Raw genomic sequence first — 57,671 nt, 5'->3', positions numbered from 1 at the left:
GCAATGTATTTTTTCCAAAACTTTTGCACCTCTTCCTCTGAATAATACGTCGTCCATTTTGCTTCATATGCTTTGCCGACAAATCGACCAACTGCCTGCTCAGCAAGTCCTTCTAACATAATGCCGTCAAGCAGCGTATATATGTTTTTCCGCTGTTTATCCAACCGGCAAACATGGCTATACTCATGGGTTAACACAGCCGCAATTTCTTTCGTTTCATGGTGCGGCAATAAAAATAAAAAAAGTTTATCGTGGTATGCAAGCCCGCCTTTACTGTTGAAGTCACGGGCAAACGCCTGATGGTGAGCGTTGGCTGGAAAAATAAAAATGGGGATATCCGGTCCATTCCAACGTTTGCGTAGCTGTTCATATAATGTTTCGACTCGCTCCCATATTTTTTTCCGCTTCATTAACGTTACTGTTTCGCTTCCTTTTTCTGAGGACATTCCGTGGTGAGTAAGATGGAGATAAATTCCGCGGGCGGTCGCTTGTTCGAAATAAGGAATAAGCCGCTCGCATCGTTTTAACGGATGCTCTTCTATCCATTCATCTGTCCGAACAATCGGCATGCCGTTCCCTCCTTTCCCAACATTGTATGTGAAGAAAGAAAAAGAGGTGAAAAAAGGCGACCTCTTTCCGAGATCGCCATTTCGGTTACTCATATTTTTTGAAAATGAGCGTGGCGTTATGGCCGCCAAAGCCGAGCGAATTGCTTAATGCAGCGCGCACTTCTTGTTTGCGCGCGACGTTTGGCACATAATCGAGGTCGCACTCCGGATCTGGCGTTTCGTAGTGAATGGTCGGAGGAATAACTCCGTCAACAATCGATAAAATCGAGAAAATCGCTTCGACAGCGCCTGCTGCTCCAAGCAAATGCCCTGTCATCGATTTTGTGGAGCTCACCGCTAGCTTATAAGCGTGGTCGCCAAACACTTCTTTAATCGCCATCGTTTCGTATTTATCATTATAATCTGTACTTGTTCCGTGCGCGTTAATGTAATCGATGTCTTCTGGCCTCAATCCTGCATCCGCCAATGCTTGACGCATCGCTCGCACCCCGCCTTCTCCACCTGGTGCTGGTGCAGTAATATGGTATGCATCGCCTGTTGCACCATAGCCAACGATCTCGGCGTAAATGCGCGCTCCTCGCTTTAACGCATGCTCTAGTTCTTCCAATACGAGAATACCAGCGCCTTCTCCCATCACAAAGCCATCGCGGTTTTTATCAAATGGTCGGCTCGCTGTGTTCGGATCTGGGTTTGTCGATAATGCCGTATTGGCACAAAATCCTGCTAACGCCATTCTTGTAATCGGTGCTTCTGTTCCACCGGTAATCATGACGTCCGCATCGCCACGCTCAATGACTTTGAACGCATCACCAATCGAATTCGCCCCTGTCGCACATGCCGTGACCGTACAAGAGTTAATTCCTTTCGCTCCTAATACAATCGACACTTGCCCTGCCGCCATATCCGGAATCATCATCGGTACGAAAAACGGGCTTACGCGCCGATACCCGCGCTGCTGGAAAACTTCAAACTGTTGCTCAAACGTTTCCATTCCCCCGATGCCTGAACCGATCCATACGCCAACGCGCGGAGCATTTTCTTCCGTAATCGTTAAATGAGCGTCTTTTACCGCCATCAGCGATGCTGCAACCGCATATTGCGTAAAGCGATCCATTTTTCGCGCTTCCCGCTTATCCATGAACTGCTCTGGATTAAAATCTTTTAATTCCGCTGCTACTTTTGCCGGAAAATCGTCTGGGTTAACACGTGTCAACGGTCCAATACCGTTTTGTCCGGCAATGATATTTTTCCAAGTTGTTTCGACATCATTTCCAAGGGGAGTAACAGCTCCAAGACCTGTCACTACGACTCTTCGTTTTTTCATCTGCTTGCCTCTCTTTCCTTTTGTAATGACTGTTGTCAACGGCCCCATCTCAATGCGATGGCGCCCCATGTTAAGCCGCCGCCAAAGCCAACCATAATAATAAGATCGTCATCGTTAATTTTTCCTGCTTCTAATTCTTCCACGATCGAAATCGGAATGGACGCCGCAGAAGTATTGCCATATTTTCTAACCGTTGTTGACATTTTATCCTCCGGCAATTCTAGTCGCTGCCTTGCTGCTTCGACAATTCGTATATTGGCTTGGTGCGGAATTAAGAAGTCAACATCTTGTTTCGATAAGCCGGCTTTTTCTAGCACGTGAATGCACGATTCGCCCATTTGCCGAACGGCAAACTTAAACACTTCTCTGCCGTTCATAACGACATATTCTTCATGATATAAGTGTTTTCCTCCTGTCCCATCTGCTCCTAATTCGAACGATAAAATGCCTCGTCCTTCCGAAACAGGTCCCATGACGACCGCCCCTGCGCCGTCGCCAAATAGCACCGCCGTATTGCGGTCGCTCCAGTTCACGATTTTTGACAACTTCTCAACACCTACTACTAATATATACCGATAAGCGCCAGTGTCAATAAATTGTTTTGCTGTTACCATGCCATAAATAAATCCTGCACAAGCTGCGCTAATATCAAGCGCTGCCGCTTTTGTCGCGCCAAGCCGCTCTTGTAGCATACAAGCAACCGATGGGAATGGGCGGTCTGGGGTGACCGTTGCCACTAAAATTAAGTCGATGTCTGCCGCTGTAATGTTTGCATGTTTGAGCGCGTTTTGTGCAGCAAAATACGCCATATCGGATGTATCCATATCATCTGGAGCAATTCTCCGTTCTTCAATTCCAGTACGTGTCCGAATCCATTCGTCTGATGTATCCATCATTTTTTCTAAATCCGCATTCGTCACGACCCGCTCGGGTAAATAGCGACCGACTCCGATAATGCCTGCACCCATACTAAACATCTCCTTTAGAATTATATAACCAATTACTATTACTTGGTACTAATTTTAATGGAGTTTTTATAAATGTGCAATATAAATCTGCCCTATCCCGCGTTTGTCTAATCGATAGTTGATCCATACACATACACTATTAATAAGGAGAAAGGAGGGAAGCACATTGAAACCTGTACAACCAACCGACCGATTTTCCCGCTTAATGTTTGGCGCTTCTCCGCCGCAGGAGCGTACTAAACAACTTTCTTCCCCATCGTAACAACTCGACCTACTTCAACTAATGCAAGACATTGATACAATTGTGTCTTCGTTTTATCAACTAAAACCGTTCGTTCGCGCGATTTCTTCTTTCGTTGATTCGTTAAAAAAATAGCGAACCCTCCTCTATCGGAAAAGCAAACGATAGAGGAGGGTTATGGCAATGCATTATGTTGCTCATAAAATTGGTGAATAGAAGCTGCAAAACAATATCGCTTCTCCGGCAAATGATAGACAACGTCAACAGGAACGTCTTGGTTTCTTGCTTGCTCTTCATAGTTGCGACAATGAAGTGCCGAAGGATAAGGAGTAACTCCTGACAGCTGCCATATTTTCACCGGCACTTGCCGCGGTGTTCGCGTTAGGGACGGAAGGACGTTCTCTACTTCTGTTTCTAGAATTTCGTACGCCGTCGCAATTTCCTTTCTCATTCGTTTATAAAAAAATTTATTTTCCTTCTCATATGCAAGTTGCGCCCGTACGTCTAAACATGGATTAAGCAACGCAACCGCTCGAATTTTCGTCGGTATATCGGCAAGCAATTGCAACGCAACGAGTGCGCCGATTCCTTCTGCCAATATATATACACGATTGTTTAATATTTCACTTTTCAATACGTAGTAGATGAGTTGTTTAGTAAGCCGAACCGCTTTTGGACAACCCCAATGACGCCCGTACAAATGAGAGGAAAAAACGGTGTATCCGTAAGTAAGCAACTCCTCAAGTAATTTTCTTCTTCCGTGATGCTCTAACCAGAAACTCGTACTATCTGTCACGTAGTGATTCACATCGCCAAGTAATAAAATAGCAAAGCCGTTCGGCCGTTCCGGCAAATGAAGAATGCACCATTGGTCGTCGAATTGAAAAAAACGTTGCCGAACTGTCATTTGACTTCACCCTTACTTTCTTTAAGAACATAGTAGTACAGTAAAAGATATGTAAACATAAAAAAATGGCGCAGGTAAATGCCTAATAAAGAAGAACATTTTCGATTTGGATAAATTGTGATAACATATGGGGAGAAGAGGAGAAATGAGGTGAGTAGCGTGAAATTTTTCTGGACATTTTTTTGGACGTTTTTACTAGCGCAAATGGCGACGTACGTTATCGGTTCTATGCAAGGAATTTATTACCAATTCTCAACAGGTGCGTTGCTAGGGGTAGCGATGACCGTTTTTGTCATTATCATCGCTAACGTATTGCCGAACGAGCCGGTACATCGCCATCATCATTAAAACAGGGAAAGGCTGTCCGTTTAGGATAGCCTTTCCTTGCTTCTGACGGTAATTTTTCCATTTTCGTAATCGATGAACACGGTGCTGTAGTCTTTTATCTGTCCGGAAATGATTGCTTTCGCAAGCGGTGTTTCGATCTGTTTTTGAATAAAACGCTTTAATGGGCGTGCCCCGTATACATGGTCAAAGCCAGTAGTTGCGATATATTGTTTCGCCTCTTCCGATAACGTTAATGAAATATGGCGATCGGCGAGACGGGCGCTCAACTCTTTTACAAATTTCTCGACAATTCCTTTCACTTCGTTCATTGTGAGCGGCTTAAATAAGACGATATCATCGATACGGTTTAAAAATTCCGGTCGGAAATGAAGGCGAAGTTGCTGCAGTACTTGTTCGCGCGTTTTTTCTAGAAGTTGTTCCCCTTCTAGGAGTAAATGCGAACCGATATTCGATGTCATAATAATGACCGTGTTTTTAAAATCGACTGTCCGCCCTTGCGAATCTGTAATTCGTCCATCGTCAAGCACTTGTAATAAAATGTTAAATACTTCCGGATGGGCTTTTTCGATTTCATCAAGCAAAATGACCGAGTACGGTTTTCGACGCACCGCTTCCGTTAATTGTCCCCCTTCTTCATAGCCGACATAACCAGGAGGGGCGCCAATTAAGCGGGAAACCGCGTGTTTTTCCATATATTCCGACATGTCGATACGAATCAGTTGTTCTTCGCTATCAAATAACGCTTGTGCTAATGCCTTCGCTAGTTCTGTTTTTCCGACACCGGTCGGTCCTAAGAAAATAAATGAACCAATTGGGCGGTTCGGGTCTTTAATACCGGCACGCGCACGCAATACAGCATCGGCAACAAGTTCCACCGCCTCGTCTTGCCCGATGACACGCTCATGCAATAAATCGTGCAGCCGCAACAACTTTTCCCGCTCCCCTTCAACTAATTTTGTCAGCGGGATGCCTGTCCACCGCGAAACGACTTCGGCAATTTCTTCTTCGGTTACTTCTTCGCGAAGAAGCCGTCCCTCTTCATTTGCCTTATTCATCTCCTGCTCTAGTTGTTTCAATTGTTTTTCAAGCTCTGGGATGCGACCGTGGCGCAATTCAGCTGCTTTGTTTAAGTCATATTCATTTTCTGCTTCTTCCAATTCGCGTTTCGCTTTTTCAAGCGCCGCCCGTACGTTATGCACTTGCTGAATTGCTTCTTTTTCTTGTTGCCATTTCGCTTTCATACTGTTTGCTTTTTCGCGCAAGTCCGCTAATTCTTTCGTCAGCGTCGCTAAACGTTGTTGGCTTGCTTCATCCGTTTCTTTCTTCAGCGCTGCTTCTTCAATTTCAAGCTGCATTACACGACGCATGACTTCGTCTAACTCAGACGGCATCGAGTCCATTTCTGTACGAATCATCGCACACGCTTCATCGACAAGGTCAATCGCCTTATCCGGCAAAAAACGTTCGGAAATGTATCGATCTGATAATGTCGCAGCGGCAACGAGCGCGCGGTCATGGATGTTCACCCCATGGTGAATTTCAAAGCGTTCTTTTAGCCCACGCAAAATCGAAATCGTGTCTTCGACGGTCGGTTCTTCGACAAGCACTTGTTGAAAACGCCGTTCTAATGCTGGGTCTTTTTCGATGTATTGCCGATATTCATCGAGCGTTGTTGCTCCGATACAGCGCAATTCTCCGCGAGCAAGCATCGGTTTTAGCATATTGCCAGCATCGATGGCGCCTTCTGCTTTTCCAGCTCCGACGATTGTATGCAATTCATCAATGAATAAAATAATTTTTCCTTCACTTTTTTTCACTTCGTTCAATACCGCTTTTAGCCGTTCTTCAAATTCGCCGCGGAATTTAGCGCCTGCAATTAATGCACTCATATCAAGAGCAAAAATCGTTTTATCTTTCAATCCTTCTGGAACGTCTTTGCGAACAATGCGCTGGGCAAGCCCTTCGACGATCGCTGTTTTTCCGACCCCCGGCTCTCCGATTAACACGGGGTTGTTTTTTGTCTTGCGCGATAAAATGCGAATGACGCGGCGAATTTCGCTGTCGCGGCCAATGACTGGGTCGATTTTTCCTGCTTTTACTTCCGCGACTAAATCACGCCCGTATTTTTTTAACACTTCGTATGTTGCTTCCGGAGTCGGTGTCGTCACTCGTTGATTCCCCCTTATTTCTCGCAATACGTCTAATAATTTGGCACGGCTAATATGGTATTTTTTCCATAGACGGGCGATGTCTGTTTCTTTTTCGTTCGTAAGTGCCAATAAAAGATGTTCTACCGATACATACTCATCATACATTTGTTTTGCTTCTTGCTCAGCAGCGATGATAAGCTGCTGTAGACGATGGGACATATACACTTGATTTCCCGCCCCAAGCACTTCCGGTTTTTTCGTTAACAGTGCTTGAACATCTTGATAGAAAGCATCGACGTCAATATGAAATAATTCTAATACCCGCTTTGCAAGCCCGTCTTGTTGTTGCAACAACGAAAGCAGCAGATGTTCTACGTCAAGTTGTTGGTGATGGTGTTGCATCGCCATCGCCTGGGCGGAAAGAAACGCCTCTTGCACTTTCTCTGTCATTTTCGTCATGTCCATTTTTTTCACCACCTTTTTGACTTTTTTTGACCTTTGATTTTATTATACCACGTTCTTCTAGCAGTGCAAAAGCCATCCTCTTGACGAAGATGGCTTTTGGTTTACGGTTTGCGCATATACGTCCAATGGCGATTATGGTTAGACGTCTCCGGAAACGTATCTCCGGCTTTCAGCTTTAATTTTTTCGGATGTTTCACATTATCACCTGTTTCGCCAATTTCGATATAGACGCCATTGTTCGGTGCTTTATCCCCTGGTTTAAAATGGCGTGGTTGTCCCATGGTGATTCCCCCTTTTCAAAGTTTATCTTTAGCATATCCGCTTCCCTCTCGATTCATAAAGGAAAAAAACACCGGAAACCGGTGTTTACGCTAATAGTGATACTAAAATAGCTTTTTGGACATGAAGACGATTTCCCGCTTGTTGGAACACATAGGAATGATCGCTGTCGATGACATCTGCCGTTACTTCTTCCCCACGATGAGCCGGCAGGCAGTGCAAAAACATGTAATCATCTTTTGCGTATTCCATTAATGGCGAATTCACTTGAAACGGTTGAAAAACAGCAAGTCGCTGTTCACTTTCTTGCTCCTGTCCCATGCTCGTCCATACATCCGTATAAATAACATCTGCTGCTTGTACTGCTTCTTCTGGCGAATGTGTTACAGTAATCGTCGCTCCTGTTTTCGCTGCCGCTTCTTTTGCTGCGGTGACGTACTGTTCTTTCGGCTCATAGCCGACTGGACATGCGACAGCACAATCCATTCCGACTTTCGCTGCTGCAATCATTAACGCGTGGGCGACGTTATTGCCATCACCGACATACGCCAGCTTTATCCCTTGGAGCTTCTTTTTCACTTCATAAATCGTTAACAAATCGGCGAGCGCTTGGCATGGATGGTCATCGTCCGTTAATCCGTTAATCACCGGCACGTCAGCGTACTCGGCAAGTTCTTCAATTTTTTCATGCGCAAACGTCCGAATCATAATCGCATCCACATATTGCGACAATACTCTTGCCGTATCAGCAATCGTCTCCCCGCGTCCTAGCTGCAAATCGTTGCTGTTTAAGTAAAGGGCATGCCCCCCTAGCTGCGTCATGCCGACTTCAAACGACACTCTCGTCCGCGTCGACGGTTTTTCAAAAATCATCGCCAACGTTTTTCCAACAAGCGGAGTGTATCTCTCCCCCGCTTGTTGCTTTTGTTTTAGTTGCTCGGCAAGCGATAACAGCTCATGAATTTGTTCTGACGATAAATCGATTAATGTTAATACGTCTTTCCCTTTTAACGAAGAAATTGTTGTATTCATTCGATCACCACTTTCTCTGTTTGTTTTAACCACTCTTGAATCGAGCAAACGGAAAAATCATTCACTTCTAGTGCGGACAAAAATAATGCGAACGTTTCGATTTCCGTAAACGTTAATAGCTGTTGGGACAACGCAATCATCCGTTGCTTCATACTTCCTTCGTTTTTTTGCCAATTAAAAAACGCTAGTGCTTCTTTTCTCTTTGCCCATTCTGTAAACGGAACGCCTTGAACAATCGTCAGCTTTGCTTGTTTCATCTGTTCTAACAATGGTGCTACTTCGTCATTTTTTGCATCGACATAAATTTCACACGCCCCTTCCTTTTTCGCTAAATAGGCGTGGAACGCTTTTGCCGCTGCTTCTTCGACGGTTTTAGCAATGCTAATTCCTTCCCCTGTTGATTTCATTTCCGGACCGACAAGCGGGTCAACTTCTGGCAGTTTATGCATCGAAAAAACAGGGTATTTTAATACAACGTACGGGATATGCGTTGCTTCGGTTGGCACGTTTAGTTCGTTTAAGCATTTCCCAAGCAATAATTTTGTCGCAATTTGCGCTAATGGGATTCCGGTAATTTTGCTAACAATCGGCACTGTTCGACTCGCGCGCGGGTTCACTTCTAACACGTACACTTCCCCGTTGGCGATGACGTACTGAATGTTCATAAGCCCTTTGAATTGAAGTTTTTTCACCATTTTTTCTGCATATTGTTTCATTTTTGCCTGTTCTTCTTCTGTCAGCGTCTGCGCCGGCAAAAACGCAAAGCTATCTCCGGAATGCACGCCTGCTTTTTCGACATGTTCGATGACCGTTGGCAACAATATCTCCTCTCCATCCGTTGCTACGTCCACTTCTGCTTCTTTGCCGCTTAAATAAGCGTCGATTAACACAGGGTACGTGAACAAAAACGGTTGCTTCAGTAGTTGCTCTAGCTGTTGTTCATTCTCAACAATAAACATTCCTTTTCCACCAATAACGTACGATGGACGGAGCAATACCGGATAACCAATCAGCTTTGCTTTTTCCACCAGTTCTTGTTCCTCGGTTGCCATTACTCCTGGAACGTGTGGAATATCGAGTTCTTCTAATAGTTGATAAAAACGGTCGCGATCTTCAAGCTGGTCAATGACATCATGCGATACCCCAAGAATGGTTACACCTGCTTCTTCTAATCCTTTGACTAAGTTAATCGCTGTCTGTCCGCCGAATTGAACGACAACTTTTTCGATTTGTTCAGCTTCAATGACATTAAGAACATCTTCTAATGTTAACGGTTCAAAATAAAGCCGGTCAGCTACAGCAAAATCGGTGCTTACCGTTTCTGGATTATTATTAATTAATACCGTTTCGTATCCTTCGGCTTGCAGTGCATATACGCTATGAACCGAACTGTAGTCAAATTCAATCCCTTGCCCGATACGAATTGGCCCTGCGCCGATAATTAGCACTTTTTCTTTTTCACTTTGCTTGCGCTCATCTTCCCCGAAATACGTCGAATAATAATAGTCCGTTTCCGAGTGAAATTCGGCGGCGCACGTATCGACCATTTTATACGCAGGGACAATGCCGAACTGTTTTCGCTTTTCGCGCACGCTTTGTTCGCTCACGTTCCATACGTCTGCTAAAAATGCATCCGAAAACCCTTTTTCTTTTAATAACCGTAACGTCGGTTCGTCGATGCTCATTAAATCCGTTGCTTTTGCTTTTTGTTCAAGAGCAATGAGCTGATAAAAGCTATTTAAAAAGAAGCGGTCGATTTTCGTTAGTTCATGTACCGTTTCGATCGTTTCTCCGCGACGGAACAGCTCTAAAATCGCAAAAAAGCGGCGATCGTCTTTGTTGTGGAGCAATTCATGTAGTTCTTCATTCGTTTTTTCTGCCAGTTCTTGTAAAAACAGCCCGTTATTTGCCCCTTCGAGCGAATGCACTGCTTTTTGAAAAGCGCGTTCCATATTGCGGTCGATGGCCATCACTTCGCCTGTTGCTTTCATTTGTGTGCCAAGCATCCGATTTCCGTTCGGAAATTTATCGAACGGCAACCGCGGAAACTTGACGACAACGTAATCAAGTGCTGGTTCAAAACTTGCGTATGTGTTTTTGGTGACCGGATTAAGTAGCTCTGCTAACGTATAGCCAACCGCTAATTTCGCCGCAATGCGCGCAATCGGGTATCCCGTTGCTTTCGATGCTAACGCCGAGGAACGACTCACACGCGGATTGACTTCAATTAAGTAATAATTTTTGCTGACCGGATCAAGCGCAAATTGAATGTTGCATCCGCCGATAATACCAAGGGCAGAAATAATTTTCACAGCGGCAGAGCGCAACATATGGTATTCTTCGTCTGTCAACGTTTGCGATGGGGCAACGACAATCGAATCCCCTGTATGCACACCAACCGGATCGACGTTTTCCATGTTGCAAACGGTAATGCACGTATCGGTATGGTCGCGCATGACTTCGTACTCAATTTCTTTATAGCCTGCCACGCTCCGCTCGATTAAGCATTGCGTAATCGGGCTTTCCGCTAACCCTTTTTCCACAAGAGCGACAAATTGTTCCATCGTTTCCGCAATGCCGCCACCGCTTCCGCCAAGCGTATAAGCGGGACGGATGATGATCGGAAAACCAATTTTTTTAGCAAATGCAATAGCCTCTTCCAACGTGGTAACAATTTCGCTCTCTGGTACTGGTTCATTCAATTCATACATGAGAGCGCGAAACGCTTCGCGATCTTCTCCCTTTTTGATCGCTTCAATTGGTGTCCCGAGCAACTTCACCCCGTACTTGCTTAAAATTCCAGCTTCATGTAGCTGAAACGCTAAATTTAGTCCTGTCTGTCCGCCAAACGTGGCTAACAGCCCGTCGGGTCGCTCTTTTGCAATCACTTTTTCGATGCTGTCGACGGTCAATGGCTCAAAATAGACAGCGTCCGCGTGAACGTCATCGGTCATAATCGTTGCTGGGTTATTGTTCACTAAAATGACGCGATATCCTTCCTCTTTTAGCGCGATGCACGCTTGCGTTCCGGAATAATCAAATTCCGCTGCCTGCCCGATGACAATCGGTCCGGAGCCGATGATTAAAATCGAATGCAAAGATGAATCTTTAGGCATATACTTTCGCTCCTTTATTTACCTTCTGCAAAAACTCATCGAAGATTTTATCCGTATCGCTTGGCCCCGGATGCGCTTCTGGATGGTATTGCACCGATATAATTGACTTCTCTCGATGCACGATTCCTTCGACGGAGCCGTCGTTAACGTTTGTAAACCGAACGATAAACGGCGTATTTGCTAAGCTTTCTTTCTTGACAACGTAGCTATGGTTTTGCGACGTCATCAATACTTTCTTTTCCAATGAATCATACACCGGCTGATTGGCGCCGCGATGGCCGAAGCGAAGTTTTTCCGTATCCGCTCCATACGCAAGCGCGACAAGCTGATGCCCTAAACAAATCGCTAGCGTCGGATAGCGGTCAATGATTTCGCGAATGACTGGCAATTGGTTGGCAAGTTGCTTCGGGTCTCCCGGACCGTTCGATAAAACGATGCCGTCCGGCTGCAACGCGACAATCGCAGAAAGCGGTGTATCATAAGGAACGACCGTTACTTTGCAGCCACGAGCTAACAATGACTGCAAAATCGATTTTTTAAACCCGAAGTCAATTAACACAAGATGCCGCTCCCCATCCCCATGCGTTTCGATTGTTTTTGTCGATACGTCACCGACAGGAAAAAGTTGTTCGGTTGCGTCGAACACGCACTCTTCCGCTAGTGTTAAGACCGCCGGCATCGTTCCTTGCGTTCGAATTTCTTTGACGAGCGCTCGCGTATCCACATGTGTGAAAAGCGGAATATTCCATTGCGCTAAATATTGTTGCAAGCTATATTTCGCTTCATAATGGTATCCTTTATTACTTGCTTCATACACGATAACCGCCTGCACGTGCGGGCGCTTGCTTTCGAAATCTCGTTCATTAATGCCGTAGTTGCCGATAAGCGGATACGTGAACACAATCATTTGGTTTTTATACGACGGATCCGTCAATACTTCTTGATAGCCAGTCATGCCGGTAAAAAATACGACTTCTCCGCTCACTTCACCGTTTGGAAGCGCCGTGGCAAGCTGCCCTGTAAACGTCTTTCCATTTGCTAAATGAAGATGCGCCTTCATGTTTGCCACCTCATCCACGAATTTTTATTAACAAAAAAGAATTTTTATACATATGTTTCAATAAAGATACAGCTAGTTATTAGCTGTTTCATTTGCCAACGTCTGCTCGAGAATCGCCACAGCTTCGTCTAGTTCTGGTTTTTCCACAATGAGCGGCGGCAATAACCGAATAACGTGCGGTCCAGCGGTTAATACGAGCAATCCTTTTTCGTGGATTGCTTGGATCAAGTGTGCTACTTCTTGATGACATTCTATGCCAACGAGCAATCCAAGCCCACGCACTTCTTTCACTAGTTGGTGCTCATGTAACGCGCTTTGTAATTTTGTTAAAAAATACGTCCCTTTTTCCTGCACTTCTTGTAAAAATTCCGGTTGAAAAATGATGTCCAATGTTGCTTTAGCCGCTGCCATTGCTAATGGATTTCCGCCAAACGTAGAACCGTGCACCCCAGCGGCAAACGAGTCACACAAAAACGCTTTTCCGATCATTGCCCCTACTGGGAATCCGCTCCCTAATCCTTTCGCTACCGTAATAATGTCCGGTTCCACCGCAAAATGCTGATAAGCGAACGCTTTTCCTGTACGGCCAATGCCGGTTTGTACTTCGTCGACGATGAACAATGCACCATATTGTTGGCAAAGTTGCGCAACTTTTTGCAAAAATGAAGCATCTGCTTTTCTAATTCCGCCTTCGCCTTGCACAATTTCTAGCATGACAGCTGCAACTTGCTCATCCATCGCCTGTTCTAACGCTTCTATATCGCTAAACGGAAGATGTACAAATTCTTGTAAAAGCGGTCCAAATCCTTGATGAATTTTTTCTTGTCCGGTCGCTGACATCGTCGCAAACGTCCGCCCGTGAAACGATTGTTTAAACGTAATGACTTTATGCCGCCCTGTATGTTTTCGGGCTAGTTTTAATGCTGCTTCGTTCGCTTCTGCCCCACTGTTGCAGAAAAAGACGTAATCGCCACAGCTATTGGCAACGAGCAATTTTGCCACTTCTTCTTGCAGTTCGTTTGTAAATAAATTCGACACATGCCATACACGGTTTAATTGTGCCTCTAACGCTGCTTGCACGGCTGGATGACGATGTCCAAGGTTGCAAACAGCGATGCCGGAAACAAAATCTAAATATTGTTTACCGTCTTTCGCAACGACGGTTGTTCCTTCCGCCGATTCAATACTAATGTTCCAGCGGGTATACGTAGGAAATAACGCCCCCATTAATAGACCTCCACTTCTTTCCAAATGCTCGTTCCATATAATTTCCCATTTGCATAAAACGGAGTTTTTCCGCTGACAATCATCACTTCTCCTAATTTTTCCAACGCCGCAACGGCTGCTTTCACTTTCGGAATCATTCCACCTGTAATAACTCCAGTAGCAATCATTCGTTCAATGTCGTCGACCGTCGTTTGCTCCACGACGACTCCGTCTTGTAAAATGCCAGGAACATCGGTAACAAATAAAAGCTGCTGCGCGTTGAGCGCTTTTGCTACTGCGCCTGCTACTGTATCGGCGTTAATGTTATACGTTTGCCCTAATTCATCTGCACCGATTGGCGCAATTACCGGAATGTATCCGTCGCGAAGCAGCGTTTCTAAAAATGCGCAGTTGACATTCTTCACTTCGCCAACGTACCCTAACGTATGAAAGTCGATAGCCGTTGCTTCTAAAAGATGTGCATCCACACCAGAAACACCGACCGCTGATAATCCGTATTGTTGTAATATGCCAACAAGCTGCTTATTCACTTTTCCAGCTAAAATCATTTCGGCAACTTCCAATACGTCTTTCGTCGTTTTTCGCAGCCCGTTGACAAATTCCGTTGGCACGCAAAGTTTTTTTAGCATTTGCCCGATTTCTGGACCGCCCCCGTGAACGATGACGATCTTTTTCTCTCGGGCATATAGTTGCAAGCTTTCAAAAAATGATGGCGATAGTTCGCTTAACACACTGCCGCCGCATTTAATAACAATCGTTTCCCCCACGAAAACCTCTCCTTTACGTGCGATAGCTTGCATTAATTTTGACGTAGTCATATGTCAAATCGCATCCCCATGCGACCCCTGTTCCGCTTCCAAGATGCAGGTTTACTTCAATGACGATTTTTTCGTTTTGCAAATAAGCGGTTGCTTCTTCTTCCGAAAATGGTTGCGGTTCGCTCATCTTTAGCATAACAATTGGTCCTAGCGAAACATCGACGCAATCTGGATTGACTGTTGCGTCCGCATGGCCAATCGCTCCGATAATCCGTCCCCAATTAGCATCCGCACCGTACACCGCTGTTTTGACAAGATTGGAGCCGACGATTTTTTTCGCAACGCGCTTTGCTTCCTCGTCATTCACTGCTCCAAAGACGCGCGCTTCAATGAGCTTCGTCGCCCCTTCTCCATCTTTGGCAATTTGCTTCGCTAAATCTTCGCACGTTTGTTTTAGCGCCTGATAAAAATTTAACCATTCTGGATGCGCTGGCGTCAGTTCTTCATTCCCAGCAAGACCGCTTGCCATGACAACGACCATGTCGTTTGTCGATGTTTCCCCGTCGACCGTAATTTGGTTAAACGATACATCGGTAATGGAACGAAGCGCTTGCTGCAACGTATGAGAAGCGATATTTGCGTCAGTTGTAATAAAAGCAAGCATTGTCGCCATATTCGGGTGAATCATTCCCGACCCTTTCGCCGCCCCGCCAACCGTCACGGTTTTTCCGTCGACCGTCGTTTCGTAGCACGCTTGTTTCATCACCGTATCCGTCGTTAAAATTGCTGTTTGAAACGCATGCGCCCCTTCTTCGAGAGCAACAGGTGCTAATTGCTTCATTCCTGCCCGAATTTTTTCCATCGGCAAAAACTCCCCGATGACGCCAGTCGACGCAACTGCCACGTAATGTGGTGGCAAATTAAATTGCTCGGCACACAACGCTCGCATTTCATAAGCGTCTTTCAGTCCTTGCTCCCCCGTACAAGCATTGGCGCAAGCACTATTCACAACAATCGCTTGCAGCTTTTGTTCTTTTGCAATGCTTTCTTGCGTCACCTTTAATGGCGCTGCTTGAAAATGGCTTTGCGTATACACCGCCGCACAAGAAGCCGGCACATCGCATACAATGACACCTAAATCTTTTTTTGTATAGCGCAGCCCGGCATGGACGCCTGCTGCTTTAAACCCTTTCGGTGTAACAACCGTTCCATTCGCTACAACATATACTTGTGTTTGTTTCGTTAACATTTGTAATCCCCTTCCTATGGATACATCGGTGCAAACAACAGTCCGCTCGTTTCATCCCATCCCATCATGACGTTCAAGTTTTGAATGGCCTGACCTGCCGCACCTTTTACTAAATTATCAATCACTGATACGACCGTTATCCTTCCTGTTCGTTCGTCGTACGTAACGCCGATATCGCAATAATTCGAACCGTACACTTCTTTCGTTGCTGGAAACTGCCCAGCTTTGCGAATACGGACAAAAGGAGAAGAAGCATAACTTGTTTTATATAAATCTATTAAATGATTAACTGGCACATCATTTTTCGCCTTCGCATAAATCGTTGCCATAATTCCGCGCGTCATCGGGACGAGATGGGTACTGAATGTAATTGGTCGGATGTGTTCGTTCCAATCGGTCAACATTTGCTCGATTTCTGGAATGTGCTGATGAGCGTTTACTTTATAAATTTTTAAGTTTTCGTTTACTTCGGAAAAATGGGTGTTTAACGATGCTTGTCGTCCTGCTCCTGATACGCCAGATTTGGCATCAACGATAATCGAATCTTCTTCTACTAACCTATTTCGCACAAGCGGCGCCAAGCCAAGCAACGTTGCGGTCGGGTAACAGCCCGGATTAGATAGAAGCTCGGCATTTTTAATTTGTTCACGATTCCATTCGGTCAATCCATATATTGCTTGTTGCAAATAGATTGGTTGCGCTGTTCGTCGTTTGTACCATTTTTCGTATACTGTTCGGTCTTTCAAGCGAAAGTCGCCGGATAAATCAATCACTTTTACTCCTCGTTCTATCAACAGTGGCGCGAGTTCACTCGATACTCCCGGCGGCGTCGCAAAAAAGACAACGTCACATGTCGAGGCAATTTGTTCGATATCAATTTTTTGCAACAACCAGTCGTCCTTTTCACCGATGTGCGGAAAGCTGTCGGAAAGAAGCGTCCCGTCTTGTGACGAAGAATAGACGAAACAATTGGTGACATATGGATGATGTTGCAAAAAACGCAGTACTTCTACCCCGCCGTACCCCGTGGCGCCAATGATTGCAATATTCATAACGAGCCTCCTCGAACTCATTCTCTCTCATGTAGTTATCATTATAATACTGCATAAAAATAAAATCAAATGTATATTTAATTATTTTTTATTTTATTTCGCTCATTTCGTTTTATTACTTTCATAATTTTCTAATATATAAATAGTAAAAACAGTAATAATCTCATTGACTTTCCATCGTTTTTTCGCTTAAATCGATAATAGCTACTACTTTTAGTAGTATTCGTAAAGGTGGTTGAAATATGGAAAAGCAAACAGTGGAAATGAAAGAACTGGTGAGCAAGGCGCACCGTCAGCTCGAAATAAAAAAAGATACGTATTTATTCCGTGAAGGCGAACAAGCGGAAGAAGTGTACTACATTCAATCAGGGAAAATTCAAATTAGCAAAATTGCCGCAGACGGACAAGAGCTTGCGTTACGCATATGCAGCAAAGGAGATATTGTTGGCGAGTTGACCCTTTTTGCGGAACAGGCAAAGTATTTATTGAACGCGAAAGTGCTCGAAGATGGAATCGTTTCCTGCATTCAACGAGACGTGCTCGAAAAAAGCTTGCTTGAAAATAATAAATTGGCGCTTGAATTTATGAAATGGATGAGCGATCATTTCCGAAAGACGCAAACAAAATTTCGCGACCTCGTGTTACACGGAAAAAAAGGGGCATTATATTCGACGCTCATTCGCATGTGCAATAGCTACGGAGTGATGAAGGAAAACGGCATTCTCATTGATTTACAACTAACCAACCAAGAGCTTGCAAATTTTTGTGGCACCTCCCGCGAAGTTGTCAACCGCTTATTGAAAGATCTCCGCGAACAAGGAATCATTTCCATTAAAAGAGGAAAAATTACTGTGCATAACCTAACTTATTTACGAAACGAAATCGATTGTGAAGATTGTCCACCGGAAATATGTAGTATCGATTAACTAAAAGGAGAAGCAGCTGCTTCTCCTTTTACCACGTCAGTAAAACGAGCATCGCTAGCCCAAAGTAAACCGCATTAGCAATTTCTAAAACACCAACTTTTGTTGCTGATACCGATTTTCCGTATAAATAAATGGCGCGAACAACACTTGGTACGTAGGCGAGCGCTACCCATGGATAGCCAATGAATATAAGAATGGCAATCAACAACAAATGGTACGCCCATGAAATCCATTTATAGCGCGGGTTTTTCTTTTCACGAATCATCGTTTTTACATAAAACGTACTGCCGATAAAAAAGAGAAAACAAAACATATATAATTCCCACGCTTGGACGGTTAATGTACCTCGCCCAATATAAAAACTCGCTAGTCCGCCGATGCAAAAAGAGGCAATCGCAGCAACATCGTTTGCCAATGCTCGTTCGTCTTTCTTTTTAGCAAAATAAAGGTTAATAAAAAAGAACGGGATCATCGCGATGCCAAAATAGACAAGCTGCCAACGAAAAACAAGCGGAATGGATAACATAACGAGCGAAACGAAAAAATACCGGTAAAACCAGCGCATATATTCTTGTTTTCGTTTCGTTTTCACCGCCATTAAAAACGGATATGTCGCTAAATAAAGCCCTAGCCAGCCAAGAAAGAGCGGAACGTGCAACCAAGAAAGGCCTCCTGCATATGCTCCTAACAAAAACGGAATGATTAACATCGCCCACGCACCGTGTTGTTTTGGAACAATCATCCTTCTCTCTCCTTTCATCCGCCGCTAACCGGTGGAATAAAAGCAACGATATCTCCCGCTTGCAGCACTCGGTCGTCAGCGGCATATTCTTCGTTTACCGCGACCATGACGTGTTGCAAATCTAGTCCATAATCGGATGCAAGGTGTTGTTTCAATTCTTTCACCGTCATCGCTGAAATGCCTAGTTGAAGTCGCTCTTTTCCGATCGTTTCTTTCAAGTAGGCGAAAAATAATAATGTGATCACACAACATCCTCTCCTTCCGGTTTTCCCGTCGGATATGCTTTCGTTTCAAGCTGATTGCCGACCCACTCTGTCCCATCTTCCCAATATTCTTTTTTCCAAATCGGAACGATTTGTTTGATTCGTTCAATCGCATAGCGATTCGCTTCATACGCGTCTTTTCGATGCGGGGTCGAAACAGCAATCACAACCGCAATATCAGAAATTTCGAGCCTGCCGATTCGATGGGTAATCGCCACTTCTGCTTCCGGCCAACGCTCTTTTATTTCAGTGCCGATTTGTGCCAGCATTTTTTCCGCCATCGAAACATACGCCTCATATTGTAAAAACAGCGTACGTTTTCCGTTCGTTAGTTCTCTTACCGTACCAATAAACGTTGTGACGGCTCCTGCTTCTGGACGAATCACTTTATGCACTACTTCTTCTATGGAAATCGGTCGGTCGGTAATCGTAAAAAATTTCATTGTTTCACCTCGTTCATCAGCCATTGCAAATATTGCGTTTCGTCGTTCAACGAAAAAACAGGGTATGGCATCTCTTGTAGCGAATCGATCGGCTCCCAAGTGATGACTGCTACAATTTTTTCTAAATGGCAAAGCCGCTGCCAATCGGCTGCGTTTCGGACGATCACAATTTTCGGGTATCGCTCATCTTTATATCCTTCCACAATAACAAAATCAAGTGGAAGAAGCGAATAAATGTGTAAAATTTGTGGCAACGTCCATGAGTGAATGGCATGCAGCTGCAGCAACCCCCCGCCTTCGACAGATGCCGCAAGCGCTCCAGCTGCGTGGTGCCGACCGGAATCGTTCGCCGTACAAACGTCTGGATAGCCACCGTGTCCGTGATGTTTAATCGTCCCAACTTTATAGCCTTCTTCGGTTGCTTTTCTTACCCATTTTTCGACTAACGTCGTTTTTCCGCTATTTTTATACCCAACAACTTGCCAAACGTTCATTGCTCGCTTCCTTCTTCATTTTCTAATAGCCAAATTTCAACAGCGTCCCCTTTCGAAAATCCGCGCGTTCCTCCTGGCAATACCATAAAGGCGTTCGCTTTTGCTAACGATGTGACGATATTCGACTTGTCCATTCCAACTGGAGTAACGTACAGCCTCCCTTCTTTCGCATGCACGTAACTTCTCACAAAGCGCGTAAACGGGTTTGGTTTCGGGAAATCAGCAAGCAACGTCGCCGTTGTTTTATATAAGTACGGCTTTGCCGAATAAAGCATTGTACGAATGACAGGGCGAACGAATAATTCAAAGCCAACATAACAAGCGGAAGGGTTGCCCGATAAGCCAAACAATAGTTTTCCTTCTTTTTGTGCGACTGTCGTTACACTTCCAGGGCGCATGGCGACTTTATTAAATAACACTTCCGCCCCAAGCCGTTCATAAATGACCGGCAAGTAATCGTAGTCGCCGACGGAAACGCCGCCAGTTGTAATGAGTAGATCGACTTCATCCAACACGTTTTCGATTGCCGCAAAGCAACGGTCGGCATCGTCCATTAATTTTCCGAAATATACTGGAAGCGCACCTATACGATACACTTGCGCTTGAATCATATAGGCGTTGCTGTTGCGAATTTTGCCTGGAACGAGCGGCTCGGAAACGTCTAGCAGTTCGCTTCCAGTCGCAAAAATGCCGACTTTCGGCTTTTTCGCAACGTGAACGTTTGCGTATCCAAACGTGGCTAACAGCGCTTGGACTCCAGGGTTAATGAACGTTCCTTTCGGGACGAGCATTTCGCCTTTTTTTGTGTCTTCTCCTTGAAACGAAATGTTATCCCCAGGGCGAAACGGACGTTTGATCGACATATACGTTTTCCCATTTCGTTCGTATTCGTTCGCTACTTCAAACATAACGACCGCATCACAGCCGTTTGGGATTTGGGCACCAGTCATAATGCGCACCGCTTGGAACGGAGCGACTTCTTTTTCAGCCACTTGCCCTGCACCAATCGTTTCGATGACTTCAAATTCGACGGGATGGTCAAGGCTTGCGGCAGCAGAATCGGCAGCGCGAATCGCAAAGCCGTCATACGGTGAACGGTCAAATGGTGGCACGTCATGGTCTGCACGCAAATCTTCCGCCAAATATCTTCCGTACGCTTCTTCTAGCGCCACGATTTCTTTTTTCCCTGATTTCGCAAATTGCATCACTTTTTGTATCGCTTCCATCACTGGAATCGGTGTTCGCTTCTCAACCACGATTATCCCTCACTTACTAGCTTCGATTATTAATTATATTGTAGCGAAAATAGCGCAGAAATAGTTGTGACGTCTGTCACATTTTCCTGTGCCACGGACATTTGGCACGAATTGTTCAAAATCTGTTCGAATGTGTGATGCACGTCACGACTTCATAAATGAAAAACAGCTATGCTTACATTGTAACCGAAAAACGAAAATGGAGGGTTAAAGATGGAAACAATGTTTACAGCACAATCAACTGTCGGTGAAATCGTCGCCATGTTTCCGAAAGCAAGCGACTTGTTTAAAACGTATAAAATTGACTTTTGTTGCGGTGGAAACCGTTCGCTTGCCGCAGCGTTAGCTGAGAAAAATTTACCAATCGAAGATATTTTACATCAATTACAAACAATGTACCAACAATCGCTTGAAAAGGTAGAAAAAAACTGGCTCGAGGCTTCCTATACAGAATTAATCGATCATATTATCCAAAAACACCACCGTTTTTTAATGGAGGAATTGCCGCAGCTTAGCCCGTACGTGACAAAAGTATTGCGCGTGCACGGGCCGGAACAGCCGCATTTAGTGCAAGTGCATAAACTGTTCAACGATTTAAAAACCGAACTAGAGCAACATTTAATGAAAGAAGAAACGAAAGCATTCCCGCTCATCATCCAGTTTGAACAACATCCAACAAAAGAAAACGAACAAGCGATGAAACAAGTCATTGAAGAACTCGTTGCCGAGCACGATACGGCAGGAGATATTATGAAAGAGATTCGCCAAATCACGAACGATTTCACGCCGCCTTTCGATGCGTGCGGAACATACCGGCTCGTTTACAACCGGCTAGAAGCGCTAGAAGAAGATTTATTCACGCATATTCATCTCGAAAACAACATCCTCTTTCCGCGCATTCTTGCTAACGCGGAATAATCAGTAAAACGGGATCGCTCGATAAGCGATCCCGTTCTTTATCCACCAATATACGACATCTCGATTTTCTTGCGCATTTTCGCTGTTTGCTCCGTTCGCTCATCAGAATAACGGTCGGTTCGCTTGTTCCACGTATCAATAATGAGCTGTTTCAGCGCCGTTCGATCTGCCCCTTGTCGCAACAGTTGTTTCAATGATACCCCTTCCGTAGCGAACAAGCACGTATAAAGCGTTCCGTTAGCCGAAATGCGTGCTCTTGTGCAACTCTGGCAAAACGATTCCGTCACCGACGAAATAAACCCGACTTCTGTCGTCGTCCCGACATAACGATACCGGCTTGCCACTTCGCCAAAATATGCTTTCTCCACAGGCTCTAGTGGGTGAGTCGCTCGAATCGTTTCATATATTTCTTTTTTCGTGACGACTTGCGATAAATCCCACGCATTCGACGTTCCGACATCCATAAACTCAATAAACCGCAACGTCATACCTGCTTCTTTAAAATATTGCGCCATCGGCAAAATTTGTGAATCGTTCCAGCCTTTTTTCACGACCATATTTACTTTCACCATAAGCCCAGCTTCTTTTGCCGCTACTATTCCGTTTAAAATCGGTTGAACGCCAACGCCGACGCCGTTCATTTTTTTAAACACTTCATCGTCGAGCGCATCTAAGCTCACGTTCACCCGCTGCAATCCTGCCGCTTTTAACGTCCGAGCCAGTTTCACTAAATGAACGCCGTTCGTTGTTAACGCAATATCCCGTATTCCACGAATCGCTGTCAATCGTTCAATAAATGAAGGCAACCCTTTTCTTAACAACGGCTCGCCGCCAGTAATCCGAATCTTTTCGACCCCTAACTCGGCAAAAACTTCCGCAACAAGCACCATCTCATCCAACGTCAGCAATTCCTCTTCGTGCAAAAAACGAAAGTTAGGGCCGAAAATTTCCGCCGGCATACAATAAACACAGCGAAAATTGCATTGATCGGTCACAGAAATGCGCAAATCACGCAACGGACGATTCCATTTGTCAACGATAACCGGCTTTGTTTGGCTCATAGCGCATCCTCTCTTCAAGCATAAATTCTTTATCCATCATTATTTTACGCATCGTTCTATTTTCACTATAGGGAACAACCGTTCATCGCGCTGTGACATCACTCACACAGCAAAAACGGTATTACGAATAAGTATACCATATCAATCGAAGAAACAACGTCCGAAAACGTTCTACAAATTTTGTGACATTCTTGTGACATTTTTCTCATTCCTCAACCGTGTGTGATATGTATCACATCTAACAAAAACGGTTGTTTTTACAATAAAAATAGGGAAAAGCGAAGGCGATGTTGATGCTAAACGAGAAAAATTCCACCACGAGGTGAAAAGACATGATGACTGCCCTTCAAGCGTTTGAAGAAAAGAAACGGTTTGTGCATTTAAAAGAACTGCTCCGTTCAGCAAACCATATTCAAAAAATAAAAAAAGGAACGTTTTTATTTCAAGAAGGAATGGTCGCTAACGAGTTATATTTAATTCTTTCTGGAAAAATACAAATGAGTAAAATGTCGCAAGACGGCAAAGAGATGTGCTTTCGCATTTGTAGCGCTGGCGAAATTATTGGGGAACTCACCTTGTTTACAAACGATCCGAAATATTTATTGAACGCTAAAGTCATGGAAGACGGCGAAGTCGCTGTCATTAAAAAAGATTATTTGGAAGAGCAGCTGCTCCTCAATCCAACGTTGACGTTCGAATATATGCAATGGCTGAGCAACCACGCTCGCCGCACGCAAACGAAATTTCGCGACCTCATTTTGCTCGGCAAAAAAGGAGCGCTTTATTCCACCCTTATTCGCATGTGCAATAGCTACGGCATTCGCCTAAAAGACGGCAGCATTTTAATCGATTTGCCATTAAAAAATCAAGACTTAGCGAACTTTTGTGGAACGACGAGAGAAAGCGTCAACCGAATGCTAAACGCCTTAAAACAAGAAGGCATTCTTTCCATTCATAAAGGAAAAATCACCATTCACGACCTCGACTATTTAAAACGAGAAGTGCAATGCGAAAACTGTCCAGTCGAAATCTGTAGGATTGAATAAGAAAAGCGAAGGCGACTGTCCAGCTGCGATGGGGCGAATGTTCTTCCCCCTCGAGGTGCTCGCCACCTCGAGGGGGAAGGTTATTTGACCCCCGAGCAGCTAGGAGCCGGAGTTAGACAATCAAGAAAAGTAAAAGCGACTGAAAAAATATATGGGACTGATCGAAAAGGTCGCCTCTTTTCAAAGGGGATACAATATATAGTTTTGCAACGGCACGTATATACGGTTATAAGAAAGGGTGGCCCGTTACTTTTGGGACACCCTCCTTGTTTATAATTTTTTTGCCTTCATGCGACGATACACTACATAGTGTCGGTTCAAGTACGTAAGCGGGACGCTCCATACGTGCACGAGCCGGGTAAACGGCCATATGCCAAACAACAAAAACGCCGCCAATATATGCACTTGAAAGCCAATCGGCGCCGCGCTCACCAGCTGTGGATATGGCTGAAACGTTAAAATGCCGCGAAACCACGGACCAATCGTATCCCGATAATCAAACGCTCCTCCCGTGGCCGTATAGCCGACCGTATTCGTAAATCCTGTCATAATCACCACCGTTAACAAGCCAAGCACGACAAAATCGCTCGTTTTGCTATTTTGCAAAATGCGCCGCACCGTTAACCGCCGCCAAAATAAAAGCACAATCCCGATAACGGTCGCGATCCCTGCTGCTCCACCAAACCATACCGCTCCAAAATGATACATTTCATCCGATATCCCAACCGCACGATAAAACGGCTTCGGAATAAGAATACCAGCCACATGTCCGAAAAAAACAAACACAATGCCCCAATGGAACAATACACTTCCCCACCGAAGCTGCCTTGATTCTAAAAATTCGCTTGATTTCGCCGACCAACCAAACTGGTCGGTATTGTAGCGATAAATATGCCCGACAACAAACAATGTGAGCATCATGTATGGATAAATGAGCCAAAAAAATTGGTCGATCGCACTCACCACGTTTCCTCCCTTACGATGCTTTTTTCTCCTGCAAAAACGAATCGATCGCAAGTGCACACCCACCGATAACAGCATAGTACGGATGGTGGGCATTTTTTAGCTGTTCGGCGAGCTTGTCAATATTTTTTTTATGAAACGAGAGCATTTTTTGCGCCTCTTCCATCGGGGCAATCGCCGCAAACTCTAAAACAAGCGGCAAATAATCCGGCAATTCCTCTTCCACTAACGGAAAACCTGCTTGCCGAAATTGTTCTTTTAACTGAATAAACAACTGCCCCCGTTCTTTTTCGTCTCCCAATGCATGATACGTTAAATACAACGTCGTTTGTTCGCTAAAATCAAACGTGCGAACGTATACTTCACATCGCTCACTAAGTGCAGTTGTTTTTATATAGTCCAGAAACTGCAAAAACAGTTTCCGGACCGTGTCGTGGCACAACGATGCTACTTCTTGCTCTATGACAGCTAGCTCCAACTCCTCTGGGTATTGTAAAAAACATGATGCGAGCATAAAAATTTTCTGATGTTCCCTCATCTTCCTCACCCCCACTGCTCGTTATTTAACTGATGAAAACTCGACATGTCATAGCCGACCGCACAGTCCGAACAACCGCCCATCTCGCCATAGCCAGCAGCACCTTGTTCAAAAAATAAGTGTTGTGCCTTCTCTTTATGGGAAGTTGGAATCACGTAGCGATCGGAATATTTTGCGACAGCAGACAAGCGGTACATTTCTTTCGCTATTTCTTCCGTCATACCTACTCGCTCTAGCACGCTTACATCCGGTTCTTTCCCTAGATTCACTGCCCGCATGTAGCTGCGCATCGCTACCATTTTTTTGAGCACGGTGCGAATCACTTCCGTATCGCCAGCCGTTAATAAATTCGCTAAATACTCAATCGGAATGCGCATTTGGTCAATTGCCGGAAACATGACGTGCGGGTGAATGACATCCGCTGTCCCTTCAAACGCCCCCATCATCGGACTAAGCGGCGGAATGTACCATACCATCGGCAACGTTCGATATTCTGGATGAAGCGGAAGGGCAATTTGTTGCTCGACAGCGAGCTTATACACAGGTGACCGCTGCGCTGCTTCAATCCAATCTTCGCTATATCCCGCCTGACGAGCAGCGGCGATTACTTCTGGGTCATTTGGGTTTAAAAATACATCTAAATGGGCGCGGTATAACTGCTTTTCGTCTGTTACAGAAGCAGCAGCCTCTACTTTATCTAAATCGTAAAAGACGAGCCCGATATACCGAAGGCGACCGACGCACGTTTCCGAACAAACGGTCGGAAGCCCCGCTTCAATTCTTGGAAAACAAAACGTACATTTCTCCGCTTTATGCGTTTTCCAGTTAAAATACACCTTTTTGTATGGGCAACCAGTCATACAAAACCGCCAACTTCGGCACGCTTCTTGGTCAACGAGCACAATTCCGTCTTCGTCCCGCTTATAAATCGCCCCCGACGGACAGGAAGACACGCACGGTGGATTTAAACAATGTTCACAAATGCGCGGCAAATACATCATAAACGTTTGCTCGAATTCAAATTTTACTTTTTCCTCAATTCCTCTGACGTTCGGGTCACGTTTTCCTGTTTCGTGGACGCCGGCTAAATCATCTTCCCAGTTCGGTCCCCACGTCAGCTCCATATATTCGCCTGTCAACTGTGATTTTGGGCGCGCGACAGGCTGATGCTGCTTTTCAGGGCTATTGATTAACGTTTCGTAGTCGTACGTCCACGGTTCATAATAATCGTCAATCGGCGTAATGTCTGGATTGTAAAAAATGTTTAACAGCTTATTCACACGTCCGCCTGCTCGAAGCTCTAATTTTCCATCACGTAATACCCAGCCACCTTTGCGGAGATCTTGATTCTCCCACTCTTTCGGGTACCCAATCCCCGGCTTTGTTTCCACGTTGTTCCACCACATATATTCCGCCCCAGGTCGGTTCGTCCACGTATTGTTGCACGTAATGCTGCACGTATGACAGCCAATACATTTATCTAAATTCATGACCATGCCAAACTGCGCTTTAATCCTCAAGCCAATTCACCTCCCCTTTATCGAGCTTACGAATGATGACTTGTTCGTCCCGTTGGTTGCCGGTCGGTCCATAATAGTTAAAGCCGTAACTTAATTGCGCATAGCCGCCAATCATTTGCGTCGGTTTGACGTGAATACGCGTCGGGCTATTAAACGTTCCGCCACGCAAATGACTAATCGCCGAACCTAGAACGTTAATGTGCCGTTCTTGCACATGGTACATAAACGCAACCCCACGCGGCAGGCGATGCGTCACCACTGCTCGCGCGACAACAATGCCATTACGGTTATACATCTCCAGCCAATCGTTATCCGTAATCCCCACTTCGTTTGCATCATCTTTGTTCATCCATACGTGCGGTCCACCGCGGAACATCGTTAACATTGGCAACGTATCCCCGTACGTGCTATGATACGACCATTTAAAATGCGGCGTTAAATAACGAAGGGAAATTTCTTTTCCATTCACTTGCGGGCGGTGGTCGTGGTCGTAGAAAGCAAGCTTTCGGAGCGGTGCTTTAAACGTCGGCAACTCTTCCCCGAATTCGATCATCACTTCATGATCGAGGTAAAAATGTTGTCTCCCTGTCAACGTGCGCCACGGAATGAGCCGCTCGACATTTGTTGTAAACGGCGAATAGCGTCGATTGCCTGTTTCGCTGCCGCTAAAAACCGGCGTCGATAATACTTGCTTTGGCTGAGCGGTAATCGTTTGAAACGTAATATGTTCTTCCGCCCGCTCTTCAACAAGATCTTTTAGTTTCCGTCCTGTTTTCGTTTCTGCCGCTTTCCACGCTTTTAACGCCAACGAACCGTTCGTCGTGCTCGATAGCGCTAAAATCGTTTCCGCAACGTTGCGGTCGCTCACTAAACTTGGACAATCACGAAATGACGGAGACGCGCCGTTTGCATCGAGCAGCCACTCATATTCTTTTTTTGCCTCCCACCCCATTCCTTTTGCTCCGATTTGCTCTTTTACCATTGGGCCAAGTGCAATAAATTTGTCGTACACCTTTGTATAGTCGCGCTCGACAATATGAAGACGTGGAAAATTCACCCCTGGAACTGGGGTACTACCGGTTTGTTTCCAATCATCTACCGTCCCAAATGGCTGGGCAATTTCATCTTTTGTATCATGCAATAACGGTGTTGCAACAACGTCTTTTACTGGCTTTGGAAAATATTTATTCGCCAACTCAGAAAACGTTTTCGCTAATTGTTTAAAGCAGTCCCAGTCGGATTTTGCTTCCCACGGCGGGGCAATCGCTGGATTAAACGGATGCACGAACGGGTGCATATCGGTGCTGCTAATGTCGTATTTTTCGTACCACGTCGCCGCTGGCAAGACAATATCGGAATACAGTCCTGTCCCGCTCATCCGGAAATCAACGTTAATCATTAAATCGAGCTTTCCTTCCGAGACATCGGCTTCCCATGTGATGTCATTCGTTTTTAGCTGTTCATTTTGTTCACTTAAGTTCGCATGGTGCGTGCCGAGCAAATGCTTTAAAAAGTATTCATGCCCTTTGGCTGAACTGCCAATTAAGTTTGCCCGCCAAACAAACAACACCCGCGGAAAATTGACTGGGTCGGACGGATTTTCGATCGCAAACTGAAGCTTTCCTTGACGAATGAGCTCGACAATCGAAGAAATGGCATCTTCATTCGAACTTGCTTTTATTTCATCGAACAGGCGAATCATGTTTGCATTAAATTGCGGATACGACGGAAGCCAGCCGAGCCGAGCCGCTAAATAGTTATAGTCCCCGCCGTGCTCATAACGCGGGTTCGTGATTAACGGCGAAATTTGCGCAGCCATCGTTTGATCTTCATATTTCCATTGCTCTGTCGCAAAATAGAAAAACGATGTTCCGTTTTGCAGCCGCGGCGGTCCGCCCCAGTCGCGCGCCATCGCGACCGTTTGCCATCCTTCTAACGGACGAACTTTCTCTTGTCCAACATAATGCGCCCAGCCGCCGCCATTCACGCCTTGAGAGCCGGTTAAGAGAACAAGATTTAAAATCGCTCGGTAAATGGCGTCGGAATGGTACCAATGGTTAATCCCTGAGCCCATGACAATCATCGAACGCCCTTTCGAATCGACGGCGTTTTGGGCAAATTCACGGGCAATTTGAGCAACAACATGGCGATCGACACCAGTGAACGCCTCTTGCCAAGCAGGGGTATACGGCTTTAGGTCGTCATAGTCCGTCGGATAATCGCCAGAAAGACCGCGCGAAACCCCCATTTTCGCTAGCAGCAAATCAAATACCGTGGTGACGTACGTGCCTTGTTTCGTCTTTTTTACAGGAACAGACCGTGTTAACACCGCTTTTTCCTCCGCTTCAAAATGCGGAAGATGAACGGTAACGAGCGCATCTTCCTTTCCTAAAAGCGTCAGCGCTGGAGATACCCCTTCTAAATCTAAGTTCCATTTTCCGCCTTCTTCCCAACGGTGACCGATCGTTCCGTTCGGCACGACAAATTCGTTGGACTGCTCGTCAAATACGACCGGTTTCCATTCCGCATTCGTCACGGACATGCCAAGGTCGCTTGCACGTAAAAAACGATCAGCGATATACCCTTCCCCCTGTTGCTTTAGTTGAATAAGAAACGGCAAATCGGTAAATGTTTTTGCATAGTCCATAAAGTAATCCGTTTGTTTGTCCACGTAAAACTCTTTTAAAATGACGTGCGTCATTGCCATCGCTAATGCTCCATCCATCCCTGGCTGCACCGCCAACCATTGATCGGCAAATTTAACAAATTCCGCGTAGTCTGGACTAACGGCAACCACTTTCGTCCCTCGATAGCGCGCTTCGACGTAAAAATGAGCGTCCGGCGTTCGCGTTTGTGGCAAATTTGAGCCCCAAATGAGCATATAGCTGGAGTTAAACCAGTCAGAGCTTTCCGGAACGTCCGTCTGCTCGCCCCATATTTGCGGCGATGCTGGCGGCAAATCGGCATACCAATCATAAAAGCTTAACATCGCTCCACCAAGCAAATTTAAAAATCGCGACCCTGCCGCATGACTGACCATCGACATCGCTGGAATCGGCGAAAACCCAAAAATACGGTCAGGGCCGTATTGTTGGATTGTATGTAGCAGGGATGCGGCGATCATGGTGCTCACTTCATCCCAACTTGTGCGAACAAACCCCCCTTTCCCACGCGCCTGTTTGTATCGCTTCGATTGCTCCGGATCTTCCACAATCGATTTCCATGCTGCCACCGGATCAGTTTCACGGCGCAACGCCTCGCGCCATAATTGCAAAAGCGCCCCACGAACGTACGGATAGCGAACACGCAAAGGGCTGTATGTATACCAAGAGAAGCTCGCTCCACGCGGGCAGCCACGCGGTTCATATTCTGGCATGTCAGGTCCTGTTGTCGGATAATCGGTTTGTTGCGTTTCCCAGGCGATAATGCCGTCTTTTACATGCACTTTCCAGCTGCAGGAACCAGTGCAATTGACCCCATGCGTCGTGCGCACTACTTTATCATGTTGCCAACGCTGGCGGTATCGCTGCTCGGATTCGCGTCCATATGGCGATAACTCCGCATGGGTGGCTATTTTTTCTGATTTTCCGAAATAGCGTAACTTTTTCATGAATGGAGAAATGTGTCGCTCCATAACAAGCTCCTTTCTTTGTTTAAAATAAAAGTCGCTCTTCTTCTCGGCTATGAATTTCGTTGATAAATAACAACGCGCGAAAACGATCTAATACGTCGCGATTTACTTCTGTTTGCATTCGTTGTTTAATCTCCGCCACAATCATACGCAACAAATCATGGTCACGCTTCAGCATGGCGATTATTTCTACTAGCTGTGGCTCTCCCTCTAACTTCTCCTTATAAAACCCTTCTTCTTCCGACTGAGCATGGGCGAGCACACGCATTTCCCAATGTTCGACAAGCGTATCCGCTACTTCTTGTAATGCGTCGTTTTTCTTTTCCTCGTATAGTTTTTCGAGTAAATCGGTTAAATGTTTTGCCTCGATAAAGGCACCGTCATGTATGGAACGATGGGCGTCTAATTGTCGCAGCGACGGTCCGGACATCTCCTCACTCCTTCCTCTTTCCTACCTATACAGTTTTTCTATTTTTTTAGTAATTATTCCATTAATCCATAAAAAAAAGACGGCTCTTTAAGCCATCTTGTTATTTTTCAAGAAAAAATAAATGTTCTGGTGGGAGATGTATTTTTTTCTTTGTTTGCCCAAAGGAAGACCATTCTTTTCTTGGGACTTTTACTTGCAATTGAAAATGTTTCGTTTCTAAAATCGCTTCCACAACGTTCATTCTCGTTTTTGTTTGCACGATGTCGTAATCAAACGTATTGACACACTCGTTTTCTACAAACATAAGATGATCGTAATGAATCGCGACAAAATCGAAAGAAGATGGAGAAGTGGCTTTCATAAATAACTCGCTATCTCCAACAACAGCAATGACACCTTGGTCAACTGGACGAATGTTTGCAACAGGAAAAATATTTTTATATCCGAGCATTCGAGCGACCGTTACGTTCACAGGTCGAGCCAATATTTCTTCTTTTGCCCCTAACTGAATAACGCTTCCGTTATGATAAATAATCCATCGGTCGCATAACCGGTCCGCTTCCTCAAGGTTATGCGTGACTAATAGCACCACGCCGGAAAAATGTTTGTCAATAAATGTGAGCAGCTGTTGCTCTAGCGTTTCTTTCATGGAGGGATCGACTGCCGAGAGCGGCTCATCTAACAATAAAACATCCGGCTCAATAATAAGCGCGCGCGCTAAAGCGACCCGCTGTTGCTGCCCGCCGGACAATTCCGCTGGATAGCGGTCTCCGTATCGCTCTAACTCCATGTTTTTTAGCATCTTTTCCACTTTTTCTTCTACTTCTGCTTTCGGTTTTCCTTTCAATCCAAACGCGATATTTTGCTTAACCGTTAAATGAGGAAAAAGCGCATAATTTTGAAACATATAGCCGATTTTTCGTTCTCTCGGTTTGATGTTTACTCGTTGCCCCGCATCGAAAAAGGGACGGTCATTTAGCGTAATTATCCCTTCATCTGGTGTTTCAAGCCCAGCGAGGCATTGCAGCGTCAAACTTTTCCCTGATCCAGACGGTCCTAAAATGGCGGTAATCCCTTTTTCCGCGGTAAAGGAAACATCTAATAGAAAATGAGGAAACGTTTTTTTAATGTTTACGTGCAGCATGTGCTCCATCTCCTCGAACCATACGTTTTTCGATGCGCCTCATCACATATAATAGCAACACAGACACACTCGTCATGATGATAACAAGCACATTCGCTAACCGATGGTTGCCCGCAAGCAACGCGTCGTAAATGGCTACCGGCATTGTTAACGTTTCGTTCGGAATATTACCAGCGACCATTAACGTGGCGCCAAAATCACCGAGCGCTCGGGCAAAGACAAGCATAATCCCAGACGCTACGCCGCGCCAAGAAAGCGGAAGAATGACAACAAAAAAAATATTTATATCTGAGCGCCCCAATACTTTAGCAGCACGTATCAAATTAGGATCAATACTAGCAAAAGCAGCACGCGACGATTTAATTAAAAACGGTACAGCGACAACGAAAGCCGCAATCGCTGCACCAACTGGTGTAAATACAATCGTTATCCCGAACGTTTCTTCTAAAAACTTTCCAATCGGACTTTTCCGACCAAGCAGAACGAGCAAATAATACCCAAGCACGGTCGGGGGCAAAATTACCGGCAATGTCGTCAGCGCATCGATGAAATCAGCGACTTTTCCGTGGGAACGACTCAAGTAATAAGCGATTGGAATGCCAATCAGTGCGGCAAGCACCGTCGCTGCCGTCGCTACTTTAAGCGATAAAAAGAGCGGGAATAAATCGAGCGACTCCACCATTATTTCCCCTTTGGAAGCGAAAAGCCGTATTTTTTCATGATTTCCTGTCCTTCCGTGCTGCGTAGAAAGGCAACGAATTGCTTCGCTTCCTCCCGATGTTTTGTTGCTGTCATTACTGCCACCGCTTGCTGAATTGGGGCATGCATCGCTTCTTTGATAAGATGGAAATCGACGTGGCTCGTCTTCATAAGCGACAGCGCCACAATGCCTGCTTCCGCATTTCCTGATTCTACGTATGCAAGCGTATCGGCGATGTTTTTGCCATATACAATTTTCGGTTGAACTTTTTCCCAAATTCCTGCATGTTGCAACGTTTGCTTCGCTGCTAATCCGTACGGCGCATGGTCAGGGTTCGCGATGGCAATTTTTTTAATGTCATCTTTTAATAAGTCGTTCAACGTTTGCACCGATTTCAATTTCGTCGCGATGCCGATGCGACCTAACGCATACACATGAGCTGTTTCCGGCACAACGAGTTTTTCTTTTGTCAGCTTGTCAATCGCTTGAACGTTCGCAGCAGCAAATACATCAAACGGCGCACCGTTTTCAATTTGTTCCGCCAGCTGTCCCGTCGAGCCGAACGAAAAAACGACACGCGTCCCCGTCTTTGCTTCAAACCGCTTTCCGACTTCTTGAAAAGCGAGCGTTAAATCGGCCGCAGCCGCCACTTTCAACGTAGGTGGGTCGGTTTTTGCAGCGCATGCCCCCATCAACAAACTTAAAAGCATCATAAAAACAATTCCTTTTCGCAAACGATTTCCCCCTCTGTCGCCGTTCAGAAAAAAGGGAATATCGTTTAACGATATTCCCTTTTCCCATTAGCATTTAATTTCGGCATTCTTTCTAGCATAATAGTACCAGTTTAAAATGAAAGATACAACATAAAACGCAATGAAGAAATAAAACGCTGTAATTGGTGTTCCTGTATTTTGCGCTGCCCATCCGAACAACTTCGGAATGAAGAACGAGCCATATGCTGCAAACGCTGCGGTAAATCCAAGCACTGGCGCTGCTTCCTTCGGCGGGAAGATGATTGGAATCATTTGGAATGTCGAACCAGAACCTGCGCCTGCTGCAATAAACAAAATTAAGAACGAAATTAAGAAGCCGACAAATTGTTTTTCTAATGTAAAGTACATGACTGCGGCTGCACCAAGCCCCATTGTAACAATGACATATGTCGTTACACGTGCACCACCAAGTTTGTCAGATAACCAACCACCGACTGGACGAGCGGCTGCCGCTAAAAAGGCACCTAAAAAGGCGAGCGATACGTGCTCAGGGAATTGCGATTTTAATAATAGCGGGAACGCTGCCGCATAGCCGATAAACGAACCGAATGTCGCGATATATAGCCATGTCATAATCCATGTATGTTTCCGTTTGACGATGACGAACTGTTCTGCGACTGACTGTTTTGCGTTCGGAAGATTATCCATTCCGAAATAAGCGATAATCGTAAATACAATAATCGGAATGACCCAAATAAATGCAGCGTTTTGTAACCATACTTTTGTTCCATCTGTCAATACTTGCGCCTCACCGCCAATAGCGCCAAACACCCCAGCAGTAACGATCAGCGGAGTAACGAACTGAACGACCGATACCCCCATATTTCCTAATCCACCGTTAATCCCAAGCGCCGTTCCTTTTTCTTTTTTCGGATAAAAGAAACTAATGTTTGCAAGTGCAGATGAAAAGTTTCCGCCGCCAAGCCCACAAAGCGCAGCAAGCAATAACATTACCCCATACGGAGTGTCCGGATTTTGCACCGCTAATCCTACACCAATTGCTGGCAAAAGCAAAATACCGGTCGAAAACACTACCCAGTTCCTTCCGCCAAACTTACCAACGGCAAACGTATATACAAAACGAAGCGTTGCCCCGACAAGCCCTGGAACCGCTGCCAATGTAAACAATTGGCTTTGCGTAAAATGGAACCCAATATCGTTTAAGCGCGCCGCAACAACGGACCAAATTTGCCAAACGATAAAGGCAAGCATTAATGTCGGAACAGAAATCCAAAGGTTACGTCTTGCATGCCGTTTCCCTTCTTTTTCCCAAAACACTGGATCTTCTGGATTCCAGTAAGAACCGATTCTCCCTTTTTTCTTTGTTGTTTCACTCATTTTTCGTCTCTCCTTTTTTAAAATCATTCCTTTTGTTTTCATCATAGAAAACATGAAAAGAAAAAAATGTAACTTTCATCACAAAATTATATTGTTCAAATAATGTTAAAAAATTAGTGCAGTTCATTTACTTTTTTTCGTAAATAGTTCATGAACAAGACGGCAACTAACATCGTAGCGGCGACCCACCAAAATCCGTACGAATACGAATTCGTCCATTGCTTAAATGTGCCTAAAATGTTCGGCAAAAAGAATCCGCCTAATCCGCCGGCCGCTCCAACAAATCCCGTGAGCAAACCGACTTCTTTTGGAAAAACGTTCGGGATGACTTGGAACAATGCCCCGTTTGCTGTTCCGAAAAAGATAAGTGTGACAAATAAAAGCGATAATGCGACGTAAACTGGCGGAAGAAAACCGACAATCGTCAACGTAATCGTCGCACCGATAAATAACCAAACAAGCAAATTCATTCCTCCGTATTTATCCGCTAAATACCCGCCAATTGGGCGAACAAAACTGCCGGCAAATACAACAAGTGTGACGAAATCGCCAGCCGTGACTTTGCTGACGCCGTATTGATCGAAAAAGAATAACGTTAAATAGCTCGTCATGCCGACAAATCCGCCGAACGATAAACTGTAGAAAAAGCTGAACAGCCACGTTTCTTTCATTTTGATGACGCGAGCATATTCGGATACTTTCGTTGGTTTAACCGCTGTCGGACAATCTTTCGCAAAAAGGATAAAGACAATGAGCGCAACGAGTAACGGAATAAGCGCCAAACCGAATACACTATTCCAACCATATGCTTCAGCAATGCGTGGACCGAATAACATCGCCAATACAGTACCGCTGTTTCCTGCTCCAGCAATCCCCATTGCCAACCCTTGATGTTCTTTCGGATACCAACGGCTTGCTAATGGTAGCGCTACCGCAAAACTTGCTCCTGCTACCCCTAACAAAAGACCGAGCGCATAAATTTGTGGCAAACTATCTGCCAACAGCCAGCCCCAAAGAAGTGGAACCATCGTCAACAACATACCGATAATACCAATTCTTTTTCCACCGAACCGATCGGCTAACAATCCCATCGGAATGCGAAGGATTGCTCCTCCTAACACCGGGATTCCGACCATCATTCCTTTTTGCGCAGGAGTCAACCCTAAATCTTCCACAATAAACGTCCCTGTCGCTCCTAAAATGACCCAAATCATAAAACTAACGTCGAAATAGAAGAAAGATGAAAGCAGTGTCGGCAAATGCCCAACTTTTAAAAATTCTTTTAACCTCATGTCCCTTTCCCCTCCTCTTCAACAACCCTAGGCGTTGTTGTCACCATCATCATACGGAATTCACGGAAGAAAATTTGTGAAGTTTATCACAGTTTTTTACGCTGTCACATATTTGTTAAAAAAATGTGAGGGCCGTCACTAATTACAGTGTGAGCGAAAAAAGGAAGGAATATCACGAGTGTTGATTATCCATTATTTTACTAAAAACACAGAATCATTTGACTGAACACAAGCTTTTCTGCCTCTTCCCTCGAACAAGAACGCCGGCGGGCAAATGTCATTTGCCCGCAAAGCGTTCATTGTTCGAGGAGGGCATGCGTACAGCATGCCCAGTCGGCAAGCGGTTCGCTTGCCGACTACGGCAGAAAAGCTAGGAATAGAGCGATTTCAACTGGTTTTTAATGGTTAATCAACACGCCTGAAGGAATATAAAAAAAACTGACCCATCATTCGAGTCAGTTTTTCCGTAATGCTTTTGGAATGTAGACACAAAACGGTTCGCTTTCTAAATAATCGCCTGTGACCGCATACGCCCGTGACCGCGAACCGCCACAAACGTAGCGAAACTCACAGACACCGCACTTTCCTTTGTATTTGTCTGGATTGCGCAAGTCTTGAAAAATCGGCGAGTTACGATAAATCTCAGCGAGCGGCGTTTCTCGTACGTTCCCTGCTTTTACCGGCAACAAGCCGCTCGGATACACGTCGCCAATATGGGAAATAAACACGAACCCGTTGCCGTCGTTTACCCCTTTTGGCGCTCGTCCAAGCCCGTCGACTTGACCAGTGAGCCCTTTCATCAGCACATCTTCATACCGAATTTCGCCGGTTGTTTGTTTTTCTCGCATTTTTTGCTGCAAAACAACGCGTCGGTAATGTTGTCCTGCCGTCGTTTTAATGTCAAACGGTACGCGCTTACTTGTTTCATATAGCCAATGAAACACTTTTTCATGTTCTACTGGCGAAATCATATCTGTTTCTTTTCCACGCCCCGTCGGCACGAGGAAAAAGACGCTCCAAAGCACGCAGCCGAGCTTCTCGACAAGCGCTACCATTTCATCTAATACATGCACGTTGTAGCGGGAAATAACGGTATTAATTTGAATCGGAATATCTAGTTCATGCAAATATTGAATCGCTTTCATCGTTAAATCAAACGAGCCGCTCGTTCCGCGAAAATGGTCGTGAATTTCAGCCGTTGGCCCGTCCAAGCTAAACGCCCAACGCGCTAATCCTACTTCTTTCGCTTTACGAATCGCCTCTTTCGTCACATTTGGCGTCGCACTTGGTGTCATCGAAACACGCAATCCTTTATCGATCGCATATTTCGCGATATCGTATACGTCCGGCCGCATTAACGGATCTCCGCCGGTAAACACAAGCAGCGGCTGTTCCATGTCATAAATGTCATCGATTAACTTTTTGCCTTCCTCCAACGTCAATTCGCGCGGGTCGCGATGATATTGCGCTTCCGCCCGGCAATGAAGGCATTTTAACTGACAGGCTCTCGTCAGTTCCCAAATAACGATAAATGGATTTTGTTGAAAGTCTCGCACAGCTTTCCCCTCCTCGTTTCCATTGTAAATCATTCGGGGAGAGGAGGCGTGTGATGTTCATCACAACTCTTTTTCTGTCACAATATCGCCATATTCTGTTGCGTCGTTTATGTTGTGAAAAACGCGTGCCTCTTCGGAAAAATCCGTTTCATTCACATAGCGAACGCGACGTTTTTCTAGCAATAAAAACATCCGGTTATTTCCCGCCATCAACAGTTGTTCCATATCGCCAACCACTCGACGATGGTATGCGCCAACAAGCGGTTGAATACGTCCGAAATGAGCAGAAACGACGATATCGAACGAATCATCGATGAAAGAAACCATCTTCCGAATGGTTCGTTCCGTTATGTATGGCATATCGCACGGAAGGACAAATACCCAGTCTGCCTCCATTTGCTTCATAACGGTATAAATGCCGGCAAGCGGGCCTTGGCCGCGGTATTTTTCGTCATCGACGATTATTTTTTCGTTTGTTTCTTGTTGAAAGCGTGCCACAAGCGTCGGATGGCTGACAATATACAGTTCTTCGACAGATGGACGCAGCGCTTCAACCGCGCGTTGAAAAAAATACACGCCATTTTGCTTTGCAAACGCCTTCGGGCTGCCAAAGCGGCGTGACTCTCCGCCCGCTAAAATCGCCCCAGCCATTCGAAACACCTCAATCACCTCGTCCATTTTTGTTTCACTTTACCATGTCAAACGAAAAAAGAAAAGGTTCCCGTTAAATCGGGAACCATCTTCTTTTTTATTTTTTTCCAATAGCGACACGCCAGACGTCTGGTCCTTCTTCTAAATATTCCCATGTGAACTGTCCTTCTCGTTCCATCATAAATTGGTAATGAAGTGGACGCGGGTCATGATCGTTCGTTAGCTCCATCACTTCTCCTGATTTTAAGCTGTCAAATAAACGAAAAATCGCTGGATGTCTATCTTTCGGTTCATATGCAGGCGCATAAATTTTTGCGGCAAATTGGCTCATAAAACGAACCTCCTTTATAGTATAATGATTTATATACACATCATAGCGGCTAGATGTTGTCCATGAAGTGATGGACGTCACAGTTCGTTATGAAAAATCTCAACACGTTTGAAAGGGGAATAGCCCTTGGAAGAGTTCGTCGGCTTTTGTGCAAAGTGCGGTAAACCGATTCATTGTTTATCCGGCTTTTTAAACGGCGTCATCAGCGGCGAAAAAGAAACGTTGTATTGCTTTGAGTGCTACGAGAAAAAAGACATAAAAAAACAGTAGCGAAGGAGGACGGCGAACCTCCTTTTTTTAAAAAATAAAAAGTTGCCCTAAAAGCAACCGCTCTTAGGACAACTTTGTACGTTTATTCCACTTCTTTCGCTAAGTCCGGAACTGGCAGTGCTTGTTCTTCTTGATGGGTCGGTTTGCGCAAATGGAACAACGCTTTCACGCTAAAGACCATGAGCGTAATGACGCCGACCAAGAAAATCGTATCTGGAATTGCCCGAAGCGTAAGTAAACGTTGCACGATGTCTTGTTTTAGAAAGTCTGGCGAACGCGATGCCCAGTAGCCGTGCAAGAACGCTTCTTTCAATTGCATAATGCCAATCGGCAACAATGTCACAACAATCATTCCAGCAAGCCCAATGTTTAACATCCAGCACGCGAATTTAAGCCATTTGTCGTTCCACGCTTCTGGTTTGACGATGTTGCGAAGCGAATAAAGCAATACAGCAATACCGAACATCCCGTACACGCCCATCATCGCGCCATGGCCGTGCGTCGGTGTTAAAAATTGTCCGTGTTCAAAGTAGCTAACAGCCGGCAAGTTAATTAAGAAACCGAGCACCCCTGCACCGACTAAGTTCCAAATCGCTGTCGAAATTAAAAACCAAAATGTCGCTTTATACGGGAAGTCGACTCCACCGTCGCGCATCATTTTGTATTGCTCATACGCCTCAAGGACAAGCAACGTAAGCGGAATCACTTCTAGCGCAGAGAAGACTGCACCAAGAGCAATCCAAATTTCCGCTGAACCGTTGTAGTAATAGTGGTGACCGATTCCGATGACGCCGCTGCCAAGCAAAATAATGAATTGGAAATAAAGCGCACGAACGGTCGATTTTTTCGTCACCAATTTCATCTGCACTAACAAAAATCCGATGACGACAACGGCAAATACTTCAAAAATTCCTTCTACCCATAAGTGGATAATCCACCATCTCCAGAAATCCGCCATCGTAAAGTTTGTATCCGGATTAATAAAGAAGGCAAATACGTAAAAGAACGGAACAGCAATTGCTGAGTAGAATAACAAGTGGATTAACCCGCCTTTATCGCTCTCACGTTTCAATCCGCTCTTAATCCCACGATACACAATAAACAACCAAATCAACATGCCGACAACTAATACAATTTGCCAAATACGACCTAATTCAATATATTCCCACCCTTGATCACCAAATAAGAACCATTTGTTTCCTAAATATCCGTTCACTCCTAGCCATTCACCGAGCATACTTCCACCGACGAGCACAACGAGCGCCCAGAACAGTACATCGACAAGCATCCCTTGTTTTTTCGGCTCGTAGCCACCGACAAGCGGTGCAATGAAAATCCCCATCCCTAGCCATGAAGTAGCAATCCAGAAAATTGCTAGCTGTAAATGATACCCTTTGGCAATATTAAATGGCAGGATGTCGTGAATCCATTTGATTCCAAAAAAGCTATCTGGCTCAACGTAGTAGTGCGCCAATAGCGCTCCGAACATCGATTGAACGAAGAATAAAACCGAAACAACCGCAAAATATTTCCCTGTTTTTACTTGCGAAGCAGTTAACGGCTGTTTGCGTAGATCGATAATCGGGAATTGACCGTCTTTATACGCTTCTTGCATACTAAGCTGATAGCGGTGCTGAATGAATAAAATGATCGCAACAAATAACACTAAAATCGTTGCACTTGCCCCACTCCACCAAATCGCCGAGAACGACATCGTATTTCCAGCATCTTCATAATATGGCCAGTTGTTCGTATACGTAATCGTATCCCCGTTTCGCAACGTGCTTGATAGCCATGCGGTCCAGAAGAAAAAATCTGCAATTTGTTTCGTTTGGTCGCCATCCGCTACCCAAGCACGACCACTTTTTGGCATATGGCTTTCTTGGATAAGCCCTTTTTTCAATCCCCAGCCATCACCGTTTGTAAATACGTTTTTGTAGTAATCACGCACTTGCTCTAATCCATACACTTGCGCATCCGTTAAAACGAGCACATCTGTTACAGGGTTATAGCGATTTTTTTTCATTTCTTTAATGACCTTTTGGCGAACGATTTGTTGTTCATCGCTCGATAGTTGCTTAAATGGCTTATGGTACAATTCGTTTGCTTTATAGTCTTGCATTCCTTCCGTATACACTTTTAATGCTTGGGCAGTGTAGTCAGGTCCCATGTAAGAACCGTGCCCGAGAACCGTTCCATAATCCATCAACCCGTATTTTTGGAACACCGACTGGCCGCCGATAATCGATTCTTTTGTCAATAACACTTCCCCGCTCTCGCTGCGGACTTCTTTCGGGCGCGGTGCCATTTCTTTAAAAATCCAATATCCGCCGACTAATAGAACGGTAAAACTGATTAAAATAGTAAAAATTAAGACAGACTTTAAAAAGCTGTTTTGTGTTGAACGAGCGACCGATGCGCGAACGTTCCGGTTTATTTCCATATCCCTCCACCTTCCTTTTCGTTCCTTTCGTTCTCATTGTAGCGCTGAAAAAACTTGCGTTATGTGAGGTATCGCAAACGTTCCCTATGATTTTCGTCACACGTTCACAAAAAGTTATGATTTATGTCACAGCTTCTCATTAGAAAACAACGTAAAATTTTGCTTAGAAATTCCATAAGGAGTGGATGATATGACGAATGATTGGATTAAAACAAGGCTGAAAAATGTCGCGCTTTTTCGGGAATTATCCGATCAAGAACTTGACTCAATCGTGAAAATTTCTCAAGTACGTGTCTACAAACCGAGAACGTTCGTCTTTATGCAAGGAGAGCCGCTTGAACGCGTCTTTTTTATTCAATCAGGAACGGTAAAAATTTATAAAACGGATATTAACGGCAAAGAACAAATTGTGTCGATTTTGCAAACAGGAGAAATGTTCCCGCACGCTGGCTTTTTCCGTCGAGGAAGTTATCCGGCTCATGCGGAAGTGATGGAAGAAGCAACGCTCATTGCCATTCCAATCGCCGAATTTGAACAGACGCTTATTTGCTATCCTGAATTATGCATGAAACTATTTCGCGTGATGGGAGAAAAAATTATCGACTTGCAAAACCGTCTAGAAGAACAAATTCTCCATAATACGTACGAACAAATTATTTTACTGTTATTGCGACTGACAAAAACAAATGCGGTCTTGCAAGGACGCTTTCACCGCTTAACGACGCATTTTACAAACCGCGAACTCGCCAATATGATTGGCACATCGCGCGAAACGATTAGTCGCACGCTCAGCCAATTGAAGCGAAAAGGACTGATCGATATTGATGACAATGGCTATTACTTAATTGATGCAGAAAAATTGGAAAAGGAGATTTTTTTATAATATGTGACAGAGATCACAATACCCATGAGTGAAAATCACTATCATAGAAAGTGAAAAGATCATGAAAGGGTGAGCGCGATGGGAAAAATCGTGGAGTTGGATGTTCGTGAAGATTTGCAAAAAAAGTTGGAGCCGTTCCAAAAAATTATGACCGCTGTTCAACCGCTCGAAGCGGGTGATACGTTTATTTTGCATGCACCGTTTAAACCTGTCCCACTTTTTGCGGTCATGAAAGCAAAAGGGTTTACGTATGAAGCAGAACAGCTCGACAAAAAACATTGGAAAGTGACGTTTGTCAAGCAGGGGTGAGAACGATGATATTAGATAATCGTGGATTAGAGCCACCGCAACCGATGATGCGGACGCTTGCAGCATTAGAAACGCTTCCTAAAGGAGAAACGTTAACGATTATTAACGACCGCCGCCCGATGTTTTTATACGAACAGCTTGATGAACTTGGCTATCTTTATGAAACGAAAGAGCGCGAGGACGGGAGCTTTGAAATTACGATTACAAAGGGATGACGACGATGTTTCCTTCGACACAACAAACGTATGAAACAAATATTCGCTTGCCGTTTTCTTTTATTTTATTTGGCGTCGTTGCGTTCATCGCTTCTGAAGCGATTTTGCTTGTTTCAGGCACATCGCTCGTTCAAGGGGCGTTTCGTATCCCTAGCGTATGGGCGGCGATGCATTTAGCAGTGCTCGGTTGGGCGTTAATGATCGCGATGGGCGCGATGTATCAGCTCGTTCCAGTCGCCTTTTTAACGCCAATTTGGAACGAAACGTTAGGGTTTGTGCAATTTTTTGTCACCGCGCTTGGCATTTTTCTGCTTTCGATTAGTTTCCTTTGGAAAATGGAGTTCGTGTTTTTCGCTGGCTTGTTGCTTGCGCTCGGGTTTGTTCTTTTTTTCATCCAAATGGTGATGACGCTTAAAAAACAACCGGCAAAAAACATCATGACGTTATTTGTCAGCACAGCACTTTTTTGCTTGCTATTGACGGTTTCTTTAGGAATAGCGCTTTCGTTTCATTTTTTTAGCGGCAGCGAAATAGCAGACCATTTGTTCATGCTAAAGACACATCTATTATTAGGACTTGCCGGATGGTTTACGTTGCTTATTATCGGCTTTTCTTACAAAATGGTGCCGATGTTTTCGTTGGCACACGGATTTTCGATGACGCTTGCACGCTACGTGTACGCTATTTACGTCAGCGGGCTCGCCATTACCTTTTTCAGCTTTTTAACGAACAGTTCTACTCTTTTCGCTAGCGGAACAGGACTTTTGTTGCTTGGGTTTGCACTATTTAGTTACCATATCGTAACGATTTTGCGAAAGCGGGTCAAGAAAAAATTAGATCGTCCGTTTTTATTTGCGCTTTTCGCAATCGCTATCGCGCTTTGCCTACATGGATTCGCTTTTCTGTTCGCGATCATAGGAAATACGGCCGGTTTTGGCGTGATTATATACGGATATCTTTTCGGATGGATTATTTTAAGCATTGTCGGCTATTTATATAAAATCGTGCCGTTTTTATGGTGGACGCACTGCTATAGCCAAAAAATCGGCAAAGAAAACGTACCGACGTTAAAGCAAATGATAAATGAAAAATGGACTGTTTTTACCTGCGGGTTATTTTTCGTTAGCTTCGTCGGTGTCATCCTAGCGCTTGTTGTTTCTAGCTTGCCGTTATTTTATGCCGCGCAAGGCGGAATGGTTATTTTTTCCATTTTGTTTGCAGGAGCAATCATCTCCGTATTGCGGAAATAAGGGAGGAAAAGCAAATGGAATTAAAAGAGATGGTCATCGAGCAGCTTCGTACCGTATACGACCCAGAGCTAGGCATTAATGTCGTTGATTTAGGGCTAATTTATGATTTGCGTATTGATGACGGAGTTGTATCAATTGTTATGACACTTACCACCCCTGGATGCCCGCTGCACGATTCCATTGTTGGTGGTGTTAAACGAGCGCTTGCACACATGGAAGGGGTAAAAGATGTCGATGTACAAATTACGTGGAATCCGCCATGGACACCAGAGCGAATGAGCGAAGCCGCACTACGGCAATTGGGGCATATTTAAGAAAAGCGGAAACGACTGGGTTGCCCAGCTAGACAAAAAACGCAAATAATGAAAGCGCAAGGCAAATGCCCTGCGCTTTTTAGACGTGCTCGATAAACCACTTAACAGTTTCTAAAAATGCTTCTCGCGTCACTTTATGGCCAGCCTCATCGTCCGAAACGAATTTCAGCTTCTCGTTTGGATAAAGTGGTTTTATTTGATGATAAAACTCATATGTATAGTGGTAAGGGACGACTTGGTCACGCTCCCCATGCCACATCATGAGCGGACGGCCACGTAATTTTTCCGGCTGTCTTGCGAGGTCATACGGTGCTAAACGCTCGCGTTCTTTTTTTAGCTGTTCGTCTGACAATGGAATGGATAAACGCATTTGCTTTGCCAGTTCAATTTGCGCGTCAAAAAATGCTTCATAGTTCGGGCTTCCCATTAGCGAAACAGCTGCTTTAATCCAAGGATATGTCGCAAGCGAGCCAAAAGTGACAATCCCCCCCATCGATGTACCGGCAACACCGATACGATCTTCTTGGACAAGATGTTGCGCACATAGCGCTTGTTTTATTTGCCCGACTTCATGAATCGTTTGCACAACAATGTCCCAAAATGCTAAATGAAGCTTTTCGTTTGTCAACGATTGTTCGCGTTCGCCATGATAAATGGCATCTGGCAACACGACTCGATAGCCAGCTTCCGCCAATAAATACCCAAAATGAAGATTATGTTCTTTTGCGCTCGTAAAGCCGTGCACAAACATAATAAAAGGCAGCTTTTCTTGTCGCTTTTCCGCCTTCACCACATGAAGTACCGGAATGCCAGCAATTTTTTCGTTTTGAATAATAACCATACTGCGAAACCCCTTTTTTTGTTATTCTCTTCTTTAGTGTAACATGTAGACAAAAATTTTGGAAAAGAGTTACACTGAAAATGTCTTTATCGTTCTTTTAAAAATTTTGGATACGTAAAGGAGACCGTATGGAACAGTATTTAATCGCATTGGATTTAGACGGAACGTTGTTAAAAGAGGATAAAACGATTTCCCCTGCAACAAAAGAAGTCCTTTTCCGCGCCAAAGAAGCAGGGCATCTTGTCGTCATCGCCACCGGCAGACCGTATCGGGCGAGCAAGATGTATTACGAAGAGTTAGAACTAACAACCCCTATGATTAATTTCAACGGTGCTTTTGTCCATCATCCAACAGACGATACGTGGGGAATGTTCCACTCCCCTCTTGCGCTCGAAACGGTAAAGGAAATTATTGAAGTAAGCGAAACATACCATGTCAAAAACATTTTGGCAGAAGTGATGGACGACGTTTATTTTCACGAACATGATGAAAAGCTCTTAGATATCGTCAAACTTGGCAATCCGAAAATTGAAATTGGAGATTTGCGGCAATTGCTAAAAGCCGACCCGACGAGCGTCCTTATTCATAGCGACGAGCAACATGCCGATGCGATTCAACGCTATTTGTCTTCGGTGCACGCGAACGTCTTGCACCATCGACGCTGGGCGGCACCATGGCATATTATTGAGATCGTTCGCACCGGCGTTCATAAAGCGTTTGGTCTAGAACGTGTGGCAGAATATTACCAAATCCCAAAAGAGCGTGTCATCGCATTTGGTGACGAAGATAACGATTTAGAGATGATTCAATGGGCAGGATATGGCATTGCGATGGGGAACGCCATTGAGCCGCTGAAACAGGTGGCGAACGATATAACAAAAACGAACGAAGAAGACGGCATCGGCGTTTATTTAAAGGCGCTGTTAAAGTTGTAAGCAATTGCCTTACTAACGCTTCCTCGTTGTGGCTACAATAAAAGTGACGCACGTTGCGTCTTCACTTTTTAAGGGGGAATGCGTCTTGGGCAAACGAAATAAATCGAAGCGATTCATTCAACAAAGCGTCGATACAATCGAAAAACACGATGAGCGAATTCCTTATCATATGACGTATGCAGAGGCAGAAGAACGAAAAGCAAGACAAGCGATCGATATGTCGATTGGAGGCGAGTGACGATGAGCAATCGTCTATTCCAAGAAGCAAAAAAAGCGGTCATGCTGGCGAAGGAAGCTGCGAACGAGCAAGCAAATCATACGAACGAAGCAATCGCCATCGCCAAAAACGCCCTTTCTTCTGCTTACGCCCATTCCAACGTAGCCGAAAAAGCGCAACTGCGCCAGCTGCAAGAAGAATTGGATCATCTAAAATAGCGATGCGGAAAACCCGCATCGCTTTTTGTCAAAAGATAGGAAAGTATAAAATTTTACGATTAGGTGGAGCGCTGTCTAGCTCCAAGCGCCATCGGCTCGAGTCGCTCCGCCCCACGCTGCGGCGGCGAAGCCTCCTCGGTGGGGCTTGTGCGATCTTCGCCGATAGGCGGGCGCTTTGCGCTTTTCTTAATTTCCTGCGATATCTGGATACTTATTCATAAACCGATAAATAATCACTGCTAAATCAGCCCTTGTTAACGAAGAGGATGGTTGAAACTCTTTCGATTTCGTTCCAGGCATAATTTTTAATTTACTAATCAACCCAACATGACCTTTATGTTGAATCTTATTTGCATCTTTAAACGAAATCGGAAACAAATCGGTTTGCGAAGCAAGCTTATCATATCCTAACGCACGAACAAGGGTCACGGCGACAAATTCTCGCGTTACTTGGCTTGTCGGGTGAAAATATTCTTCATCTACTTTAATTAATCTGCGGTCAACCGCTCTTTGTAAATACGGGTAGTAGTCTGCCTCTTTTTTTACATCTTTGAATGGTGCGGCTGCGTTCTCATTATACCACGTTCCGTAATCCCCAATCGCTCTCATGACAACCTCGACAAATTCCCCTTTTGTCACTACTCGCTCTGGATATACTTTCCCGTTTTCCACATCGTATATATTGTAATCAATCATTGCTTGCAGCGCCTGTTCTTGTTTATGTCCTTTTATATCTGTTGCTACATTTTGGTCGTCGACTACCCTTCCAGTGGAAGCATCTTTCCATTTCCCATCAACGGCATCTAAATATTTTTCCTCCCAAGACGGGGTTGGTTGATAAACTAAAATAGCTGTGCTATTTCTTTTTTCATCCGCCGTTAAGGTCGTAAAGTAGCTTAAGGCAAGCTTTTTATCCTCTAAATACATTTCTTCTGCTTTTTCTAGCGAAACGACTTTGGTTGGCAACGGAAACGATACGTTACGCCACTCGGTAAAGAAACGAATAATTTTTCCTGTTTCCGCAGAAACGGCTACACTTATTCCTTGTCCTTGTACTGGAATTCCATTTTCTTTGCGATAAAAGTACATTTCGTAAAAGAGCGGGTTCGATTTGCTGTCATACCGTACTTCCTGCGGCAACGTAGCATATAAACGATCCACTTTATCAGGAGCCACTTTTTTTACAAAATTTTTTGCGATTTCAAGTGCCTGTTCTTTCGTGTAGTTCACCTGCGGGTTTTTGTTTGCTTCCGATTCTTTATAGTACATCACATTGCGGTCAAATCGAGTAAGTTCCCCTGTTTTTGCATTTATTTCTGCATACATATAGTTGGTATCTTCTCCATTATCTCGAAAGCCAAGCACCCATACAGAAGTTTCCCCCCGGTCCTCGTAATTCACCGAATCAAGTTCGATAGAATCCGGCAGCTCCATTGTTCGTTTCACTGCTTCTATGGCTTCTTTTTGCGTTAATTCTTTGCTTCGCGGCGGCAAAGGAGTAGCGCTTTCTGCTAACGGCTTATCGTCTATCGGTGCTGTTTGCTCCACCGGTTTTCCGTACATATCAATAAATTTTCCGGTATGAGCGTCGATAATGGCATTAAAGTTCGCTTGATAATATGGATATGCATTCGTTTTCGGTACGTAGATTAATTTTGGAGCCTGCTTCGATGAATAGTCGATTTGGTAACGTAACTCTAATTCCATGCGGTCTTTTAACAACTTTCTTGCTTCGTCTAAAGAAATGACGTTTTCCTTCTTTTCAAATGTTACTTCATCATTCCAATTATATTCAAAGTTCCGAATTTCCCCATTCCCATCAATCGTTATCATAATATTGTTTTCATAATATGGTACATGATCGACCATTTGATAAAAACGGATCGCGTAAAATCGTCGTTCTCCGTACGGTAATCTCCTTTGCTGTTTTTTCAATTGCTCATCGATGACAAGTTCGTTTAATTTCTTTGGATACAGCTTTTGAATGTATTGTTTCGCTACATCCACTGCTTGATCATAACTTACTTTCGGTGGAAATGGCATGTTTCCTTCTTTATCATGATAAATATTAATATTTACAACATTTCCTGTTTGAGCGTTTACCGTTATATAAATTCCATGGTATCCTTTATCTTCTTTATACCACGACATTTGCCACACCGGCTTATTTCCATACCATTGTGTCGAAAAAGTTATGCCCTGAAATTTATACCCTTTGTCAATGTTAATTGTTTTTTTCGCAATTTCAATCGCTTGTTCTTTCGAAATCTTCACTTCTTCCATATCAATCGCTGTAGAATTGACGCCTACTTGTTGATACAGTTTTTGCTGTGAAGGTAAATATAGTTCCTTCTCCGCTGCTTTTGCGGTAATCGGTCCTGTGCTTGTAACAAGCACAGCAGCTACTAAAAACTTCGAAAGCCAATCTTTCTGCATTGTAATCCCCCTTTTTATAATTTCTGGAATGAAATCCATTTATTTAGACGAATAGCGCATTAAAAAGTTTCAGAAAAAAACAAAAAACCGCCCAAAAAGGGAGACGGTTTGTTGCTACCACTTATTCTTTCCGAAAAAACCCAAACACCGCCGTCGTCTGGACGATGTTAGTGAATGCTTGTGGGTCTACTTCTTTAATAATTCGCTCTAAGTCAAAGAGCTCGTATCTCGTAAGAACGATCATTAATACATCTTTCTTTTCTTGCGAAAAAGCACCGGTAGCCGGAATCGTCGTAATGCCGCGGACGAGTTTGGCGTGGATCGCTTTTTTTAGTTCCTCTCCTTTGTTTGTCACAATCATCGCGGTCAGCTTTTGATGTCGAGTATGGATGGCGTCAATGACCCTTGTTGATGCATATAGCGTCACAAGCGTATAGAGCGCCTTTTCCCAGCCATATACATATCCTGCCGTTAAAATAATGACTGCATTCAACGCAAAAAAATACGTGCCGACAGGACGGTCTTTCATACGCGACAATACTAAGGCAATAATATCAAGCCCACCGGTCGAAGCCCCCCACTTGAGCGTCCAGCCAACCCCGATTGCCCCGATGACTCCGCCAAATACAGCATTTAACAAAATGTCGTCAGCCACTCTTTTCACCGGAATCATTTCTAAAAAAAGCGACATAAACAAAACGCTCAAAAAACTATAAAGCGTAAACGACTTCCCTACTTGTTTCCACCCTAAAATCGCGACAGGGATGTTAAGCAGGAACAACAAAATCCCCGTCGAAAGATGATAAGGGGTATAGTCCGCTGCAAGCTTCGACGTAAGCTGAGCAATCCCAGCAAATCCGCTCGTATAAACATTTGCCGGAATCAAAAAGAAATTGAGTGCTACAGCGTTTAACAATGCACCAATCAGTACAACCGCTAATTTTTTTATTTGCAACCAAGCCATTTTTTCACCTCATGACCAAACAGAAAATTGTTTTTTCATTTAAAAATCGTTACACTTATTTAAGAGCAAAATGATGAAATAAGTAGGTGAGTATTATGTCCATTCACATTGTAGCCGATAGCGGCTGTGATTTGCCATACTCTTTTTTACAAGAGCGAAATATTTCTTTTCTTCCGCTTATCGTCCATTTGAATAACAATGATTATGAAGACTTTGTCACGATCGAGCCAAAACAAGTGTATGATGCGATGCGAAATGGCGAAGTGGCGAAAACATCGCAGGCGAGCCCACTAAAAATGCGGGAACTGTTTACCGGGCTTGCCGAGTCTGGACGCCCTGCGGTATATATCGCCTTTTCGTCCCAATTATCAGGAACGTACCAAACAGCTATGATGGTGCGCGAAGAAGTGCTTGAGCAATATCCTGAATTGCAATTAACGATTATCGACTCCAAATGTGCTTCGCTCGGTTTAGGGCTTGTCGTGATGAAAGCGAGCGAACTTGCGCAGAAAGGAATGCCGTACGAGCAGCTATGTGAAACGATTAGCGCCTACTGCCGCCATATGGAGCATATTTTTACCGTCGACGACTTAGAATTTTTGGCGCGCGGCGGCCGCATCAGCAAGACGTCTGCGTTTGTCGGTGGGATATTAAACATTAAGCCGCTGCTTCATGTTGAAGACGGAAAATTAATTCCAATCGAAAAAATTCGCGGTCGAAAAAAAGTGTTCAAGCGAATGATTGAACTAATGGAAGAACGCGGAAACGACTTACAAAAGCAGGTCATCGGCATCAGCCACGGCGATGACGAGGAAGCTGCGTTAGAATTAAAGCGGATGATTGAAGAAAAATTTGGCTGCACTCGCTTCTTTATCTCGCCAATTGGCGGCGCGATCGGCGCCCACGCCGGTCCAGGGACGTTAGCGCTCTTTTTCTTAAACGAATACATCGACGCCTAACCGTCCAAACTATCGGTGTATGATTTAGAAAGGGGTGCACCGAGATGTCACACACGAGCGACAATGATAAAAAAGCGCGCGACAATCAAGCGAAACATCACGAAAAAAACATGCTCCGAGAAAAAAATCGCCAAGCTGGGAAACACGCTTACTCGAAAAAAACCGACCATCTGTAAAAGAGCTTGCTTTCGCAAGCTCTTTTACATGTTTTTCCGTTAATTATATTGCAAACGATATATTTATATAACAAATTCATCTCTCCATCATAATTAACAAAACTACTATTTTTACCTTCGAATCGTTCATTGAACATTTCAAAAATTCTTCACAAATAACATTTCCTCCGTGAAAATTATCACACGTGTCAAGCTATTCCAGCCGCTATGATAATGGTGAAACAAAGTTATTTTGATGAAGGGGGAACAAAAATGAAACGAAAAACAAAAATGATGTGGACGGCTGCTGCGTTAAGTGTTTCGCTTTTAGCAGGCTGTAGCGGCAACAATTCTGCGGCAACGAGCACACCAAAAAAAGAAAGCGCTAACACCGCTTCTGCGCAAGGGACGACGCAAACATCGCAAGTCATTGAACCTCATAAAGGGCTAAATCAACCTCCAGTCCCAATCAAAATGGAACGAACCGGCCCACACGACGTCAACGTGGAAATGACAGCACAAATTACCGACATTGAAATTGACAAAGGGAAAATATATAAAGCGTGGACGTTTAACGGGCAGGCACCAGGTCCATTAGTTGTCGTAAACGAAGGGGACACCATTCATTTCACACTGAAAAACATGGATCCAGCCATTCCACATAGTATGGATTTCCATGCCGTTCACGCTGCGCCATCAAAAGATTTTGCGAGCATACAGCCAAACGAAACCGGAACATTTTCCTATCCAGCAAACAATCCGGGCGTCTTTATGTACCACTGCGGCACATCGCCTGTTTTAGCACATATCGCTAACGGCATGCACGGCACCATTATCGTCAAACCGAAAAATGGATATCCAACAGATAAAAGCATCGACCGCGAATTTGTACTTATTCAAAACGAATGGTACAAATACAACGACATGAACGACTTTGCGAATGGCGTCCCAAGCCACGTCGTCTTTTCAACAAAAGCGTTAAAACCAGGGGAACCGAATACAAACGGGGATACGTTTACATTAAAAGAACATCCACTTGTTGCGAAAGTAGGCGATCATATTAGAATTTACGTCAACAACGTCGGTCCGAATGAGGTGAGCTCCTTCCATGTTGTCGGAACGGTACTAGATGACGTTTACTTAGACGGAAACCCTGCAAACCATTTGAAAGGATTGCAAACGGTCATGCTTCCAGCGAGCGGTGGCGCGGTCGTGGAATTTACCGTCACTCGTCCTGGAAACTATCCGATTGTCACGCACCAGTTTAACCATGCACAAAAAGGAGCCGTCGCCATTTTAAAAGTCACCGAAACCGGCGAAGACGACGGCAAGGCCACTATGGGCCATTAAAGCACCTAACGAAAATATACCATAAAGAGAAACGATTTAAAAGGCTTGACAATACAACAGCTCATTCGGATGAACCGAATGGGCTGTTGTATCAGCAAAATGGCATCCATACTGCTAGGGGTGAGTGTATGCATAAAAAAATTCTCTTTTTTCTCCTTTTGCTTTTATCGCTTGCTGCGCCAAAAGCAATGGCAAAAGAAATTCCCGTTCATAATGAAAACGAACTCCATCGCGCATTACAGCTCGCCCATCAAGGCGATGTCATTACTCTAAAAAAAGGAACTTATCGTGGAAAGCTCGTCATCAACCGCTCGGTCACAATTCGCGGCGAAGATGGAGCAATAATTATCGGAACAGGTGAAGGGAACGTCATAACCGTTGCCGCTGATGATGTCGTGATTGACAGCTTAGACATTCAGCAAAGTGGATCTCAAGACGCTGGTATTTATATTACTGCCAATCGCACAAAAATATTGAACAATATTATTCACGACGTGTTCCACGGAATCGTCGTTCGGAACGGATATGGCAATGAAATCAGGCATAACCAAATCACAAGTTTTGCCGAAAAAAAAGCGTTTAAAGGCTTTGGCATTTACCTTACCGAAGCACCGCAAACAAAAATAATAGAAAACAATATTTTTCGCTTACAAGACGGCATTTACATCTCGTACTCCAATTTTTGCGAAGTGCAAAAAAATAAAATATGGAACGCAAGATATGGCGTTCATACGATGGACTCGAAAAATATCGCCATCGCACAAAATGAGGTAAGCGCAAGCCGCAATGGATTTATGATTATGCAAAGTGACTACGTACTAATGACTGGAAATGTGCTGCAATGGAATACAACGATTGACGGTGTCGGCATTTTCATGTTTGATACGTTTTATTCCGAAATTACGAATAACATCATGCGCGGAAACAAAAAAGGGATGTATGTCGAAAACGTCCAAAAAAGCTCGATTCGCTATAACATATTTGAGCAAAACGACACCGGGCTAGACATCGGCAAATCTTCTAAAGAAAACACCATTTATTTAAACAACTTTTTAAAAAACATACGGCAAATCATCTCTGCGAAAAATAACAAAAACACCTTCAGTTGGGAAGGGTTGGGGAATTATTACGATGATTGGCAGCCGATGGATTTGAACCGCGACAATATTGTTGACTATGCCTATAAAAGCGGCGATGCTTCTTACTACCTCATGACAAAAGAACCGCTTTTGCAAATTTTTTATGAAAGCCCTGCCGTCCGTTTATGGAATATGATTGAACAATATACACCAATTCCATCCGATCAGTTTATCGTTGATCGGCATGCATTGGCAACGCCTGTAGCTATTCATATTCGTACCGAGGCAAAGGAAAAGAAGAATGAAGCTGCTCCTTTCCCTGGCCAACAACTAAGTGTTTTTCTCTTACTGACTTTCTGGAGTGGCGTTACCTTTTTAGCGACGAGGAGGAAATATCGTGAAACGTAAACTACTCACTTTTTTGCTTGCCCTTTCGATGACAGCAGGATGCTCTGCCCAAGCAGCTAAGCCTGTAGAAATTAACGAAAATGTCGATAGCTGTGATACATGCCATATGGGGATTCGTGACGCATCGTTAGCAGCGGAAGTATTAATTGATGGAAAACCGATGAAGTTTGACGATATCGGCTGTATGGTAACTTATCTACAGCAACATAAAAACATCGACGCTGCCTTTGTCCATGCACATGATTCGAAAGAATGGATTGATTTTCAAAAGAGTTATTTTGTTCACGACTCATCCATCGAAAGCCCAATGGGATACGGCATCGCCGCCTTTTTAACGAAACAAGCAGCAGAAAAATTTGCGAACGAACACGGTGGGCAAGTGTTTTCCAAAGACGAACTTCTTAAGCAAAACATGATGGAATTCAAGATGCATAGCCATTAAACGGAGGAAAAAGCGATGAACATTCCACTCATCTATTCGATGGTTCGCTATGAGTTGCGCATGTTGTTGCGAAACAAATGGCTGTTCAATATGATTATTTTATTTCTCGTTCTTTCCGGGCTTCTTTATTTTTATGGCATCCAATCCGTCCAATCCGACCCTGTGGATGTCCAATATGGACTGGATTCTGTGAACCAAAATATGAATACGTCCGGCGTCAATCCGGAATATTTTGGGCTGAAAAAAATAGTGATCGATACAAGATCGGCCGCGGAAATCGAAACATCTTCGTATACGAGAGCGATTTCAATGCTAATGAACTTGTCTTTATGGCTTTTGCCGGTCATGTGTTTAATTCTCGGCACAAATTCTATTCTTGCAGATAAAGAGAGCGGTCGATTTGCTTTATACAAAACATATGACGCTCCGTACGTTTACTATATGCTCAGCAAATTTTTCTCGCTTGTCTGCTCGCTCATTATCGCGCTCGGTTTATCGTATGGGGTGTTTGGGCTTGTCTTAGCAGTAAGCGGTCATTGGCATGGAGCATCGATTTTTCAAACATTTCTTTTGCTTAATGTATTGCTAATTGTCGTTTTTTCTGCCCTTTCGTTAATCATCGGCGCAATTAGTGTGACGAGAATGCAAGGACTGTCGCTGACGTTATTGACATGGAGCTTTTTCGTCTTCATTTACGAATTCGTCATTTTTTCAGTCATCGATTTTATTCCATATTCTCTGAAGCTAAAAAGTTTGTTATTTTTTCTCTTGCTGAACCCTGTCGAGACGTTACGAGTATGGGCAATCGAGCAGCTAAATGCCAACTATATTTTCGGCCCGGAGTATTTAGTATTAAAAACGTTTAGCCAAACTGGAATACTCAACATTGCAGCAATGACCGCCTTATTGGTGATGGCATTGGTCGCGATTTTGCTATCTACGTATTTATTGAAAAGAAGGGAAGGATAAAATGGGCGGCTCAACTATTTTAACGATCGATGGTGTTTCCAAGTCATATAAAAATCGCTGCGTGCTGCATCCTGTTTATCTTTATATCGCCCGTGGAGAATGCGTGGTGCTATGCGGAGCAAACGGAGCTGGAAAAAGTACGCTCATTAAATTAATTACCGGGATCGAACAACCTACTGCTGGAACGATTTCGTTTTCTACAGAAAAGAAAAAACGATTTGCTTATATGCCAGATCATATGAACTTTCCAAAGGAATTGACCCCGCTTGAAATTACTAGCTATTACGGAAAGTTTTTAAATACAAGTATGGTAACGATTGAAGCAACGTTGAAAAAAGTTGGGTTATGGGAAGAGCGACATCAAAAAGTTGGCTCCTTCTCTAAAGGGATGTCACAACGCTTAAATCTCGCGCAATGCCTGCTTTCCGACGTTGACCTTTATATTTTCGATGAGCCAACAAACGGATTAGATCCGTATTGGGTGATTCAGTTTAAGCAACTTATTCGTGAGTTGCGAAACAACGGAAAAACAATTCTCCTTAGCAGTCATATTATGCGTGATGTTGTCGAAATCGCCGACCGGGTAGCAATTATGTTCCAAGGAGAAGTGAAAGCGTATGGCACGTTGCCCGACATTTACCGAACGTATCGATGCCGCACGCTCGAAGACGTCTTTCTCTCCCTTCACGTAAACCCAAAAAACGAACCCTTTGTTACGCATGTGTAACAAAGGGGTTTTCTAATGAAATCTTACATTTCGCACCCTCTCGACAAACATCTGGAGGATTTTTTTATCTTCATGTCGAATGAATCCTTGAAACACAAGGAGAGCAAAGGAGTTTCTACATCATGAGCGTTCAAATCCGTGCCATTTATGAAAGTTCCTATTTAAATATAATAAGTACCATTTTCAAGGATCTTGGCCTTCCTCCGTTGATTGATCGTCTCGTTCCGGTGGATCCCCAATGCCAAACCCGAGCCAGTGATGTGGTCTGGCTGCTCACCTTGGATATTTTGAGCGGTCAGCAAGCACTCGCTCATGTGGAACGATGGGCGCATGACATCGATTTGCCTAAGCTAATCCGACCAAGGCTATCCCCTTCTTGGTTCAACGACGATGCCATCGTCCGCCATTCTCCTTAGCGGAGAAAAATGGAGCCACCTACCGGGTGTGGGAAACGACATCGACGTACGAAGGTCATTCGGTTCGGTTGATTGTCGTTGAATCCAGCGCGCTCGACCAACGAAAAGGAAAGACGCTCGAAAAAAAACGAAACCAAACAAGTTTTTTCTTTTAAGCGGTTGGTCGTGTTTTTTTTGGAAAAATTAAATTAGTAATTGTCCCTAGCAATAAAGCACCAATTAATGCCGCGAAAAAAGATTTTATTATGGGTACAATTATTCCATTAACTGGTGTAATACTTATAACAAAGGATAAGAGCAGAAAGAAAAAAGATATTATATAATCTTTTTTCCGAAACCGTCCCATTTAATCGCCTCCTTCTCTTAATTACTTTATCTGATAATAGTGTCTTTAAAAATATTACCATACTTATCACACTTGATTTGATTTCTTACGTCTAAGTATTGAACAACAAGTCCTATTCCTGAATATTCTAACCCATAGTGAAAATTGGCTCTTGTATATACTGTTGCCCAAGAACCATCAGCTGCAATTGTTGTCCCCTCTCCGTAGTTGTCTATTTGCCATATAAAACCAGTAAAACGTTTTTTTACCCATCCGTCATAAAAATATGGGGTTACAGTAGATTTATCGTATCTAAATTCACCTTTTGTATAAATTTCCCAAAGAGGAAGACCAACCCAACTATAAGCAACATATGTTTTTGAAACGGTACCTGTATAATAAGTTGCAGCGTCGGCTGATTTAGGTTGCAGTATATTATTAGTTAATGTGGAGGTTAAAGATTCTTGGTTATCTGTTTGTAACGCTAAATCTCCCTCAATTTCATAAATTTCAACAAAAAATAAGTTCTCATTAGTACACGGCTGTTGATTATCCAAAATTAGGCATACTCTTCCCGTATATTCGAGCATACTCAAATAAGACAGCTGCCATCTCGGATTTCCATTCGAGAGGAAGTTGTCCAGAGAAAAAACGACGAACAAACGAAAGAAAGGTAAGGGACGAGGTTGCCCGTTTTTCCGTGCGATGATATAGCCATCTCAGTAGCACATAAGCGATAAATGCCGCAAAGAGCTGGTTGTATACCGCATCCTCGCTGGTGCCAA

At 44.3% G+C, this 57,671-nt stretch carries 60 protein-coding genes and 2 pseudogenes (1 of these 62 running past the window's edge); 23 read left to right on the top strand and 39 right to left on the bottom strand.

The features are described 5' to 3' along the window. The 4 genes from GGR02_RS10570 to GGR02_RS10555 form a co-directional block, all read right to left on the bottom strand. Window positions 1-569: the 5' portion of a DUF2268 domain-containing protein gene (locus GGR02_RS10570; RefSeq protein ID WP_183184705.1), read on the bottom strand. The gene continues 190 nt to the left of window position 1, outside the view; the window shows 569 of its 759 coding nt (coding positions 1-569); its start codon is at window positions 567-569; its stop codon lies off the left edge, out of view. 85 nt (window positions 570-654) lie between these two features. Continuing rightward, window positions 655-1,893: a beta-ketoacyl-ACP synthase II gene (gene fabF / locus GGR02_RS10565; RefSeq protein WP_183184743.1), complete on the bottom strand. Its 1,239-nt coding sequence runs from the start codon at window positions 1,891-1,893 to the stop codon at window positions 655-657. Between the two features lie 35 nt (window positions 1,894-1,928). Then, on the bottom strand, window positions 1,929-2,861 hold the full coding sequence (locus GGR02_RS10560) for a beta-ketoacyl-ACP synthase III (protein ID WP_183184704.1): 933 nt from the start codon (window positions 2,859-2,861) through the stop codon (window positions 1,929-1,931). A 416-nt stretch (window positions 2,862-3,277) separates the two neighbouring features. Continuing rightward, the gene (locus GGR02_RS10555) at window positions 3,278-4,009 is read right to left on the bottom strand and encodes an alpha/beta hydrolase family protein (RefSeq protein ID WP_183184703.1); all 732 of its coding nucleotides are present in this window, start codon (window positions 4,007-4,009) and stop codon (window positions 3,278-3,280) included. A 159-nt stretch (window positions 4,010-4,168) separates the two neighbouring features. Between GGR02_RS10555 and GGR02_RS10550 the strand changes: the two genes are divergently transcribed. After that, window positions 4,169-4,357 (top strand): DUF2929 family protein, encoded by a 189-nt coding sequence (locus tag GGR02_RS10550; protein ID WP_183184741.1) that lies wholly within the window; start codon window positions 4,169-4,171, stop codon window positions 4,355-4,357. A gap of 20 nt (window positions 4,358-4,377) precedes the next feature. On the opposite strand, the gene clpB is transcribed toward GGR02_RS10550, so the two are convergent. From clpB to argC, 9 genes are all read right to left on the bottom strand, one after another. Then, window positions 4,378-6,972 (bottom strand): ATP-dependent chaperone ClpB, encoded by a 2,595-nt coding sequence (gene clpB, locus GGR02_RS10545; RefSeq protein ID WP_183184701.1) that lies wholly within the window; start codon window positions 6,970-6,972, stop codon window positions 4,378-4,380. A 101-nt stretch (window positions 6,973-7,073) separates the two neighbouring features. Next, window positions 7,074-7,253, bottom strand: coding sequence for a YjzC family protein (locus tag GGR02_RS10540; protein WP_066323269.1), 180 nt, complete (start codon window positions 7,251-7,253; stop codon window positions 7,074-7,076). A gap of 85 nt (window positions 7,254-7,338) precedes the next feature. Next, window positions 7,339-8,283, bottom strand: coding sequence for an ornithine carbamoyltransferase (argF, locus tag GGR02_RS10535; protein ID WP_183184700.1), 945 nt, complete (start codon window positions 8,281-8,283; stop codon window positions 7,339-7,341). Further along, the gene (locus GGR02_RS10530; protein WP_183184699.1) at window positions 8,280-11,399 is read right to left on the bottom strand and encodes a carbamoyl phosphate synthase large subunit; all 3,120 of its coding nucleotides are present in this window, start codon (window positions 11,397-11,399) and stop codon (window positions 8,280-8,282) included. Before GGR02_RS10530 ends, argF begins: the two co-directional genes overlap by 4 nt. After that, window positions 11,392-12,459 carry a carbamoyl phosphate synthase small subunit gene (locus GGR02_RS10525; RefSeq protein WP_183184697.1) on the bottom strand — a complete coding sequence of 356 codons (1,068 nt, stop codon included), beginning with the start codon at window positions 12,457-12,459 and terminating at the stop codon, window positions 11,392-11,394. Before GGR02_RS10525 ends, GGR02_RS10530 begins: the two co-directional genes overlap by 8 nt. 72 nt (window positions 12,460-12,531) lie before the next feature. Continuing rightward, window positions 12,532-13,686, bottom strand: a complete 1,155-nt coding sequence (locus tag GGR02_RS10520) for an acetylornithine transaminase (RefSeq protein WP_183184696.1) — start codon at window positions 13,684-13,686, stop codon at window positions 12,532-12,534. After that, entirely contained in the window at window positions 13,686-14,453 is a 768-nt protein-coding gene (gene argB / locus GGR02_RS10515) for an acetylglutamate kinase (RefSeq protein WP_183184695.1), read from the bottom strand. Before argB ends, GGR02_RS10520 begins: the two co-directional genes overlap by 1 nt. Window positions 14,454-14,466: 13 nt before the next feature. Continuing rightward, window positions 14,467-15,693, bottom strand: coding sequence for a bifunctional ornithine acetyltransferase/N-acetylglutamate synthase (gene argJ, locus GGR02_RS10510; protein WP_183184694.1), 1,227 nt, complete (start codon window positions 15,691-15,693; stop codon window positions 14,467-14,469). 14 nt (window positions 15,694-15,707) lie between these two features. Further along, window positions 15,708-16,745, bottom strand: a complete 1,038-nt coding sequence (argC, locus tag GGR02_RS10505) for an N-acetyl-gamma-glutamyl-phosphate reductase (protein ID WP_183184692.1) — start codon at window positions 16,743-16,745, stop codon at window positions 15,708-15,710. A 263-nt stretch (window positions 16,746-17,008) separates the two neighbouring features. On the opposite strand from argC, the gene GGR02_RS10500 reads away from it, so the two are divergent. Beyond that, a complete protein-coding gene (locus GGR02_RS10500) occupies window positions 17,009-17,671 on the top strand; it encodes a Crp/Fnr family transcriptional regulator (RefSeq protein ID WP_373286629.1) in 663 nt (220 codons plus the stop codon). A 28-nt stretch (window positions 17,672-17,699) separates the two neighbouring features. Here the strand turns inward: GGR02_RS10500 and GGR02_RS10495 are convergent, their stop codons facing one another. Genes GGR02_RS10495 through GGR02_RS10475 form a run of 5 tightly spaced genes read right to left on the bottom strand, consistent with a single transcriptional unit; the run spans window position 17,700 to window position 20,869 of the window. Next, a complete protein-coding gene (locus GGR02_RS10495; RefSeq protein ID WP_229706179.1) occupies window positions 17,700-18,413 on the bottom strand; it encodes a YwiC-like family protein in 714 nt (237 codons plus the stop codon). Window positions 18,414-18,427: 14 nt separating this feature from the next. Continuing rightward, on the bottom strand, window positions 18,428-18,658 hold the full coding sequence (moaD, locus tag GGR02_RS10490; protein ID WP_183184688.1) for a molybdopterin converting factor subunit 1: 231 nt from the start codon (window positions 18,656-18,658) through the stop codon (window positions 18,428-18,430). Continuing rightward, window positions 18,655-19,119: a molybdenum cofactor biosynthesis protein MoaE gene (locus GGR02_RS10485; RefSeq protein WP_229706180.1), complete on the bottom strand. Its 465-nt coding sequence runs from the start codon at window positions 19,117-19,119 to the stop codon at window positions 18,655-18,657. The genes moaD and GGR02_RS10485 overlap by 4 nt, the downstream gene beginning before the upstream one ends. Further along, window positions 19,116-19,613, bottom strand: a complete 498-nt coding sequence (gene mobB, locus GGR02_RS10480) for a molybdopterin-guanine dinucleotide biosynthesis protein B (protein WP_183184685.1) — start codon at window positions 19,611-19,613, stop codon at window positions 19,116-19,118. The genes GGR02_RS10485 and mobB overlap by 4 nt, the downstream gene beginning before the upstream one ends. After that, window positions 19,610-20,869: a molybdopterin molybdotransferase MoeA gene (locus GGR02_RS10475; protein WP_183184683.1), complete on the bottom strand. Its 1,260-nt coding sequence runs from the start codon at window positions 20,867-20,869 to the stop codon at window positions 19,610-19,612. Before GGR02_RS10475 ends, mobB begins: the two co-directional genes overlap by 4 nt. A gap of 213 nt (window positions 20,870-21,082) precedes the next feature. On the opposite strand from GGR02_RS10475, the gene ric reads away from it, so the two are divergent. Next, on the top strand, window positions 21,083-21,787 hold the full coding sequence (ric, locus tag GGR02_RS10470) for an iron-sulfur cluster repair di-iron protein (protein ID WP_183184682.1): 705 nt from the start codon (window positions 21,083-21,085) through the stop codon (window positions 21,785-21,787). 38 nt (window positions 21,788-21,825) lie between these two features. On the opposite strand, the gene moaA is transcribed toward ric, so the two are convergent. Next, window positions 21,826-22,848: a GTP 3',8-cyclase MoaA gene (gene moaA / locus GGR02_RS10465; protein ID WP_183184680.1), complete on the bottom strand. Its 1,023-nt coding sequence runs from the start codon at window positions 22,846-22,848 to the stop codon at window positions 21,826-21,828. Window positions 22,849-23,183: 335 nt separating this feature from the next. On the opposite strand from moaA, the gene GGR02_RS10460 reads away from it, so the two are divergent. Beyond that, a complete protein-coding gene (locus tag GGR02_RS10460; protein WP_183184739.1) occupies window positions 23,184-23,894 on the top strand; it encodes a Crp/Fnr family transcriptional regulator in 711 nt (236 codons plus the stop codon). Window positions 23,895-24,164: 270 nt separating this feature from the next. On the opposite strand, the gene narI is transcribed toward GGR02_RS10460, so the two are convergent. The 10 genes from narI to GGR02_RS10410 all read right to left on the bottom strand — a co-directional run bounded on the left by narI (window position 24,165) and on the right by GGR02_RS10410 (window position 36,223). After that, window positions 24,165-24,857, bottom strand: a complete 693-nt coding sequence (narI, locus tag GGR02_RS10455) for a respiratory nitrate reductase subunit gamma (RefSeq protein ID WP_183184679.1) — start codon at window positions 24,855-24,857, stop codon at window positions 24,165-24,167. A gap of 13 nt (window positions 24,858-24,870) precedes the next feature. After that, window positions 24,871-25,395 carry a nitrate reductase molybdenum cofactor assembly chaperone gene (narJ, locus tag GGR02_RS10450; RefSeq protein ID WP_183184678.1) on the bottom strand — a complete coding sequence of 175 codons (525 nt, stop codon included), beginning with the start codon at window positions 25,393-25,395 and terminating at the stop codon, window positions 24,871-24,873. Between the two features lie 5 nt (window positions 25,396-25,400). Further along, window positions 25,401-26,915 (bottom strand): nitrate reductase subunit beta, encoded by a 1,515-nt coding sequence (gene narH / locus GGR02_RS10445; protein ID WP_183184676.1) that lies wholly within the window; start codon window positions 26,913-26,915, stop codon window positions 25,401-25,403. Beyond that, on the bottom strand, window positions 26,905-30,549 hold the full coding sequence (locus tag GGR02_RS10440; RefSeq protein ID WP_183184675.1) for a nitrate reductase subunit alpha: 3,645 nt from the start codon (window positions 30,547-30,549) through the stop codon (window positions 26,905-26,907). The genes narH and GGR02_RS10440 overlap by 11 nt, the downstream gene beginning before the upstream one ends. Before the next feature lie 19 nt (window positions 30,550-30,568). Further along, entirely contained in the window at window positions 30,569-30,976 is a 408-nt protein-coding gene (locus tag GGR02_RS10435; protein WP_183184673.1) for a hemerythrin domain-containing protein, read from the bottom strand. 100 nt (window positions 30,977-31,076) lie between these two features. Further along, the gene (locus GGR02_RS10430) at window positions 31,077-32,120 is read right to left on the bottom strand and encodes a sulfate/molybdate ABC transporter ATP-binding protein (RefSeq protein ID WP_183184672.1); all 1,044 of its coding nucleotides are present in this window, start codon (window positions 32,118-32,120) and stop codon (window positions 31,077-31,079) included. Continuing rightward, on the bottom strand, window positions 32,101-32,799 hold the full coding sequence (gene modB, locus GGR02_RS10425; RefSeq protein WP_183184671.1) for a molybdate ABC transporter permease subunit: 699 nt from the start codon (window positions 32,797-32,799) through the stop codon (window positions 32,101-32,103). Before modB ends, GGR02_RS10430 begins: the two co-directional genes overlap by 20 nt. A 2-nt stretch (window positions 32,800-32,801) precedes the next feature. Further along, window positions 32,802-33,554, bottom strand: a complete 753-nt coding sequence (gene modA, locus GGR02_RS10420; protein WP_229706181.1) for a molybdate ABC transporter substrate-binding protein — start codon at window positions 33,552-33,554, stop codon at window positions 32,802-32,804. 66 nt (window positions 33,555-33,620) lie between these two features. Then, a complete protein-coding gene (locus GGR02_RS10415) occupies window positions 33,621-34,931 on the bottom strand; it encodes a NarK family nitrate/nitrite MFS transporter (protein ID WP_183184670.1) in 1,311 nt (436 codons plus the stop codon). 113 nt (window positions 34,932-35,044) lie between these two features. Next, window positions 35,045-36,223, bottom strand: coding sequence for a nitrate/nitrite transporter (locus GGR02_RS10410; protein WP_183184669.1), 1,179 nt, complete (start codon window positions 36,221-36,223; stop codon window positions 35,045-35,047). Window positions 36,224-36,497: 274 nt separating this feature from the next. Here GGR02_RS10410 and GGR02_RS17565 point away from each other — a divergent pair, with 274 nt between their 5' ends. Continuing rightward, the gene (locus GGR02_RS17565; RefSeq protein WP_260175068.1) at window positions 36,498-36,632 is read left to right on the top strand and encodes a hypothetical protein; all 135 of its coding nucleotides are present in this window, start codon (window positions 36,498-36,500) and stop codon (window positions 36,630-36,632) included. Between the two features lie 46 nt (window positions 36,633-36,678). Here GGR02_RS17565 and GGR02_RS10405 read toward each other — a convergent pair whose 3' ends face one another. The 3 genes from GGR02_RS10405 to GGR02_RS10395 all read right to left on the bottom strand — a co-directional run bounded on the left by GGR02_RS10405 (window position 36,679) and on the right by GGR02_RS10395 (window position 38,761). Then, window positions 36,679-37,779 carry a TIGR04053 family radical SAM/SPASM domain-containing protein gene (locus GGR02_RS10405; protein WP_183184667.1) on the bottom strand — a complete coding sequence of 367 codons (1,101 nt, stop codon included), beginning with the start codon at window positions 37,777-37,779 and terminating at the stop codon, window positions 36,679-36,681. Between the two features lie 60 nt (window positions 37,780-37,839). Further along, window positions 37,840-38,457: a molybdenum cofactor guanylyltransferase gene (locus GGR02_RS10400; protein WP_221210803.1), complete on the bottom strand. Its 618-nt coding sequence runs from the start codon at window positions 38,455-38,457 to the stop codon at window positions 37,840-37,842. Between the two features lie 70 nt (window positions 38,458-38,527). Further along, window positions 38,528-38,761 (bottom strand): DUF2249 domain-containing protein, encoded by a 234-nt coding sequence (locus tag GGR02_RS10395; protein ID WP_183184666.1) that lies wholly within the window; start codon window positions 38,759-38,761, stop codon window positions 38,528-38,530. Window positions 38,762-38,887: 126 nt separating this feature from the next. Here GGR02_RS10395 and GGR02_RS10390 point away from each other — a divergent pair, with 126 nt between their 5' ends. Beyond that, complete coding sequence (locus GGR02_RS10390; protein WP_183184664.1) at window positions 38,888-39,031, top strand: hypothetical protein; 144 nt, start codon at window positions 38,888-38,890, stop codon at window positions 39,029-39,031. Window positions 39,032-39,113: 82 nt separating this feature from the next. Here GGR02_RS10390 and GGR02_RS10385 read toward each other — a convergent pair whose 3' ends face one another. Further along, the gene (locus GGR02_RS10385) at window positions 39,114-41,474 is read right to left on the bottom strand and encodes a nitric-oxide reductase large subunit (RefSeq protein WP_183184663.1); all 2,361 of its coding nucleotides are present in this window, start codon (window positions 41,472-41,474) and stop codon (window positions 39,114-39,116) included. Between the two features lie 190 nt (window positions 41,475-41,664). Here GGR02_RS10385 and GGR02_RS10380 point away from each other — a divergent pair, with 190 nt between their 5' ends. The 5 genes from GGR02_RS10380 (at window position 41,665) to GGR02_RS10360 (ending at window position 44,445) form a co-directional block, all read left to right on the top strand. Continuing rightward, entirely contained in the window at window positions 41,665-42,357 is a 693-nt protein-coding gene (locus GGR02_RS10380; RefSeq protein WP_183184661.1) for a Crp/Fnr family transcriptional regulator, read from the top strand. 78 nt (window positions 42,358-42,435) lie between these two features. Beyond that, on the top strand, window positions 42,436-42,666 hold the full coding sequence (locus GGR02_RS10375) for a DUF2249 domain-containing protein (protein WP_183184659.1): 231 nt from the start codon (window positions 42,436-42,438) through the stop codon (window positions 42,664-42,666). Window positions 42,667-42,671: 5 nt separating this feature from the next. Further along, window positions 42,672-42,881, top strand: coding sequence for a DUF2249 domain-containing protein (locus tag GGR02_RS10370; RefSeq protein WP_003397432.1), 210 nt, complete (start codon window positions 42,672-42,674; stop codon window positions 42,879-42,881). Continuing rightward, window positions 42,878-44,131, top strand: a complete 1,254-nt coding sequence (locus GGR02_RS10365; protein ID WP_183184658.1) for a hypothetical protein — start codon at window positions 42,878-42,880, stop codon at window positions 44,129-44,131. The genes GGR02_RS10370 and GGR02_RS10365 overlap by 4 nt, the downstream gene beginning before the upstream one ends. 14 nt (window positions 44,132-44,145) lie before the next feature. Beyond that, window positions 44,146-44,445: a metal-sulfur cluster assembly factor gene (locus GGR02_RS10360; RefSeq protein WP_183184656.1), complete on the top strand. Its 300-nt coding sequence runs from the start codon at window positions 44,146-44,148 to the stop codon at window positions 44,443-44,445. 79 nt (window positions 44,446-44,524) lie between these two features. Here GGR02_RS10360 and yjfP read toward each other — a convergent pair whose 3' ends face one another. Beyond that, entirely contained in the window at window positions 44,525-45,286 is a 762-nt protein-coding gene (yjfP, locus tag GGR02_RS10355) for an esterase (RefSeq protein WP_183184655.1), read from the bottom strand. A 128-nt stretch (window positions 45,287-45,414) separates the two neighbouring features. Between yjfP and GGR02_RS10350 the strand changes: the two genes are divergently transcribed. The 3 genes from GGR02_RS10350 (at window position 45,415) to GGR02_RS10340 (ending at window position 46,656) form a co-directional block, all read left to right on the top strand. Continuing rightward, window positions 45,415-46,221, top strand: coding sequence for a Cof-type HAD-IIB family hydrolase (locus GGR02_RS10350; protein WP_183184654.1), 807 nt, complete (start codon window positions 45,415-45,417; stop codon window positions 46,219-46,221). Between the two features lie 85 nt (window positions 46,222-46,306). Further along, entirely contained in the window at window positions 46,307-46,459 is a 153-nt protein-coding gene (locus tag GGR02_RS10345) for a hypothetical protein (protein ID WP_183184653.1), read from the top strand. Window positions 46,460-46,461: 2 nt separating this feature from the next. Then, a complete protein-coding gene (locus tag GGR02_RS10340; RefSeq protein ID WP_183184651.1) occupies window positions 46,462-46,656 on the top strand; it encodes a DUF3813 domain-containing protein in 195 nt (64 codons plus the stop codon). Window positions 46,657-46,842: 186 nt separating this feature from the next. Here GGR02_RS10340 and GGR02_RS10335 read toward each other — a convergent pair whose 3' ends face one another. Further along, window positions 46,843-49,092, bottom strand: a complete 2,250-nt coding sequence (locus GGR02_RS10335) for a YcdB/YcdC domain-containing protein (RefSeq protein WP_183184649.1) — start codon at window positions 49,090-49,092, stop codon at window positions 46,843-46,845. 121 nt (window positions 49,093-49,213) lie between these two features. Beyond that, the gene (locus tag GGR02_RS10330; RefSeq protein ID WP_183184648.1) at window positions 49,214-50,056 is read right to left on the bottom strand and encodes a YitT family protein; all 843 of its coding nucleotides are present in this window, start codon (window positions 50,054-50,056) and stop codon (window positions 49,214-49,216) included. A 95-nt stretch (window positions 50,057-50,151) separates the two neighbouring features. Between GGR02_RS10330 and GGR02_RS10325 the strand changes: the two genes are divergently transcribed. The 9 genes and pseudogenes from GGR02_RS10325 (at window position 50,152) to GGR02_RS17905 (ending at window position 56,716) form a co-directional block, all read left to right on the top strand. Further along, window positions 50,152-51,015: a DegV family protein gene (locus tag GGR02_RS10325; RefSeq protein ID WP_183184647.1), complete on the top strand. Its 864-nt coding sequence runs from the start codon at window positions 50,152-50,154 to the stop codon at window positions 51,013-51,015. Between the two features lie 44 nt (window positions 51,016-51,059). Continuing rightward, window positions 51,060-51,191 (top strand): DUF3941 domain-containing protein, encoded by a 132-nt coding sequence (locus GGR02_RS10320; RefSeq protein WP_183184646.1) that lies wholly within the window; start codon window positions 51,060-51,062, stop codon window positions 51,189-51,191. A 252-nt stretch (window positions 51,192-51,443) separates the two neighbouring features. Continuing rightward, the gene (locus GGR02_RS10315) at window positions 51,444-52,520 is read left to right on the top strand and encodes a multicopper oxidase domain-containing protein (protein ID WP_183184645.1); all 1,077 of its coding nucleotides are present in this window, start codon (window positions 51,444-51,446) and stop codon (window positions 52,518-52,520) included. Between the two features lie 128 nt (window positions 52,521-52,648). After that, a complete protein-coding gene (gene nosD / locus GGR02_RS10310; protein WP_183184644.1) occupies window positions 52,649-54,007 on the top strand; it encodes a nitrous oxide reductase family maturation protein NosD in 1,359 nt (452 codons plus the stop codon). After that, on the top strand, window positions 53,997-54,449 hold the full coding sequence (locus tag GGR02_RS10305) for a nitrous oxide reductase accessory protein NosL (protein ID WP_183184643.1): 453 nt from the start codon (window positions 53,997-53,999) through the stop codon (window positions 54,447-54,449). Before nosD ends, GGR02_RS10305 begins: the two co-directional genes overlap by 11 nt. Window positions 54,450-54,464: 15 nt before the next feature. Continuing rightward, complete coding sequence (locus GGR02_RS10300; protein ID WP_183184642.1) at window positions 54,465-55,418, top strand: ABC transporter permease subunit; 954 nt, start codon at window positions 54,465-54,467, stop codon at window positions 55,416-55,418. Window position 55,419: 1 nt separating this feature from the next. Then, window positions 55,420-56,145, top strand: coding sequence for an ABC transporter ATP-binding protein (locus GGR02_RS10295; RefSeq protein WP_183184641.1), 726 nt, complete (start codon window positions 55,420-55,422; stop codon window positions 56,143-56,145). A 122-nt stretch (window positions 56,146-56,267) separates the two neighbouring features. Further along, window positions 56,268-56,552: pseudogene (locus GGR02_RS10290) on the top strand (DUF4277 domain-containing protein); the annotation flags it as partial. A gap of 35 nt (window positions 56,553-56,587) precedes the next feature. Continuing rightward, window positions 56,588-56,716, top strand: coding sequence for a hypothetical protein (locus GGR02_RS17905; protein ID WP_458294261.1), 129 nt, complete (start codon window positions 56,588-56,590; stop codon window positions 56,714-56,716). On the opposite strand, the gene GGR02_RS10285 is transcribed toward GGR02_RS17905, so the two are convergent. The 3 genes and pseudogenes from GGR02_RS10285 to GGR02_RS10275 all read right to left on the bottom strand — a co-directional run. Next, window positions 56,713-56,907, bottom strand: a complete 195-nt coding sequence (locus GGR02_RS10285) for a hypothetical protein (protein ID WP_041637616.1) — start codon at window positions 56,905-56,907, stop codon at window positions 56,713-56,715. The genes GGR02_RS17905 and GGR02_RS10285 overlap by 4 nt on opposite strands. A gap of 26 nt (window positions 56,908-56,933) precedes the next feature. After that, window positions 56,934-57,443: a hypothetical protein gene (locus GGR02_RS10280; protein WP_183184640.1), complete on the bottom strand. Its 510-nt coding sequence runs from the start codon at window positions 57,441-57,443 to the stop codon at window positions 56,934-56,936. Next, window positions 57,436-57,671: pseudogene (locus GGR02_RS10275) on the bottom strand (IS4 family transposase); the annotation flags it as partial. The pseudogene GGR02_RS10275 and the gene GGR02_RS10280, both read right to left, overlap by 8 nt.

Origin of the sequence: Anoxybacteroides voinovskiense (assembly GCF_014196205.1) — a bacterium.
GTDB lineage: Bacteria > Bacillota > Bacilli > Bacillales > Anoxybacillaceae > Anoxybacteroides > Anoxybacteroides voinovskiense.
Note: the sequence above shows the minus strand (reverse complement) of the source record. Positions and strands in the feature narration are given on the sequence as shown.

Excerpts from the sequence above, each read along its gene's own strand:
- fabF (WP_183184743.1), bottom strand. The coding sequence starts at position 1,893 with ATGAAAAAACGAAGAGTCGTAGTGACAGGTCTTGGAGCTGTTACTCCC.
- GGR02_RS10560 (WP_183184704.1), bottom strand. The coding sequence starts at position 2,861 with ATGGGTGCAGGCATTATCGGAGTCGGTCGCTATTTACCCGAGCGGGTC.
- GGR02_RS10555 (WP_183184703.1), bottom strand. The coding sequence starts at position 4,009 with ATGACAGTTCGGCAACGTTTTTTTCAATTCGACGACCAATGGTGCATT.
- clpB (WP_183184701.1), bottom strand. The coding sequence starts at position 6,972 with ATGGACATGACGAAAATGACAGAGAAAGTGCAAGAGGCGTTTCTTTCC.
- GGR02_RS10540 (WP_066323269.1), bottom strand. The coding sequence starts at position 7,253 with ATGGGACAACCACGCCATTTTAAACCAGGGGATAAAGCACCGAACAAT.
- argF (WP_183184700.1), bottom strand. The coding sequence starts at position 8,283 with ATGAATACAACAATTTCTTCGTTAAAAGGGAAAGACGTATTAACATTA.
- GGR02_RS10530 (WP_183184699.1), bottom strand. The coding sequence starts at position 11,399 with ATGCCTAAAGATTCATCTTTGCATTCGATTTTAATCATCGGCTCCGGA.
- GGR02_RS10525 (WP_183184697.1), bottom strand. The coding sequence starts at position 12,459 with ATGAAGGCGCATCTTCATTTAGCAAATGGAAAGACGTTTACAGGGCAG.
- GGR02_RS10520 (WP_183184696.1), bottom strand. The coding sequence starts at position 13,686 with ATGGGGGCGTTATTTCCTACGTATACCCGCTGGAACATTAGTATTGAA.
- argJ (WP_183184694.1), bottom strand. The coding sequence starts at position 15,693 with ATGTTAACGAAACAAACACAAGTATATGTTGTAGCGAATGGAACGGTT.
- argC (WP_183184692.1), bottom strand. The coding sequence starts at position 16,745 with ATGAATATTGCAATCATTGGCGCCACGGGGTACGGCGGGGTAGAAGTA.
- GGR02_RS10500 (WP_373286629.1), top strand. The coding sequence starts at position 17,009 with ATGAAAGAACTGGTGAGCAAGGCGCACCGTCAGCTCGAAATAAAAAAA.
- GGR02_RS10495 (WP_229706179.1), bottom strand. The coding sequence starts at position 18,413 with ATGATTGTTCCAAAACAACACGGTGCGTGGGCGATGTTAATCATTCCG.
- GGR02_RS10485 (WP_229706180.1), bottom strand. The coding sequence starts at position 19,119 with ATGAAATTTTTTACGATTACCGACCGACCGATTTCCATAGAAGAAGTA.
- mobB (WP_183184685.1), bottom strand. The coding sequence starts at position 19,613 with ATGAACGTTTGGCAAGTTGTTGGGTATAAAAATAGCGGAAAAACGACG.
- ric (WP_183184682.1), top strand. The coding sequence starts at position 21,083 with ATGGAAACAATGTTTACAGCACAATCAACTGTCGGTGAAATCGTCGCC.
- moaA (WP_183184680.1), bottom strand. The coding sequence starts at position 22,848 with ATGAGCCAAACAAAGCCGGTTATCGTTGACAAATGGAATCGTCCGTTG.
- GGR02_RS10460 (WP_183184739.1), top strand. The coding sequence starts at position 23,184 with ATGACTGCCCTTCAAGCGTTTGAAGAAAAGAAACGGTTTGTGCATTTA.
- narJ (WP_183184678.1), bottom strand. The coding sequence starts at position 25,395 with ATGAGGGAACATCAGAAAATTTTTATGCTCGCATCATGTTTTTTACAA.
- GGR02_RS10440 (WP_183184675.1), bottom strand. The coding sequence starts at position 30,549 with ATGGAGCGACACATTTCTCCATTCATGAAAAAGTTACGCTATTTCGGA.
- GGR02_RS10435 (WP_183184673.1), bottom strand. The coding sequence starts at position 30,976 with ATGTCCGGACCGTCGCTGCGACAATTAGACGCCCATCGTTCCATACAT.
- GGR02_RS10430 (WP_183184672.1), bottom strand. The coding sequence starts at position 32,120 with ATGCTGCACGTAAACATTAAAAAAACGTTTCCTCATTTTCTATTAGAT.
- GGR02_RS10415 (WP_183184670.1), bottom strand. The coding sequence starts at position 34,931 with ATGAGTGAAACAACAAAGAAAAAAGGGAGAATCGGTTCTTACTGGAAT.
- GGR02_RS10410 (WP_183184669.1), bottom strand. The coding sequence starts at position 36,223 with ATGAGGTTAAAAGAATTTTTAAAAGTTGGGCATTTGCCGACACTGCTT.
- GGR02_RS17565 (WP_260175068.1), top strand. The coding sequence starts at position 36,498 with ATGTCATTTGCCCGCAAAGCGTTCATTGTTCGAGGAGGGCATGCGTAC.
- GGR02_RS10400 (WP_221210803.1), bottom strand. The coding sequence starts at position 38,457 with ATGGACGAGGTGATTGAGGTGTTTCGAATGGCTGGGGCGATTTTAGCG.
- GGR02_RS10395 (WP_183184666.1), bottom strand. The coding sequence starts at position 38,761 with ATGAGCCAATTTGCCGCAAAAATTTATGCGCCTGCATATGAACCGAAA.
- GGR02_RS10385 (WP_183184663.1), bottom strand. The coding sequence starts at position 41,474 with ATGGAAATAAACCGGAACGTTCGCGCATCGGTCGCTCGTTCAACACAA.
- GGR02_RS10380 (WP_183184661.1), top strand. The coding sequence starts at position 41,665 with ATGACGAATGATTGGATTAAAACAAGGCTGAAAAATGTCGCGCTTTTT.
- GGR02_RS10375 (WP_183184659.1), top strand. The coding sequence starts at position 42,436 with ATGGGAAAAATCGTGGAGTTGGATGTTCGTGAAGATTTGCAAAAAAAG.
- GGR02_RS10370 (WP_003397432.1), top strand. The coding sequence starts at position 42,672 with ATGATATTAGATAATCGTGGATTAGAGCCACCGCAACCGATGATGCGG.
- GGR02_RS10365 (WP_183184658.1), top strand. The coding sequence starts at position 42,878 with ATGACGACGATGTTTCCTTCGACACAACAAACGTATGAAACAAATATT.
- GGR02_RS10360 (WP_183184656.1), top strand. The coding sequence starts at position 44,146 with ATGGAATTAAAAGAGATGGTCATCGAGCAGCTTCGTACCGTATACGAC.
- yjfP (WP_183184655.1), bottom strand. The coding sequence starts at position 45,286 with ATGGTTATTATTCAAAACGAAAAAATTGCTGGCATTCCGGTACTTCAT.
- GGR02_RS10350 (WP_183184654.1), top strand. The coding sequence starts at position 45,415 with ATGGAACAGTATTTAATCGCATTGGATTTAGACGGAACGTTGTTAAAA.
- GGR02_RS10340 (WP_183184651.1), top strand. The coding sequence starts at position 46,462 with ATGAGCAATCGTCTATTCCAAGAAGCAAAAAAAGCGGTCATGCTGGCG.
- GGR02_RS10335 (WP_183184649.1), bottom strand. The coding sequence starts at position 49,092 with ATGCAGAAAGATTGGCTTTCGAAGTTTTTAGTAGCTGCTGTGCTTGTT.
- GGR02_RS10330 (WP_183184648.1), bottom strand. The coding sequence starts at position 50,056 with ATGGCTTGGTTGCAAATAAAAAAATTAGCGGTTGTACTGATTGGTGCA.
- GGR02_RS10325 (WP_183184647.1), top strand. The coding sequence starts at position 50,152 with ATGTCCATTCACATTGTAGCCGATAGCGGCTGTGATTTGCCATACTCT.
- GGR02_RS10320 (WP_183184646.1), top strand. The coding sequence starts at position 51,060 with ATGTCACACACGAGCGACAATGATAAAAAAGCGCGCGACAATCAAGCG.
- GGR02_RS10315 (WP_183184645.1), top strand. The coding sequence starts at position 51,444 with ATGAAACGAAAAACAAAAATGATGTGGACGGCTGCTGCGTTAAGTGTT.
- nosD (WP_183184644.1), top strand. The coding sequence starts at position 52,649 with ATGCATAAAAAAATTCTCTTTTTTCTCCTTTTGCTTTTATCGCTTGCT.
- GGR02_RS10300 (WP_183184642.1), top strand. The coding sequence starts at position 54,465 with ATGAACATTCCACTCATCTATTCGATGGTTCGCTATGAGTTGCGCATG.
- GGR02_RS10295 (WP_183184641.1), top strand. The coding sequence starts at position 55,420 with ATGGGCGGCTCAACTATTTTAACGATCGATGGTGTTTCCAAGTCATAT.
- GGR02_RS10285 (WP_041637616.1), bottom strand. The coding sequence starts at position 56,907 with ATGGGACGGTTTCGGAAAAAAGATTATATAATATCTTTTTTCTTTCTG.